A 57,671-nucleotide genomic window follows, 5' to 3' on the forward strand; every position below is an offset into this window, starting at 1 on the left:
AAAGATGAGGACCTCTTCTACATTCTGACCAGCGGCGCTTCCTATGGACATGCTTACGGGTTTGCTATTTGCTCCCTAATGGAAATGCAGTGGCTGAATGCGGCTCCTATTCACTCCGGTGAATACTTCCACGGGCCATTTGAGGTTACCGACAAAGAGACACCATTTATCCTCGTTATGAATGAAGGACGTACCCGTAAGCTGGATGAACGCGCTCGTACCTTCCTGAACCAGTACGCAGCTAAGGTTGAGATTGTCGATGCGAAGGAGTTGGGACTTAATACCATCGCAGATGAAGTCGTTGAGTTCTTTAATCCGGTGCTCTTCTATAGTATTCTGTGTGTGTATCGTGAGGCTCTTGCTGAAGTCCGCAACCATCCTTTGGAGACACGCCGCTATATGGGCAAAGTCGCCTACTAAACTTGAGGTGATGTAAAATGAAGGTGCTAGGTATTGGTGATAATGTAGTCGACAAATATGTGCATTTGAACATCATGTATCCTGGCGGAAATGCATTGAATTTCGCCGTGTTCGCCAAACAGCTAGGTGAGGAAGCCTCTTTCCTCGGAACCTTTGGGGATGATGTGGAAGCAGGGCATGTACAGCAGGTTCTGAAGGAGCTGCAAATCGATATCTCCAGATGCCGTTATGAGAGCGGTGAGAACGGATGCGCAAGAGTTACTCTGGAGAACGGTGACCGTGTCTTTCTTGGCAGTAATGAAGGCGGGGTGTCCCGTCTTCATCCCCTGAAGCTGACGACTGAGGACTACGAATATATTCGTAAGTTTGCTGTCATGCACACAGGACTTTACAGTCATACAGGTCATTTACTCTCAGACCTTCGGGAACTGGGCATTCCGATCTCCTTCGATTTCTCGGATGATTTCGAGCAGCAGCAAGTGGATCAGCATATTGACAAGGTTGATTTTGCATTTTTCTCCTGCAGCCATATGACAGATGAGGAGACGCATGAGTTTCTCAAAGCAAATTACCGGAGAAAAGGCCAGCTGCTCTTAGCTACACGTGGCGGAGACCGGGCGATCGCTTATAATGGGCAGACATACCACTATCAAACTCCTATATTGGTCGAGGCCGTAGATACCATGGGAGCCGGAGATTCGTTTATCGCTGCTTTTCTGCTTAAATTTCTTAAAGAAAGAGATATTCACTTAGCCATGGCTGAAGGGGCGCGCTTTGCCGCTAAGAGCTGCCTGGTTGAAGGTTCCTTTGGTTATGGAGTAGCTTGCTCTTGAGGCTTTAATCACGCTTGAGAAAATAGCAGACGTTTGTTACTCTTAAAGAGGAGTATAACGTTATATAACAAGCGAGGTTAATATGTTAAATTCGGATCATGTCGAGCCTTTATATATTCAATTAAAAAAAGCCATCCAATCGGCCATTAACAATGAAGAATTTAAGCAAGGGGAACAGATTCCAACGGAAATTGAGCTGAGCAGCCGGTATAATGTCAGCCGGATTACGGTCCGCAAGGCGGTTGAAGAGCTGGTTCAGGAAGGTTACCTGGTTAAGAAGCAAGGGAAGGGAACCTTTGTGAGCCAATCTAAGATCGGTAGAAAGATTGAGCACTTAATTGGCTTTACGGCAGCCTGTCAAGCGAATGGACTATCCTCACACAGTGAGGTCACGTACAGGGAGATGATTGAACCGGACAGCAAAATGCAAACGCTTTTGCGGCTTGCGCGAGGCGAGAAGGTCATTTATATTCAGCGCAAACGATATGCGGAAGAGAACCCGCTTATGCTGGAGAATAACTACTATCCCGAATCCCGCTTTTCTTTTCTGATGGAAGAGGAGCTGGAAGGCTCGCTCTACGAGCTACTTAGGGAGAAGTATGGAATTGATCCTAATCAGCCGGGGGAGACGACACTGGAATTAGCCTTGGCAGATGAAGTCAAAGCGAAACTGCTGGAAGTCTCTATTGGCGAACCCTTATTTTATATGAAAACCGTCATTTATGATCAATCAGGCCAGCCAGTTCATATCGGGCACCAATATATGATTGGTCAACGTTATCAGTTTACCCTTTAACCCATATGCCGCTCTTTCATAACAGCTTTATCCTTGACTGCTCCGAACGGAGCAATCCAGTTATTGTATATAACATTATATAACGTAATATTGTGGAAGAGCGGTAATTTCAATTCTGATCGAAGCGGGAAGTGATAAATTTATGGGAAGCAGTTCTAACAGCAGCGCAGATATTTTACTGGTATCTAATGCCATATTCACAGGTTTAAGCAATGAACCGGAAGCAGGATTTTTAGCCGTTCGAGGAAATAAGATTCTAGCTATTGGCCCTGTCGAAGACAAGGATATGTGGATCGGTCCCAAGACCAAGGTATACTCGTTCCATGATCAGCTCATCATGCCAGGCGTGCATGATAACCATGTCTTTTTTACAGGTTACATGTCGCTGCATTATGGTGTTGATCTAAGTGAGACCTCTTCACCGGAGGAGGCGGCAGAGCTTCTCCTTCATGCGGCTAAAGAATTGCCTGAAGGCAAAAATGTATACGCTTTCGGATGGGATGCTGAAGCTTGGGGCGGATCTCCGAATTCTAAGCTGCTGGATGATATGTTCCCGGATCGTCCGGTCACGGCTATCAATCGCAGCAAAAGTGAATGCTGGATGAATCAGCTCGCTACAGAGCGATATAAGTTTACTCCGAAGGAGTGCAGCGCAGAGGCAAGAGCCTTGTTGTTAAGGGAGATGTTAAGCGATCCGGAGGCAGTGGAGTCTGCGTTCCTGTCCTTCTGCGATGAGATGGCTAAGCGGGGAGTCACTTCGATCAAGGACATTCAGTTTGACGATTCTTACGGACTTCTGGCTGTTCTTCAACAATTGGAGAGAGAGGAGCGGCTGCCGCTGCGCGTGCACTTCGCTTTGGAACCAGTGCTTGAGCCGTTAAATACGAAATTCGGAGCTGAGTGTAAAAGAATCTACCCTGGAGACCACCTTCGCTATCAAGGCTGTAAGCTGATGGTAGACGGGGTTGTCGCAGATCATACAGGGGATATGCTTGAGCCTTATGCAGATATGCCAGGAGTAACCGGGTTGAAATCAGTAGATTATGACACACTTGAGCAAACCGTTCTTGAAGCCGACCGGCACGGAATTAAATGCTGCCTTACTGCCGAGGGCGATGCCGCTATTCGCAAGTGTGTCGACATCTATGAGAAATGCCGCAAGCAGTCCGGTAGCAATCAGCTTAAGCATTCCATCAGCGATTTGGAGTATCCGCATCCGGATGATTTGAGGCGGATGGGGGAACTCGAAATCTATGCAGAAGTCTATGCTCAAATATTGCTCTTAAACCCCTCGCACCATGAGGCCTATATGGCAGCATGTGTTGGCAAGGCTAAGGAGAGTAGATTTCATAATTATCGTGGAATTGTGGACGCGGCTATTCCCCTGGCATTCGGTACAGACCTGCCGCTGTTTATGACCAGCGTTCCCGACTCCATCTATGCCGCTCACGCCAGACTATTTCCGGATGGTACACCAGAGGGCGGCTGGCAGCGGGATCGTGGATTATCTATCGCAGAAATCTTAAAGGCTTGGACGATCCATGGAGCTTCTCATTGTGGTATGGAGGAGCTAACGGGGACATTAGAAGTGGGGAAGCTGGCGGATATTGCTGTCTTTGACCGTAACTTGTTCACGGTGGAAAGTTCAGCGATCCGTTCCGCTGAAGTCGTACTAACGATTGCGAATGGGTCTGTACGTTATGATCAATGCAGCAGGTGGTCATGAACATACAAAAATCAATCATGGCTTGTATGAAATATGACGTTTCATAACGATATAAAACCGGAATGAGGGAATGTTATGGACACCGCGAAGAAAAAAAGCAGATGGGCTTTACCTCATAGTTATACACTTATTTTCGTTATTATTATTGTCATGGCGGCATTAACCTGGATCGTTCCAAGCGGTGAGTTTACTAGAGAACACACTACTATTGACGGGACGGACAGGGAGGTTATTGTTCCGGGGACCTATCATACGGTTCCCAAGATTGAGGATGGTGCGGATAAACGGCAGGGAATCGGTGCTATTCTAAGTGCCCCCATGGAAGGGGTTATGAATGCGGTTGATGTTGTAGCCTTTGTACTTGTTGTTGGAGGCGCTTTCGGAATTATTCTGAATACAGGGGCGATCGACAGAGGACTCGTCTCCTTGGCTAGAAAGCTTAAAGACCGCGGAATTTGGGTCATCCCGCTATCCATGATTATTTTTAGCTTAGGCGGCTCAACCTTTGGGATGAGTGAAGAGATCATTCCCTTATATACGATATTCATCAGCCTGATGTTTGCCTTAGGTTTTGATTCAATGACAGCTATTCTAATTCTGTTCCTGGGGACACAGATCGGTTATGTAGGCTCTACGACGAATCCATTCTCTGTGTTGATTGCACAGGGAGTTGCGGGCATTCAGGGCAACCCGCAGTTGTGGCTTCGTTTTATAGAGTGGCTTGTGTTTACAGGGGTGTCCATCGGGTTCACGATGTGGTATGCGCATAGAGTCAAACGTAATCCTGAGAAATCACTGGTATTTAAGAACGATCTCATTAATAGACCCGTTTTTCTTACGGAAGACGACGGACAGGAGATTCATTTCTCCGTTCGGGATAAGCTGATCCTATCCGGGTTTGTAGTTACCTTAGGGCTTATTGTTTGGGGCATTTTGGCCAAAGGCTGGTATATGACTGAGATTGGTGCTGTTTTTCTGGCATTGGGATTATTTGCGGGCATCATTTCTAAAATGAACCAGAAAGAAATGGCCGAGAATTTCGTGAAGGGCTGTGCCGAGTTTGTTTATGCTGCCGTTATTATCGGTCTGGCTAGAGGCATTCTAGTGATTGCCGAGAATGGCATGATTATCGACACCATCCTCAACTCCTTATCCAGTCTGTTAAAAGGGCTTCCGAGCTATGCATTTACAACCATCATGCTGCTGGTGCATAATGTGATCACCTTCTTTGTTCCGTCTTCCTCAGGAGAAGCAGCATTGACGATGCCGGTTCTGGCGCCGCTGGGAGACTTGGTACAAGTGAATCGTGAAGCGATCGTAACCAGCTATCAATTTGGCAATGGCTTGACGAATTTGATCTCGCCAACAGGCGGGGTTCTGCTCGCAGGACTGGCGATTGCACGCATCAACTTCGGCCAATGGCTGAAAGTGATTATGAAGATTTTCCCGCTGCTGTGGGTGATTGCTGCTGTATTCGCAGCCATTTCAGCCTATGTAGGGATGTAGCTGATAGAGCACAAACTATAAACCGTGTACTTGGATGGCCAAGTGCGCGGTTTTTTGTGCGGAGGGAAAAAATGGTTGACAAATTACCACAAAGGTTTTATGGTTAATTACATGACTAACTAACCAATAGACTAAGGTGATGGAATGAAATCGAGCTTTGATGAAGGCCAGCCGATTTTTCTGCAAATCGCCGAAATGATTGAGGATGACATCCTGAGTGGTACCTACCAGGAGGAGGATCAGATTATCTCAACAACTCAAATTTCGAAGACATTTCAGATTAATCCGGCTACAGCTGTAAAGGGAGTTGCATTGTTGGTGAATGAAGGGATTTTGTACAAGAAGAGAGGGCTGGGCATGTATGTGGCCGAGGGGGCCAAGGAACTGATTATGAACAAGAGGAAGGATCGTTTTTATAACGATTTCGTAGTCAAGCTGCTTGATGAAGCAAGCAAGCTTGGCCTAACCAAGAAGGATATTGTTCGAATGATCGAGCAGGACATAAAGGAGATGAATGATTAATGAGTGCCGTATTGGAATGCACGAATGTTAGCAAGAGCTATGGGAAGACGGAAGCCGTCCGCAATTTGGAATTCAGGCTGGAGGAGAATACCATATATGGTCTGCTGGGTCGCAACGGTGCCGGAAAGACAACCCTTCTCAATATGCTGACCGGGGGAATCTTCCCTGACGATGGACTTATTGAAGTGGCTGGAAGCAAGCTTAATCCTGGTGATTCGCCTAAGGATACTTGTTATGTAAGAGAGAAGAATTTGTTCTTCGGAGGGGCAAAGGTTGGTGAGATCTTGGAGATTGCCTCTGCATTCCATCCTGGGTGGGATGAAGCCTTGGCAAATGATCTTATAAGAACCTTCAGGCTTAACCGCAATAAGAAAATCCGTCAGCTGTCACGCGGTATGGAGTCTCTAGTAGGGAATATCGTTGGACTGGCCAGCCGGGCGCCACTCACCATTTTTGACGAGCCTGTCCTGGGGCTGGATGTGCTGATGCGCGAGAGATTCTATCGTGTACTGATGGAGGACTATGCCGAACATCCGAGAACGATTCTGCTCTCTACTCACCTTATTGATGAGATCGCTACAGTGGTTGAGAAGGTATATATCATGGACAGTGGTTCGATTCTCCTGCATGAGGATGTGGACCAGATCCGGTCTGACTCTCATTTATTAACCGGTACTAGGGAAGCGATTGAGCAGTTTACAGCCGGCAAACAGGTCATTTACCGGGAAGAGTTCGGCAAGAACATGATGGTGGCGGTATATGACCGTTTTGATGTGAATGTATTGGCCGAGGCGGAGCGTCAAGGGATTTCCGTCGATGGACTGCCGCTGCAGAAATTCTTTGCTTACATGATCGAAAGGGGAGAACTGGCTTGAAGAAGTTAAGAGTTTACTGGAGAGCAGCTTATCTTCAGCTCCGGATTTATTTATGGTGTATCGTAGGGGCTGTGTTGGCCGCGTTTGCTGTCAATGCAATAATCAGTCTTTTTGTTGACAATAGTGAGAATATTCAAGTTTCCGCAGGAAATGAACTTTTAATCTTCTTGATTTTTATGTCGATTATTTTGCCTGTCAGCTTCTTTAGAAGATATATGAATTTGGGCGCTTCCAGGCAGGACTATTATCGCGGTGTTATTGTCACGATCGTCGTATGGGCGGCGATAATGTCGATCTTAAACCTGCTGTATTACAAATTGGAGGTGGGATATATAAGAGAATATATTAAATCATTTAACATCATTGAGGTTTTTCATTGGGATGAGAAAGGGATCGCCGGCATTCTTCTCTATCAATTTGGTGCTTATCTGCTGCTGATGTCGCTCTTAAATCTTCTCTTCTCAGGCATTAAAAGCGTATGGGGCTGGGTGATCTGGATTCTGTTGATCGCAGGCATTACAGTTGGCACTTCAGTTCCTGCGCTTCGCGGGTCCGTTGCGGATTTCTTCCTTGCCTTGCTCTTTAATGATTCACTGGCAGCCGGGTTGGGATTAACTACTTTGCTAAGTGCTGTATGCTTTGCTGGCGGCTATATGTTCATCCGCAGAAGAACAGTTTAGCCTTAGGCACTCAAGCTTTGGAGTTCAACAGTCAAAAAAAATTGGGGACAGGTGAGAAAATTGAATATTTTGAAGCGAAGCAAAAAATATGGAATGTTGTTGCTCTCGGCGATCACCATGATTTCACTAACAGGAATTCCTCATCAAAGCACAAGGGCTGCTTCACAGATAAACGGTCCGAAGGATGCACAAGAAGTTCAGAGCTTTGTAGACTCGTATTTCTCCAGACCTGAAGTGAAGAGCAAGCTTGCTGGTGCAGCTGTCGTGATTGTTAAGGACGATAAGGTTTTGCTGAATAAAGGTTATGGCTATTCGGATATCCAGTCCAAGAAGCAAGTAGACCCGGATCAGACATACTTCAGAATGGCGTCCATTTCTAAATTATTCACCGCTACAGGAGTCATGCAGCTAGCTGAAGAAGGTAAAGTTGATTTGGATAAGTCTGTAGAGGCTTATTTAGGAGACATCAAGATTCCAAACCAAACCGGATCCCCTCTTACTCTGAAGCATCTTATGACGCATACAAGCGGCTTCGACTATACGGACGGAGTTAGTGGAGCGGCCGCCTTTGGCTTAGAGAAAAAGTATCCCTTGGAACAATACGTCAAAGATTACCTGCCCACTATCGTCCGCAAGCCGGGAACGGCTTATCGGTACGATAACTACGCCTACACGCTGCAAGGCTACATTATTCAGAAGGTTACGAATAAACCGTTTGAAGCTGTTATGAAAGAACGGATTTTGAATCCGTTAGGGATGAAACACAGTGATTTTCAGATGACAAGCGAAGTGCTGTCAGGACTTGCGACAAGTTATGATGCTAATAATAAGCCTCGGCAAGCTTATCCCAACATCCCTACGATCGCTCCTGATGGGGGCTTGTTCTCAACTAGTACGGATTTTTCAAAATACATGCTTGCGATGTTGAATGGGGGCAAATTAGGTGAGACTGCTATCCTTAAGCCGAGCTCGGTCGCAGAGATGCAGAAGCCGCATGTGGCTCTAAATTCAAAACTGCCGAATGCAGCTTATGGTTTTGAAATGTTCCACCATGAGTCTTTCAATGGACAGCAAGTTGTAGGAAAGGGCGGAGATCTGGAAGGCTATCATTCATGGATGTGGCTCCTGCCTGAACAGAAGGTAGGCGGATTTATTGTCATTAACAATGATAACTCCGGAATTCGCAATGATTTTTTTCAAGCATTCATGGATCATTATTATCCTAAGCAGTCCGGCAAGCCAATTGTACCCCTTCAGCCAACCCAGGCAGAACTATCTCAATTTGAAGGGGCGTACCGATATTTGAGAATACCGCTTCTTCATTTTGATGTAACAGCCAAAGCAGGTTATCTGGAGATCAGCGGCCCCAGCGGCACGCATAAGCTCGAACAGCTAGAACCTCTATTGTTCCAGGATGAGGAGGGGCGGCTTGCTGCTTTTAGACAGGAGTCAGATGGGAGCATATCATACCTGAGTTATGACCTCCCGGATGCTTGGAGCGAGAAGCTTCCTAGCTACAAAGATTATCAGGATGTCCCTAAGGATTCCCCGTATGCGGCATATATCAATAATCTAAGAAAGCTTGGCGGGGTACTTGAGGCTGACGCAGCCAGCTTTAATCCGGAGAAGCCTCTCACCCGCGGGGAATTCGCAGCTATGATCACCAGGCTGGCAGGGGTCAAGCGTTCCAATAAACCTTCTATATTTGCAGATGTACGGGGGCATCAGTATGAAGCGGATATTCAAACGATGACAGAACTTGGCGCGATCAGAGGCACAGCGAAACAGGTGTTTTTGCCCGACCAGATCATTAAGCGTGAGGAAGTCGCAGCATTTATCTATCACCTTTCAAAAAGCCTGGGCTTCCCAACAGTTACAGCCAAGCTGCATGGAGAAGTTCCAGAATGGGCGCGCGAAGCTGTGCAGTTTGTGGTAGGGTCTTCCCTGATTGGCCCCGATGTTCGAGCAGGTGAAGCGGGAAGTGTGGATTACCGGGCAGCTGATCCGCTGCTGCGTCAAGAAGCAGCTGTTATCCTTACGAAGTTTGCTAAGTTGATTGGAAGTGAATAAAGTCAAGCCGTTCCTGCACTTTAGGAACGGCTTTTTCCTGTTATATTAGCTTCGCTCTTTTGCACACATTAGGGTATAATAAATAGTCTGACTTTATTTTGAACATGGAGGCATACCCGATTGAGTTCTTACCCCTTTGAATTTAACCCTAAGGAACCGTTTATCCAGCAAGCGAGCGACTGGATTGCGGATGTCCTGTACGATATATTACCCGAGGCCGGCTTTGAGGTCAGGGATGAACAAATCTTTATGGCCTTTCAGCTGGAGCGGGCCTACCGCGAGAAATCAGTTATGTTCGCAGAGGCAGGAGTAGGCACGGGGAAGACGATCGCATACCTGCTGTATGCTGTTACCTACGCCCGGTATACTCGAAGACCTGCGATTATTGCTTGTGCAGATGAATCTCTGATTGAACAGCTTGTCAAACCGGAAGGTGACGTGGCTAAGCTGGCCAAACATTTGGGACTCATCATAGATGCCCGGCTCGGCAAATCACCCGATCAATATATTTGCCTCAACAAGCTGGACGAAGCCCGTTATGCGAGCCTGGACGGGGATTTATATCGCGAAATTCACAAAGGCCTTCCCTCCTTTGTAAAGTCACCGGAGACTTTGCAGGCTTTCCATCCTTACGGCAACCGTAAGGATTACCCGCATCTGTCGGATGAGCAGTGGGGAAGGCTTGGCTGGGACGCCTTCCAGGACTGCAGTGTTTGCAGCCAGCGGCATCGCTGTGGACAGACGCTCTCCCGCGATTATTACCGCAAGGCTGCAGATTTGATTATCTGTTCCCATGATTTCTACATGGAGCATGTTTGGACCTATGAGACGAGAAAACGGAAAGGCCAGCTTCCGCTACTGCCTGAGCACAGCTCTGTCATCTTTGATGAAGGTCATTTGCTGGAGACAGCAACGCAGAATGCCTTAACCTACAAGCTTCAGCACCATCAATTCGAGAGTGTGCTTCTCCGTTTGCTTCAAGGAGAGATTCGGGAGAGTCTCGCGATGGCAATTGAAGAGGCGATTTCGCAAAGCGAGAGCTTGTTCGAACAGCTTGACGCAAACAGCCGCAAGGTAGTCGGTTCCGACCGCAAAGAGCTGCATCTGTCTGGCAAGCTGCTTGGAGAAATTAAGCAGCTCCAAGAAAAGATTGGTGTCATTGAGGAAGAGCTGGTCTTTGAAGGGGGCCTATTCGCTCTGGATGAATACTCACTTAAGATTGTAGAGGAACATCTGGAGATGATCCATCACGCACTGAGCTTGTTCCAGTTGAGTGAACTTCCGATTTCTTGGCTGAGTGAAGATAGGGAAGGGTTGACCCTGGTCATTATGCCAAGGCAAGTGAAGCAGGTGCTTAGGGAACGCGTCTTCTCCAAGAAGATGCCGATCGTATTCTCATCGGCCACCTTGTCGGTGAACGGTTCTTTTGATTATATTGCACAAAGCTTGGGAATTGAGCAATATGAGTCATTCTCCGTGCCCTCCCCGTATGATTACGAAGAGCGCATGAAGGTGCAAATGGCAGCTGAGGCCGATCCGGCTGTGAAAATAAACTCCGTTATCCAGCTGCTGGAGCAGCAGGGAGGGCGATCTTTGCTGCTCTTTCCTTCCAAAGAGCAGCTTCAGGAATTTCGTGACAGATACACCAAATTATCATTCAAGTCCAGCTACAAGCTGCTGTTTGAAGGCTCAGCAGAAATCAGCCACCTGATTGCAAGCTTTCAGCAGGATGAGACCAGCGTACTATGTGCCGCAACTTTGTGGGAGGGGCTTGATATTCCAGGCCCATCACTGTCCCAGGTGATCATGTGGGAATTGCCTTTCCCGCCGAATGATCCTGTGTTTGCAGCTAAGCGGCAGGAATCGAATCAGCCTTTTGAGGAAGTGGATCTTCCTTATATGCTGCTGAGGGTCAAGCAGGGCATAGGCCGGCTCATTCGTTCACGGGAAGATCAAGGATCGGTAACGATCTTTGGGGAGCAGCTTCAGAATCCTGAAGTGAGGGATCAGGTCGTTCGTTTGCTTCCGGAGGGAACGCTTAAGGCGTGAAGCTTGGCATGTGATAATGGGTGCTTCGCTAGAAAATAAAGAACAGGTCAGGGAATCCTGACCTGTTCTTTATTGTTCATGGAGATATGAATACAGTGATACATCAGGGTCGCGTGTATCCTTCTTAAAGGGGAGACCGCGTATAGCTTTTCTCATATTTATAATTAAAGCCTTTGATCAGTCCGTCGGACAATGACAAGGTGAGCAGGTCGGTGATGCTGCTCCCTTGAGCCATGCCCATCATAACCAGAGATCCTTTCTGAACTTTATATTGGCCCAGCATTTGCATTCCGGTATCTGCGGTCCATTGCACCTTGCCACTAGCCGTGTCAACAGCACTAAGGAGGAAATGAGAATCTGGCAAAGTACTAGATTGATGAATAACCAGGAGAACCCCAGTTTTTCCTACAGTGAGCGGAGGCCGGTTTACCACACTCCCGTACCGGTTTTGCAGATATCGGAACAGCTCTTTATAACTTTGTTCCTGTTTCCCGTAGGCATCCGCGGTTTCGTGATAGGCATCCAGGGCATCGAAATAAGCCGGTACATTACTGTAATCCTTGGATTGTGGAGCAACAGGCTCCTTCACAAGAGATTTAAAATCCGGCGGGCTTACAAACAGATAAGGGCTGCTAGCGTCTTCTTTATCATCAGCAAGGAAGGCGCCTTTGATAAAGACTTGATCAGAGACCGGCTTAAGATCGTCTGTATAGGCCTTGCCTTTACGCTGCAGACTGCCAATGTACAGCTTTCTGCGTTCACTGACATTGCTTTCGATGGCGGCTTGCTGCTGCATGGCCTCGATTTCTTCATCCCCGAGGAAAGTCATGTACCGTCCATCCTTGGCACCAGATTTAATCAGAAGAAGCGTCTGATTATCCCCGTTGGGAGATTGATCCGCACTGTCTTGCTGAAAATAAGCGGAGGCTTTGACACCCTCCAGAAGCTTCCCAGTCTGATGGGCCGGGTCGATCTCATAGACCTGTCCGTCAGCTCCCTTGAACCGAATAGTTTGGCTTTTGTCCTCCCATTTATACCAAGTTGGATCTTCGGAGAATTGTCCCTTAAGCACCGGGCTGTTGTCTGCTAGGGAATCCTGATCGGCAATGATCTTCCCATTTGCTTTGGTAACTAGAGTGATACCTTCTCCATTAAATACAATGATCTGATCCTCTGTCAGTCCAAGTATGAAATTGTTTCTTGAACCGCCTCTCTGCAGTCGAGTCTTCCAGGCAAGTTCTCCACGATTTAAGTCGACTGCTTCCAAATATGTATGGGTACTTCCAGTTGTTCCATACTGGCCTGAAGAATTGGCTTGGAACTTCTCCACAATGGATACAGCAAGGGGCTTGCTCTGCTGCTCATACAAAATAAGCTGATTGTTCGCACTGGCACTGCTAACATTCCCTAATTGGATGCTAAGAACGAGAAATATGCCCATCGGAATGATTAGGAAGCCTGCCGCACCTCCTAGACCGGTTAGTATAGCTCGAAGTGGGCGGGGACGAGCCATCCGTTTCTTAAATTCAGGATCTGAACGAAGCTTAATGCTGCGGATAAAGCTCTTAAGTAGTAAAAGAGCAACGATGGCAAGCAGGGCATAGATAATGGTCAGATAGATATCATGCCACAGCACATCATTATATTTAAATGCCTCGACGATCTTCTCCCAGAAACTTAATTGCAAATACATCATCTCCATTCCAAGGTTCATTGAAGTCCTGGAAAACACAGGATTCTCCTATTCTAACATAATCGCTCATTTCATATCACCCCTAACGGTGGCCAATAAGTTTCTTGCGAAAGCTGGTCGGCGGCAGCCCCTCCTTCTTCGTGAAGCAGGAGGAAAAGTAGGTGATATGATGACGGGAGAAATCGTTGAGCACCTCCCTGGCCTTAGTCGATATCTGCATAAATTCAGGGATGAAGATAGAGAATACATCACAGTGATTCACGTAGGCCTTCTCTTTATGACTGGTGATCAGCTCCTGCTGATTGCGAAGACATTCCTGGTTCTCCTCGCCGATCACCAAGCCTCCGCGGGACACCATGATTAGATCAAATACGCCAATGCAGCTTCTCGAAATATGCTACTCTCCAATCTCATAGCTTGCTCGTCCACAGTCTACAAAGTAGGGAATAGGTGGTGTTATAAAATGCAGGACGCTAGAACTCATCATAGACTTCTCCATTTTTAGAGAAGTTGAATTGCGTTCAAGCCATATAAATTGAATTAAAGTTTTACATTGAATTTTCTGTTATCACGGCCAAATACTGTCCTATAACGTTCATTTCTTTAATTCATTCTATATAGGGCTGCTTTTTAGTTCATCATACAGTAACCCTTCATAATTATGAAGCGCTTACGTGATATAGATGTTAAGCAGACACTAGAAAACTGACTAGGACGATGAACTAAGCTAAAAGGCTTATAACTCGTGGCTTACTGTTTGCGGCTTCTGACTCATTTTGCTGTGTGTAACTGGTATTGCAGTGCGAACGAGGTATAGTAGTGAGAGAGGGGAGAGATAGATAATAGATGAAGTTTATAAAACGCGTTACTTACGGAACGGCTGTGCTGAGCTTGGCTGCACTTCTTGCTGCATGCGGAAATGATGAGGATAAAAACAATACACAAGCCGTATCTAATGCACCTGAATCAAGCACGGAATCAAGCTCTACATCATCCGTCAAAGATCCACTGGATCAAGTGCAGAAGCAGGACACGGGACAGATTGGCCTTCAGACATCAGTCAGGGATATGAACAAGATGAGGGACGAGAATGGGATTATCCGTGTTAACGAGAATCCGATTCGCCGGGTAACCGATCCCGCAACGTTGCATACAGATATATCGAACTACGGAGATTCCGTAGTCAATATATACACAGAGCAGCCGATCCATGTCAATACAGAATCCTACATTAAGGAAGCTTATAATTTCTTTACAGAGGGAATGGAAATGAACCAACCCTATAAGACTTGGGAGCAGGCTTCGAACACGGAGAGAGGACTGGTCAAGACGTTGTACATGACCCGAGAAGCGTTTCAGATCCTAGACCAGGCTGTTAAAAATCAGGATTACAGTACAACGGATTATCAGAATGCTATACGCTACATAAGTAAATCTGCAGACAGGGATTCTATGGTTCCCGCTCCTCAGACAGAGACGGATGTCTCCTTGTTTCAGAAGTATGAACTGCTCCGAGACAAGTGGCAGAATCTTCTGGCAATTAAGGCCCCTTCGGCTCAGAACGAAGAGTTCATGAAGGTGTATAAGGATGCTAGGGAAGAAACAAACAATATGCTTGGGCTGCTGAATGTGCTTTTATCTGTAAATTATAAGGAGCGTCTGCAACAGAGCAACCAGCCTGTAAATCCAGGATCTTAAGGGCAAGAATTGACTTAGGCTGGAATATGAATTATTATGATTGCAAATGAACGGCAGTGATGAATTCTATGTAGGCGGGAGAAAATCTGCTGACAGCGACCGGGGGTGGTGGAAGCCCGGACAGATTCCCGCTGAAGAGGCAAATTCGGAGCCGAACCTTTCTTAAAGTGGGCATATCTTAAGAACAGATATGCCAACTGGGGTGGAACCGCGGAGCAGCAGCCTCCGTCCCCAGACAAGCCAAGCGCTTTGTCTGGGGACGGAGGCTTTCTTTGTGCCTAGAGACTCAGACCGCTGCCATTTTGAAGAACAAGGAGATTAGGACAGATGAAGCCAAGCATGGATCAAATCGTATCAATTGCAAAGCAAAGGGGATTTGTGTTTCCAGGGTCAGAAATTTACGGAGGCCTTGCCAACACATGGGACTACGGCCCGTTGGGAGTAGAGCTTAAGAATAACGTCAAGCGGGCATGGTGGAAGTCCTTTATCCAGCAGTCACCTTACAATGTGGGGGTCGATGCAGCCATTCTAATGAACCCGCAGGCTTGGGTCGCTTCCGGACACGTAGGTAATTTCAGTGATCCTATGATTGATTGTAAAGAGTGTAAGGCGCGCCATCGTGCGGATAAGATTATCGAGAATGCGCTGGCCGATAAGGGAATTGAACTTGTTGTTGACGGGCTGTCATTCGATGAGATGATGAAGCTGATTGAACAGCATCACATTGTCTGCCCAGACTGCGGTGCCTTCAACTATACGGATATCCGGCAGTTTAACCTGATGTTTAAGACCTATCAAGGGGTCACTACAAGCAGCACGAATGAAATTTATCTGCGCCCTGAGACAGCGCAAGGAATCTTTGTAAACTTCAAAAATGTCCAGCGTTCGATGCGGAAGAAGCTGCCGCTGGGGATTGGACAAATCGGCAAGAGCTTCCGCAATGAGATTACGCCGGGGAACTTCACTTTCAGAACCCGCGAATTCGAACAAATGGAACTTGAATTCTTCTGCAAACCAGGCGAGGATATGGAATGGTTCACCTACTGGCGCAGCTTCTGCCGAGATTGGCTGCTGGCATTGAACATGCGAGAAGAGAATATCCGGCTTAGAGATCATTCTGCGGAAGAATTGTCTCATTACAGTACAGCGACTAGCGATATTGAATATCTCTTCCCGTTTGGCTGGGGAGAGCTGTGGGGAATTGCCAACCGGACGGATTATGATCTGAAACAGCATGCAGCTCATTCCGGAGAGGACTTTGAGTATATTGATCAAGAAGCTGGAGAGCGTTATGTCCCTTATTGTATCGAGCCTTCATTAGGGGCTGATCGTGTAACGCTGGCCTTCCTGATTGACGCGTTCGAAGAGCAACAGCTGGAGGGAGATGACAAGCGCAATGTCTTCCATTTCCATCCTTCGCTTGCACCGTTTAAAGCGGCTGTTTTCCCGCTGTCCAAGAAGCTGTCCGAAGGAGCAAGAGCGATCTTCAGTGACCTCTCGCAAGATTTCATGGTGGATTATGACGAGACGGGTTCAATCGGTAAGAGATATCGCCGTCAGGATGAGATCGGAACACCATACTGTATTACCTATGATTTTGAGAGTGAGACAGATGGACAAGTTACGGTCCGTGACCGGGATACAATGGAACAGCAAAGAATGCCGATTCAAGAACTGAAGTCCTTCCTGCAGGAAAAATGCAAATTGTAATGAATCAGAAACAGCCCTTGAATGTTTTCAAGGGCTGTTTTTATTGTTCCGCTATAGTTGAAGCAGGTCGTTCCATTTTAATTCGACCCCATAGTCCTCATCTTCATCCTGAATATCTCCAATTCTTGTCTCTGTGTAGCTGATCTCCTTCGCGGAATAGAGGGCGTGTACCGCTCCTGGCAAGATTCGATAGGTGTCGCCACGCTGGACCTGATACAGCTGTCCTTCCAGATAGAGCTCCCCATGGCCGGAGAGCATGGTCCAAACTTTATGGGCCTTCGACTTAAGGCAGCCCGTATGATGTTCAGGCAATAAGTGACGTTTTATAATGCGGTACGTGGATTGCGGGATGGGAGATCCCGCTTCCTCTTCGATCACTTGAAAGCTTCCGCTTGCAGTCTCGCCTTGCATGGGCTGAAGCTGCTGACCTCCCAATATCTTCTTAATCTCGTTCGCGCAGCTCTTCTTAGCTAGAAGAATGCCGTCACGGCTTGCAGCTGCGATACAATCGGTCATGCCAATGACATGGATCGGTATAGGCAGCTCATTAATCAGATGGGTACCTTCTGAAGAGCCAAGAACACTTCCGCTCCCTATGACGGTCTGGTCGATTCTTCGGGTTAGAGCCTCCCAGCTGCCAAGATCGCTCCACTCCCCTTGGTGGACCTTGACAATCGCGTGCTTGCACACCTCAGCGACGGTCTCGTCAAAGCTGCGCACCGGAAGCGCAGGGTAAGCAGCGAGCAGCTCGTTGTAGTCCAAAGGAAGATCAAGCTGCTGCATATGCTTGACAATTAGCCGGAGACGGAAGGCAAATACTCCGCAGTTCCATAATGCCTGCTGCTCAATAAGCTTGGCGGCATCCGCTTGATTTGGCTTCTCAATAAATTTTTGAACAGAAGCATATTCTCCAGGCTTCCCGTTACCGTCACCAGCGATGATATAGCCGTATTGGGTGGAAGGAGAAGTGGGACGAGCCCCCAGCAGAGCCAGCTCTGCTCCGGTATCTCGAAGCAGTTTAGGGAAGCCTGTCATGGTATGAAAGAAATCGTTATCCGCATACATGTCCGCAGGAGCAAGGCAGACAATGTCTTCCTCGGTGGCTTCTTGTCGGGTCAGCAGATAGGCTGCTGCTAATGCAGCTGCGGTAAACGTACCTTTCTTGTTTGGTTCCCCAAGGATAGGCAGCTGGCCAGAGGTATGTCGCATGACCAAAGGCACCTGGTCTGTATGGGTTATGAGACGTGCTTGCGGATGCAGACCCGTCTCTTTCAGCTGACGCGTCACCCGCTGGAGCATCGACTCCGGCTCACCCAGGGGAGTAGGAAGCAGCTTCAGGAACAGCTTGGAACGTACCTCGTTGGATAAGGGCCAGAGCCTTTTCCCGGCCCCTCCGCACAGGATTAGAGTAATCATAAGATCACCTCCATGAATGGATTAGCGAGCCTTGGAATATGCCTTGCGTTCGTGAAAAGAGAGAGAGCGATAACGAAGTGCGTACTTCTCTAGCTGTTCACTTTTTAGGGTAGAGGCTTTTATTTTGAGTGATTTGTTTAAGGCAGAGTACAGAATAGTGCGCTTGGCGTCTTTGGTGTAGAGATAGTTGGCATAGGTCTCATATTCTGAGAATCCAAAAGAACGGGTCTTATCAATGCTGTCTATAACTGCCTGATACCACACCTTGCGATGCTTCTTCTCTATAAATTGTTTAAGCTCCGCGAGCATATTGCGATTGAACAGCATATAGTGGGTCACAAAGGAGCGGGGGGCCGGTGCTTTGGAGCCAATCAGCTTCTTGTAGGTGCGGTAATACTCAGGCTGGCTCCAGCTACGGCAGTAGAATATCGTTTTTCCTTTGCTGATAAAGGTGTGGGGCCTTATGAAGACGGTATCTGCGTCAATGACTAGAAAGTTCGGTTTCTTACAGATTTGATCTCCGTTCATCTTTAATAGCTGCTGATAGAGCCATCCGGATCGTTCCCATTTGGAAGAGGAATAGTGAATATTCTTCTTCGTGATAGGGAGGGCTTTCTTCTCGTTCACAAAGGTGCAGTTTTTAAGCTTACACAGTTTTTGAATGCGAGCACTAAGCGGTGATACGACGTAAATTTTGTTAATGGGGTGCTTTACATAACGCCGAACCGCATCAATGACCAGGGGCAGCGTCGCCAGGTCTTTTTCTATAGCAGGGATCAAAACATCGATTTCATCAGCCATATCCTCAACTCCGCTTCTGAATTTACGCAGGTCTGCAAGCGTCTATCTTAAAATATGAATATGAATGCAAGATTGCGAGGGCTAGGGCATCTTAGAAGAATATTTTTATCAGTCAGGGCATGTGGTTGATACGGTTTGAAATTCCGCGCATAGGATGCAGTGGCAAGAGGTAGAATGCTTTACATTCAGTGAAGGAGTTGGGGGATGTGCAGACAGGTAGTTTACCGAGTCAAACTCGTTCCATGCGCAGCAAATGGAGGAAGACAGAAATTCTATTAAGCCATCGTAGTATTCGTCGATATATTCCGGAGACTTGTAAGTTCTCCAGGGAGAATCTGTCAAGTATGTTGAATCAATACAGCATGGTGTATGTAAAGCCTGAACAAGGAACCTATGGACGTGGAGTTATGCGTGTTCAGGGGGAGAGAGGCAAAGGTTATAGTTACCAATATGAAGAGACACTTAAGCAGTTTGAGAACATCGATTCTTTATACAAAAGTCTCTCCAAACGCATTCAGGGTCGGAGCTACTTAATTCAGCGCGGCATTCATCTGCTGAAGCACAAGACCCGCAGATTTGACATTCGCGTCATGGTACAACTGAGCCCGGCGGGAAAATGGGAAAACACAGGAGTTATCGGCCGTTTGGGACATCCTCGCAAGATCGTTACCAATTATCATAGTGGAGGCAAGCCAACAGCGATCGAAACGCTCTTGAAGGGGCATGTTACGGGGCAGCAGCAGACACGCCTGCTGAAGGACATGGGAGAGCTTGGAGTGGAGATCGCTTCCCATATGCAGAAGAAGTATTCCAAGTTGAAGCATATTGGTGTAGATATCGGGTTGGATCGAACACTTACGCCTTGGATCATCGAGGTGAATATGAATCCCGATCCGTATATTTTCAATCAATTAAAGGATAAGTCCATGTATCGTAAAGTAATGAAATACCGCCGGGCAGCTTTACAGAAATCCAAATAACGGCAACTTGATGGTTAACCAGAAAAAGGCTGTTCCCCTAAAGAAATATTAGAGGAACAGCCTGATGCTTAACCGATAATGATCTTTCCTTCTGGATGCTGGTACAGCTGTTTATTGGACTTAGGAGCAAGCGCATAGGCCAAGGTAAGCGGCCCGACTCTTCCAAGGAACATGATGATACATAGAATTCCTTTACCCAGTCCGGTCAGCTGTGGAGTAATGCCAAGCGAGCTGCCTGTGGTTCCGAAGGCGGAGACGGTCTCGAATAAGATATTCAAAAACTCGCGATCTTCGAGCGCGGAGAGTACCATCCCCGTCGAGATTACGAGGAACAGGGCAAGCCATGTTTGGGTAATAGCTTTGAAGATCGAGTCCTTGGACAAGCGCTTGCGGAAGAAGACGATCTCTTCTCTTCCCCGGATCATCGTGTACACTGCTCCGACGAGCACAGCGAAAACGGTGACCTTGATTCCTCCTCCAGTTGAACCTGGGGCGGCCCCAATAAACATCAGCACCATAATCAGAAATTGGGACGAGTGGTTCATGTCCCCCAGGTTAACTGTACTGGCACCGCCTGAACGAGCAGAGATGGAATGAAACAGTCCAGCCATTATGCGGCTGCCCTCATCCAGGGGGCCGAAGGTGGCAGGATTGCTGCGTTCCAGCAAATAGATTAGCAGTGCACCTGCCAGAAACAGCACTCCAGAGAAGGTCAGTACAATTTTTGAGTGGAACGATAATCTTCGGGTCTTGGGATATTCGAGCAGATCATAGATCACAATGAAACCAAGGCCGCCGAGAAAGATCAGGAACATCACCGTAAAATTCACGGTTACGTCACTCACATAGTTGTTTAATCCGCTGAACGGGCCGCTGATTTGTCCGAATAAATCAAATCCGGCATTGTTAAAGTAAGATATGCTGTGAAATACGCCGAAATAGGCGGCTTCTCCGAGCGGCATATCGTATGAGAAGCGAAAGGCAAGTATAACCGCCCCTAGTGTCTCAATAATGACAGAGTAGATGAGCACTCGCCTGATCAGCGAGATGAGTCCCTCCATGGTGTTATGATTCATAGCCTCTTGCAGAATTAGTTTCTCCCGCAATGAAATTCGGCGGTTAAAAGCGAGTGCGATCAACGTGCCAACGGTCATAAATCCAATGCCGCCGATCTGGGATAAGGTCAGCAGAACGATCTGGCCCATGAGCGACAGTTGGGTTCCTGCATCAATGACGGACAGCCCCGTCACACAGGAAGCTGATGTGGACATGAACAGAGCGTCCAGCAGCGGGATGCGCTCAGGGCCGGCAGAGGCAGAGGGCAGGGACAGCAGCAGTGTGCCGACAGCTATTAACAGAACAAATCCGCTTGTCAATACCTTGGGAGGGGTAATGATTTTTGAGGCTTTCTTAGGCTTATTCAACAACAGAAGATCCCTCCTTGAACTAACCCTTTTACATTATCGGAAACAATCCATGATTTCAACCTGTTCATTGCAGATTTAGGGACAGCCAAAGCTAAGACAGTTGTAAAGAGTTCGTAAAGGGTAAGGATCTAACAGGAGATCGATCCTTCTGCTGGCATCCTCCGTCAAAATAGAGGATAATATAGAATAGGCACAATTGAATAGCTGCCAATCTAATTTTGTGAATATCAATTGGAGGAGATCTCATGACTGAACAGAATATATCAGAGCAGCACGGCCGCAAGCTTGGAGAGATCCCTCTTTCCGTACTTGATCTGGCTCCAATCATAGAGGGTTCAACAGCCGCGGATGCCTTAAAGAACAGCCTGGACTTAATCCGCCATGCTGAACGGTGGGGCTATCATCGCTATTGGGTAGCGGAGCATCATAATATGCCGGGCATTGCCAGCTCGGCAACATCGGTGGTCATCGGCTATTTAGCCGCAGGAACTTCTACTATTCGCGTTGGCGCTGGCGGAATCATGCTTCCTAACCATGCCCCACTTGTTATAGCAGAGCAGTTCGGCACGCTGGAATCTCTATATCCCGGCCGAATTGATTTGGGACTAGGGCGGGCTCCGGGCAGTGATCGCCGGACAACGCTGGCCTTAAGAAGAGAGATTAACAGTGGTGAAGATTTCCCTGAGCTGCTTCAAGAGCTTAGGAACTTCTTTGATCCTACAGCGACTTCGTACCATGCGCCGGTCCGGGCGGTTCCCGGAGAAGGACTGAACATTCCGATCTGGCTGCTTGGGTCCAGCGACTTCAGTGCGCGGCTTGCTGCCGAGCTTGGCCTGCCGTTCGCCTTTGCCGGACATTTCTCTCCAGACTATATGGATAGAGCTCTGACGGTATATCGCAGCGCATTTAAGCCGTCCGAAGTTCTGGATAAGCCTTATGCCATGGTGGGGGTAAATGCAATAGCTGCAGATACCGATGAAGAGGCCGACTGGCTAGCTACGACGATGGAACAGCAATTTTTAAATATTATCCGCGGCCGGACAGGGATGATTCAACCTCCTGTTGATCTGGAAGGGAAATGGAGTGAATATGAAAAGTCTGCTGTTCATAAGCAGTTAAGCTCAATGATTAAAGGCGGACCAGCAAAGGTCCGCACACAGCTGCAGCAGTTCCTTGATCGTACCGGGGCTGATGAGCTTATTCTTACTTCTATGATTTATGATCATAAAGCCCGCCTACACAGTTACGAGATTATTGGGGAGTATACGAAGAAAGATTAAGTGTTGAGGAGAGAACCCCGGCCATGGAAGAAGGCTGGGGTTCTTTAATGAAATAGCCCAAGTTTTGACCAGTCATCAGGATTAATAGAAAATGGTTTGCATTTTTATTAAACCCAGACCAAGGTCCAGGAAAAATATGGACTTTAGGTCGTTATATAAATGAGAAAAAGCAATTATAATCGATGTATACATACAACTTTAGACATCTTACGAATACAGTAAATGAGGAGTGAGAAAGGCCCGTGAGGAAATGGTCTATGTTATTTTTGGCAATGGTAACCGTTATTGTAATGGCTGGTTGCAGTGAAGAGCCAGTCCTTGACCAGGTTGCCAACACCATTGAGCAGAGCGTTAATGACAATGTAGAGCTGGTACAGAATCAGGCTGGAACGGAGGTTAATGAGGCTTTGGTTGGAGAGAACCCGAAGGAACTTCATGCAGATATGAAGGTTGGGAAGGCTTCTAAGCTGCTCATGGATAATAAGGTTGGTGAGATCAAGGTTAAAGCCGGTTCAGGCGATACAATCTCAGTAAAGGCCACAATTTGGTGGCAGAAGAGCAAGAATGCGAGCCAGCAAACACGTGAAGAAATAGCTAATCAAGCGAAGCTGTCTGTAGATGTCCAAGGAGAGCAAATCATAATATCTACTCATGATAAAAACGATCCGAAGACAGACTTATGGAAGTGGGCACAGAAGAAATATCGTTATTCCAACTTTAGCATTGATTATGAAATTGAAGTCCCAACTACACTAAGCAGCTTTCACTTAAGCTCAGATGTAGGAAACATTGAACTTACAGGTTTGACCGGTGAATATGTTGTTAAGAGCGATGTTGGTAATGTGACTGTAAAAGAGGCACAGATTCAGGGCAAGTCCAGTATCAGTTCCGAGACGGGCTCGCTGAATGTTCAAATAGCCGGCATAGACCAGGATACAAGCCTTACAGTAAATGCGGAAGTTGGCAGTATCAAGGCTGATCTTGCTAGCGGCTTGAAGTGCAGCTTAACTGCTCGCGCAGAGCTAGGCAGTGTTACAGGGGTAGAGAAGGGGCTCCATAAGATTAATGGCGGGGGAGCTGAAATCAAATTAACTTCGTCCATTGGGTCCATTGACGTTACCGGGGTAGAGGGCTTAAGTTCATAGCGAAATTCACAAAAAAAGGCAGCCGTTTGAGAGCTGCCTTTTTGGTGCTTAATAAGGATTATGATCAAGGGTTCCGCTGATACAGAGTAACCTGATTTCTACCTTTATTCTTCGAGATATAAAGCGCCTGATCAGCTTGGTGTACCAGGGCTTCGATGTCTGTAGCATTAGCAGGATAACTGGCAATCCCCATGGATACAGTGATGGAGATACTGGAGGAATTCAGCCGCTCAATCTGCTGCCTAAGGTCATCCGCAAAGTCATAGGCATCTTTTGAAGAGGTATCTGCCAAGATGATGGCAAACTCTTCGCCGCCATACCGATAACAGAAATAGCCTTCTCTAGTCTGCTGTGACATAAAATCAGCTAGCCGCTGCAGCACGTTATCTCCTTGCAGATGACCATATGAATCGTTGATTTGCTTGAAGTGATCAATATCCAGCAGGATCAAGCTGAATGGACGAGTACCCGTGATGAGGGCCTCCATCATTTGGTCAAAAGACCGCCGATTGGGAATGCCTGTTAGCCCGTCAATCTGCACCTCAGTTTGGAGCTGGCCTATATATGAGTCTATGGCGTGAAAAGCCGTCTCAAAGCTCCGATACAAGAGGCGAATTTCGTAGGTTTTCGAGCCAAGCTCAGGCATGGGTCTACGATCTGTCCCGCGGTCCGTTGCCTCCACCGTATATTCGGCAAGCTGCTGAATAGGCTTAGCAATCCAGCGGGCAATTTGCCAGCCAACAAAGAGGATCACTCCTAGAAAGATCAGGCACTGGAAGAGCATGCGATTTCTTAGCTTCTCCAGAGGCTTATCCAGCAGGGAAGCCGGAGTTTGAGCGACGATGGCCCAGCGGCTCTTTTGTTCATAAGCATAGCCCGCAAGATATTCGATCCCCTTGGAATTTTTCACAATCTGAGCCCCGCTTTGACCATGAACGGCTTTTTGTATAACTTCATTCGCCAGGACAGACTGGTAGAGGCGGGATTTCTTAGGATGATAAATGAGCTTTCCTGAAGAATCCGTCACATATACATAGGAGCCATTGCCAAAAAAGTGCTCTTCAAGTGTGCTGGATATAGCATTCTTCTCCTGAAGGTATATCGTTCCGCCTACAAATCCTTGGTATTTCCCTTGTTGGCTATAAACCGGGGCTGAGACTAGAATGATCAATCTTCCGGTTCTACTGACATAAGGCTCGGAGATCAGCATTTTCTTCTGCTTTACAGCTTGAATACTTGCAGTGGATTGCAGACGGTCCCCAACATGTGCGCCTGTCGTCTGAGGACTGATACTTTTGATCACCCGTGATGCATCCGCCCAAAAAATAGAATTAAAGTACTGCCGATTTTCGGCGAAGATATCACCTAGCAAAACGGAGTTTATATGACCGTCTCTTTTTATAATATTGGCAATATACCCAATCTTCTCTTCCATGCTAACCAGCAGATTGCTTGTATCGGATGAAAGCTTCTTCGCGTATTGGTTGTTACTGATAAGATAAGTCTCTGTCAAAGATGCCTTGTTGGCGGAGTAAGCGCTTATGAGTCCTAAGATAATCGTAATTAGGACAGAGCAAATGACAAGCGAGCTAATAATGGAGCGCAGAGTTAGTCCTTTGCTCTTGAGGTTACGCAGCATGTTGATATCCCACCTGACCGCCATAATTCAAATAGCTATATAGATTGAACTAAAGTTTTGCGTTGCACTTCTTGTTACAACGGTGCAATAAGGCTTGTGACATTCATTTCTTTAGTTCATTCTATGTATTCGACATATTATTACAAACTATTAAGCGAACTGCAATATTCCTTCTTTCCTAAAATAATAGAAAATCTTTACTGATATTTAAATATCATATAGAAATTTTGGAAAATAACAAATAAAAAATAAAAGTATAGATATTTCTGGATTAATATGGTATATATGAGACAGGGCCAAAGTGATCGCTTTGTAGTCACATGCAGCGCGTCCTTTACTTCTCAACGAGAAAGTGAGGTGATCGGGCTGCTTTGTTATGTCCGTACAATTGGGGACAATAGCAATCAGCACCTTATACTGAAGAGCACAAATTTTGTGGCTTGCAGGCACTATCATTCTGTCTTATAAGAGGAGGAGTAAATTGAAGATCGGTGTGCGGAGGGGAAAGAGGATAAAGACGGTCGTATTATCTACACTGTTGTTAGCGCTTACAACAGGTATGAGCTGGAATGCTGCTCCTGCGCGGGCTGCAGCAAGCCCCACGGATTACAACTATGCGGAGGCCTTACAAAAAGCAATTTATTTCTATGAAGCGCAGCGTTCAGGAGATTTACCGGAAGATAACCGGGTCAAATGGCGGGGGGACTCCGGTATGCAGGATGGAGCTGATGTCGGTCATGACCTGACAGGAGGCTGGTATGACGCCGGGGATCATGTCAAATTTGGACTGCCTATGGCCTATTCAGCAACAATGCTGGCCTGGTCTGTATATGAATACAAGGAAGGCTACGAACAATCAGGCCAGCTGGAGGAGATTCTGGACAATATTCGCTGGGCAACAGACTATTTCATGAAAGCGCATACGGCTCCGAATGAGTTCTACGGTCAAATTGGTAATGGCACTGCGGACCATAATTGGTGGGGACCTGCCGAGGTCATGCCCATGGATCGGCCAGCTTATAAGATTGATGCTGCTAATCCAGGGTCAGATCTAGCCGGCGAGACAGCAGCTGCACTGGCGGCATCCTCTATTATTTTTAAAGACAGCGATCCGGCCTATTCAGCCAAGCTGCTCAAGCATGCCAAAGAGCTGTATCAATTTGCAGATCAATATCGTGGTAAATACTCGGACAGCATCACAGATGTCAAGCAGTATTACAATTCCTGGAGCGGCTATGCGGATGAGCTAAGCTGGGGCGGTATCTGGCTGTATCTGGCGACGAACGAGCAAACCTATCTGGACAAAGCTATTGAAGCCAGCAAGCAGTGGGGAACTAACCAATCCGGAGAATGGGATTACAAATGGACTCACTCCTGGGACGACAAGCATTTGGGCGCAGCTTTGATGTTGTCCAAAATAACTGGCGACCCTAAGTTTGTTCAAGTCATAGAGAAGAATATTCAATATTGGACGACCGGGGTGCCGGAGACCGGCGAAAGAGTAACCTATACCCCTGGCGGACTCGCTCATCTCGATCAGTGGGGAGCCTTGCGGTATGCGGCGAATGAAGCTTTCTTAGCCTTCGTCTATGCGGATTGGGAGACAGACCCGGTGAAGAAGCAGACGGCGCGTTCTTTTGCCGAGAAGCAAATCTTATACATGCTGGGAGATAATCCGCGAAATAGTAGCTATGTAGTTGGCTATGGCAATAACTCTCCGCAGCATCCTCACCATAGAACGGCACACGGTTCATGGGCAGACAGTCAGTCTGTACCGTCGGAGCATCGGCATGTGCTGTATGGAGCTCTGGTTGGCGGCCCATCGAAGACAGATGCTTACACAGACAGTATTGGGGACTATGTCTCTAATGAAGTAGCGATAGACTATAATGCTGCATTTACAGGTGCACTGGCCAAAATGGCGATTCTTCATGGGAAAGGACAAGAGCCCTTAGCTCAATTCCCGGATCCTGAAGTCCCGGAAGATGAAATGTTCGTGGAAGCCTCGGTGAATGCAAGCGGCAGTAACTTTGTTGAAATAAGAGCGCTGCTGAATAACCGTTCCGGCTGGCCGGCAAGAGCAAGCGACGCTCTGTCTTTCCGTTATTTTGTAGATTTAAGTGAGGCTGCGGCTGCCGGATATGGACCGGAGGATATTACAGTTACTGCTGGCGGGTATAACCAAGGCGCTCAGATATCCCAGCTTCAACCTTACGACGTTGACAACCATATCTATTATATCTCAGTAGATTTTTCAGGTACGCGAATATATCCAGGAGGTCAATCCGCATTCCGAAAGGAAGTTCAATTCAGAATTGCGGCCCCGCTGAACACAAACTTCTGGGATAACCGCAATGATTACTCCTTCGAAGGAATCTCCACAGACGGAGCAGCGCCGGTGAAGGCCGTGAATATTCCTGTGTATGATGCAGGTGTGAAGGTATACGGCGAGCTTCCTGGTGGAGGAACTACTCCCGGTGAACCTACGATTCCATCGGCCCCAAAATCAGTAAAGGCCGAAGCGGGCGACAGAGTCGTTAAGCTCTCATGGAATAAAGTGAGCGGAGCACACAGCTATAAGGTTTACCGGTCTTTGGTGAGCGGAGGGCCTTATACCGAGTTGGGTACTGAGGTTGCTGCTGAGTTTACGGATGATAACGTAGAGAATGACATCACTTATTATTATGTGATCAAGGCGGTAAATGGCGCAGGTGTCAGTGCAGATTCTGTACAGGTCAGCGCCAAACCGCGGGAGAGCAATCCGCCGGTGGATGGCGTGCTGAAGGTTCAATATCGCACAAACGATACGAACGCGGATGATAACCAAATTCGTCCACTGCTTCGGATTGTGAACACGGGCCAAGAGGCCATCTCACTCAGCGATGTTAAGATCAGGTATTATTACACCGCAGAAGGGGATCGTCCACAGCAATTTCATTGTGATTATGCCTTGATCGGTTCAGAACTTGTTAAAGGCACTTTTGTGAAGCTGGAGAAGCCTGTCGCAGGCGCAGATCATTATGTAGAATTATCATTTACCTCAGAAGCAGGGATTCTCTCGCCAGGAAGTGATAGCGGGGATATCCAGGTTCGTCTGAATAAGACCGACTGGTCGAACTATCATGAACAGGATGATTTCTCTTACAAAGGAGATCAGCAGTCTTATGTGGATTGGGATCAAATCACTTTATATCATAACGGCACGTTGATCTGGGGCGTAGAGCCTTAAGTTAAATGATCTGGAGAGGAATGAGGATGTAATGAGGACAAAATCAGCATTCAAGAAGCCCATCTCCATCATGATGACAGCAGTGTTAACACTATCATTGACGTTTAGCTCATTTCAATTGGGTACGCCAAAAGCAGCGGCTGCCGCTTCTGTAGAAGGCACACGCTTTTTACAGCTTTATGATCAGCTTAAAGATCCGAAGAGTGGTTATTTCTCTGCTGAAGGCATTCCCTATCATTCGGTAGAGACCTTAATGAGCGAGGCGCCAGATTATGGGCACATGACGACTTCCGAGGCCTACAGCTACTGGATGTGGCTCGAAGTACTGTATGGACACTATACTGGCGACTGGACCAAGCTGGAAGGCGCCTGGGACAATATGGAGAAGTATATGATTCCTATCAATGAAGGAGACGGCAAGGAAGAGCAGCCTACGATGAGCTATTATAATCCCAATAGTCCCGCTACTTATGCAGCTGAATATGCCCAGCCGGATCAATATCCAAGCCGCCTCACAAGTGAGTACCCTGCCGGTAAGGATCCGCTCGATGCTGAGCTGAAATCTACTTACGGCAACAATCAAACCTATATGATGCACTGGCTGCTTGACGTGGACAATTGGTACGGCTATGGGAACCTGTTGAATCCCGGCCATACGGCAACCTATGTGAACACCTTCCAACGCGGAGAGCAGGAGTCTGTCTTTGAGACGGTTCCGCATCCTTCCCAGGATGACAAGTCCTTTGGCAAGCCGAATGAAGGCTTCATGACCTTGTTCACCAAGGAGAACAATGCTCCCGCTGCGCAGTGGCGCTACACAAGCGCTGCTGATGCGGATGCCAGAGCCGTGCAGGCGATGTTCTGGGCCAAGAAATTGGGGTACGATAATGAAGTATATTTGAAGAAAGCCGAGAAAATGGGCGACTATCTTCGTTACACGATGTACGATAAATACTTCCAGAAGATTGGAAGCGCTTCAGATGGGAAGCCGACCGCGGGCACAGGCAAGGATGCAAGCCATTACCTGCTCTCTTGGTATGCATCATGGGGTGGCGGCTTGGGTCAAAGCGGCAACTGGGCATGGCGGATTGGAGCGAGCCATGTGCATCAAGGCTATCAGAACGTTGTTGCCGCATATGCTCTATCCGATGCCGAGAATGGAGGTCTTGTTCCTGCATCTCCAACGGCTGAGCAGGACTGGGATACTTCACTGAAGCGTCAGTTGGAGTTCTATAACTGGCTGCAGTCCAGCGAAGGAGCGATTGCAGGGGGCGCCACAAACAGCTGGGACGGTGCCTATAAGGCTTATCCTGCTGGAATCAGTACGTTCTATGATATGGCTTATGACTCTGCCCCGGTGTATCACGATCCCGAGTCCAATAACTGGTTCGGCATGCAGGCATGGCCTGTCGAGCGTGTAGCTGAGCTCTATTACATTTTGGCAAGCAATGGAGATACCTCTTCAGAGAACTTCAAGATGGCTAAGAAAGTGATTGAGAACTGGGTAGATTGGTCCATGGATTACGCATTTGCAGGGGAGCGCCCTGTATCTGATGCGGAAGGCTATTATTTAGATGCAGATGGCAAGCGAATTCTTGGCGGGAAAGATGTTCAGGTGGCCACAGTTCCTGCGCCTGGGGAGTTCTGGCTGCCCAGCAATTTGGAATGGCAGGGCCAGCCGGATACCTGGAAAGGCTTTGAGAATCATACGGGCAACAACAACCTTCATGTCGTTACCAAAGATCCTGGACAAGACGCAGGTGTTCTCGGAAGCTATGTGAAAGCGCTGACCTTCTTTGCAGCCGGTACGAAGGCTGAAAAGGGCAGCTATACCCCGCTTGGCGAAGAAGCGAAGCTGCTGTCCAAAAATCTTCTGAATACCGCATGGAACTATAATGACGGTGTTGGAATTACCACCAAAGAAGCTCGTAAGGAGTATTACCGCTATTTTACGAATGAAATCTATATTCCTGACGGCTGGTCCGGCAAATTTGGCCAAGGCAATACGATCCCGGGCAATCAAGGCGTTCCTTCCGATCCTTCCAAGGGAGGTAAGGGGAAATATCTAAGCTATGCTGAACTTAGACCGAATATTAAGAACGATCCTGACTGGGCTTACCTTGAGAATAAGTATAAAACCTCATGGAATGCACAAACGAAGAAATGGGATGATGGTGCTCCGGAATTTACGTACCATCGCTTCTGGTCCCAAGTGGATATGGCGACAGCCTATGCCGAATATGACCGTCTCATTAATGGCGGCGGCTCTGGGCCGGTAGATCCTGTCGCACCGAAGGCTCCCGGCAATGTCAAAGCGGCTGCAGGGGATGCCAAAGTTGTGCTGACTTGGAGCAAGCCATCAGGCGCTGAAAGCTATACAGTGAAGAGAGCTGAAACAAGCGGTGGCCCTTACACTGAAATTGCAACGGTAACGACAAATTCATTCACGGATTCAAGTGTTGTGAATGATACGACCTATTACTATGTAGTATCAGCTGCTAATGCAATTGGCGTGAGCCCTGATTCTGCTGAGGTAAGCGCCAAGCCAACCGCGGCTCCGGTTCCAGCCAAAGGTGACCTCGTCGTGGAATACAAGGTGAACGATTCGAATCCGGGAGACAATCAAATCCGTCCTACGCTGCGTGTAGTGAACAAGGGGACAGAATCTGTTGATCTGAGTCAGGTGAAGGTTCGCTATTACTTCACGGCTGATGGGGCTACTGGACAAGAGTTTCATTGCGATTACGCCGTTGTAGGCAGCGGCAACATTCAAGGAAGCTTCGTGAAGGTGGATCCTCCGGTAACCGGTGCGGATCATTATCTTGAAATTTCATTTGCACCTGGAGCGGGTACAATTGCACCGGGAAGCGACAGCGGTGAGATCCAAATTCGTATGAATAAGGCGGACTGGTCGAATTACAATGAGAAGGATGATTTCTCATTCGATCCGGTCAAGACTTCTCTGGCGGCATGGGAGAAAACACCTTTATACTTGAATGGTAAGCTTGTGTGGGGTCTTGAGCCTTAAAGAGCCCAGCTTGTATGGAAGTGATTAGTTAACTGGCAAGTTGACATCCGCTCTTGAAATAAGTATGATAATTCCAATACAAAAATGCCATGAACTGGAAGAGTAACTGGAAAGGTCGGTACTTAAGAGAGCTGCTCCTAGGCTGCAAGGGCGGCGACCGGCATCTGGTGAAGGACACCAGGGAGCTTCTGTCTGAACGGTAGAGTTATTGTCTATTTAGTAGGTACGGACGGCACCCGCCGTTACCCGGGCTATAAGTGGCCGCTTTGCGGCAACTAGGGTGGTACCGCGAATAGAACCTCGTCCCTTATTGGGACGGGGTTTTTTGGCATTTATCAGGGGGGTGAGTTCGTGAACGATGGTGACGATGATGATACGGATGATACTCTCTTTTTACAATCGAAAAGATTCTAGGAGGAATATAAGATATGTCTATGTCCAAACCCAATCAAGAGTCTTCCAAAGTTCGTGTTCTTTGCTCCCAGTTATCGGATAAAATCGGGGAAGGGGTAATGATCCAAGGATGGGTTCATCGAACCCGCTATCTAGGTGCCCTTGCTTTCGCTCAGGTTCGAGACAGAAGCGGCCTGGTGCAGTGTGTGCTTGAAGGAAAGTTAGTCAAGACCCGGCTCGAGCTCGAGTCTGTCGTGACCGTAAAGGGAAAGGTAGTAGCCTCTCTGAAGACTACTGGCGGAATAGAAATTCAGGCTGAGGAGATTTTCGTACTCAATCGTGCTGAGACACCGCTACCTTTTGAGGTCAATCGAAAGGAGCTAGGCATTAAACTGGAGACAATACTTGAGCATAGAGTGCTCTCCATGAGGAATCCAAGAGTACATGCCATATTTGCCATCCAAGCTGCGATCGTTACGGCATTTAGAGAATATTTGAACGGTTTGGGTTTTATGCAGATCTTTACGCCGAAGCTGGTCGCAGCAGGAACCGAAGGCGGCTCGAACCTGTTTGAGGTGAGTTATTTTGAGAAGAAGGCATACCTGGCCCAGTCTCCTCAATTTTACAAGCAGATGATGGTGGGAGCGGGATATGAAAGAGTGTATGAAATCGCTCCTGTATATCGTGCAGAAGAGCATCATACTTCCAGACATCTGAACGAATATATTTCATTAGATGTAGAGGTGGGCTTTGTCGAGTCCGAGGCAGAACTCATGGAACTGGAGGAAGATTTGCTCAGGTTTGTCGTTGGGAAGCTGGGAAAGATGTGTGAGCAGGAACTCACATTACTTGGTGTCTCCTTGCCCCAGGTGACTACCATTCCAAGGATCACAGTAGAGGAAGCGAGAACCATCCTGCTCAAGGAATATGGTAAGACCTCTCCAGAAGGGGACCTGGACCCTGAGGGAGAGCGGCTGATCTGCCGCCATTTTGCCGAAAAGGAAGGAGCAGGCATGGCCTTCATCACCGGGTACCCTGTAGAAATTCGTCCTATGTATGCCATGCCGACGTCGGATCATCCCGGGCTTACAGCTTCCTTTGACTTGCTATTTAACGGTGTTGAAATTACGACGGGAGGCCTGCGAATCCATGATCGCAACCAGCTGGAGCAGTCCATGCGGAGCCACGGATTACAGCCTGATCATTTTGCCTCTTATCTCGAGCTGTTCCGTTATGGTATGCCACCGCATGGCGGTTTTGCCATCGGGTTGGAGCGGCTGGTCTCCCGATTACTGAACCTGAACAATGTACGTGAGGCTTCAGCATTTCCACGGGACCGCTCCAGGCTGACACCTTAAATGAATGTGGCGAATCGAGTCATATGAACTGGGTTACGAGAATGGGGTAAATAGACAGGCAGGCCGGTTTACAAACCGGTCTGCCTGTCTATTTTTTTGCTTTCTATTTCCCAGCCCTTTAATTCATTAAGCCATTAGCATATTAGCATAGTCGCTTGAGAGTTTCCCTGGTTTCATGATTAGATAGTTAAGGCTAACACGCATGGGAAGAGTTTGCTTCCTGTCCTGAAAATGAAGAGGTGAACACATATGAACATTACAAAATACGGAAAAGACATGGCATTCATTATTTTAGGTGCCTTTTTATTCGCCTTAGGAGTAAATTTGTTTGTTATTCCCAATGATTTTGGGGAGGGTGGCGTTACCGGAATAACCATCATTTTATATTATTTATTTGCCTGGTCTCCCGGTTTAACGAATTTGATTCTAAATAGCATTCTGCTTGTAATCGGATACCGCTTCTTAAGTAAGCTAACAACGGTTTACACGATTATCGCGGTTGTGTTCAACTCTTTGTTTCTCCATCTTACAGAGAGCTGGTCTATAGATGCTCATGAGCCGTTGGTGAATGCAATCTTCGGCGGTATTATAATTGGAGTGGGCATCGGGCTGATCGTCAGAGCCGGTGGAACAACAGCTGGAACGGTCATTTTGGCGAGAATCGCGAATAAATACCTTGACTGGAATATCAGCTATGCGCTGCTGTTCTTTGATCTTATTGTTGCTTTATCCTCTTATTTTATTATCGGTGCAGAGAAACTGATGATCACGATCATTATGCTGTTCATGGGAACCAAGACGATGGAATTTGTTATTGAAGGCTTGAACCCGAAGAAGGCCATCACCATTATTTCCAAAGAACAGGATCATATCGCTGAGCAGGTAAATGTCATCATGGACAGAGGGGTTACTGTTCTTTCAGGCCATGGTTATTACACGAAGTCTCCTGCTCAAATTCTGTATATTGTAATCAGCAGGCAGGAAATTCCGATGCTGAAGAAGATTGTAAAATCTACGGACCCTAACGCCTTTATCACCATCCATGATGTACGTGATGTATTTGGCAAAGGATTTATAGAATTATCCAAGGAATAATGTTTAGTTTAAGTTATCTTCGTATAAATCCACATACAGCTTGCCGGATTGATCCAATTGGGCGAAATATACATCCTCAAGCTTCGCCCCCATCTCCTGCAGCTTGCGGTTTAGCCAACGAGTGCTAAACCCGGCTGCTGTCAATGACTCATTCATAATTTTCCCATCTAAAACAATCTCATAGACAATACCGCCTGATCCTGTACCTTTTTGGAGCTGGGAGAGGGTGATTGGCTTGTACTGATCTTTTAGCATAACATTCAATTCACCGCTTGGTTCCATCACGGCATGGTCAATTTCTTCTACATTGAACACACTTTTCTTGCGTAATAAAGTGAGAAGCTCTTCGTTGGACAGCTTCTCTTTCTTGAGGTTGCCCTCCAGGATTTTCCCGTCTTTGATGAGAAAGGTGGAGCGGCTGTCTATAATGTCCCTCGCCTTTTTACTTCTCATCTGAAGCACTTCGATACACAGTGAAATAACTACCCATACTGCCAAAGCAATAAGTCCCATAAGCCAGTGGCCTTCCAGATCGACGGAAGTGAACCCGGCCAAATTCCCGATTGTAATGCCAATAATATACTCGAAGAAAGATAATTGGGTCAGCTGACGTTTTCCTAGAAACCGTGTAAATGTAAATAATACCGCTAGTCCAACAACGGATTGTACGACAATATGTATCCATTCCGGCATGGTGCGTGTTCCTCCTTAGAAGCGGCTAATAGTGTAACTGTACAGGGTATGTTTTCACAAGAAATAAAAAATATACAGGTTCTTTTGGTAAGCAGCACACTAACGAAAAGGAAAAAGACAAGAAAGTAGAATTAGGATGAGAAAAATATAAGAAAAGGAGCTACCAGAAAATGACGCATAACCTTGAAAAACGACTGTTTCATATGCAACAGGAGGAACAAGTGCTTACATTCAAGGGGTTCAGAAATGAAGCTGCTCTACAAAACTGGGCCTACTGCTAGTGGCGGAAGCTTTAGTTGGAATCCGCCGATTTCTGCAAGAAGATTAAAGCCCAACTGTACAGGTGACAATATTGTAAGCTGCTCTGAAAGGGAAATCGATGGAAGGCTGGAGGCATAACAGGCTATGCTCAAAGCGCCAAGATGAACGAATAAAGGAGGAGCTTATTTTTTATGCAGAAAGAACACAAGTTGCTCATATTAAAGATTGTACTGCTGGTGTTTTTACCTATTTCTGTTATGGACAAAAATATCTATGCAGAAGGTGGAAATTTAGTGCCATCTAAATCTACGGAATTTCAATTGTGGCTTCAGCAGAAAGCTCCGCAGCTCCAGCAGCGGTACGGAGCTACCGGTGCAGCCATTGGTGTAGTACAGGGAGGAGAAACGACCTATACTCTAAACATGGGATATGCAAATAAAAAAGATCGGATTCCTGTGACGACAAGTACTGTTTTCCAGGCAGGCTCTGTTTCAAAGACAATAACAGCCTTGGGGATTTTACATTTGGTAGATCAAGGGGCCCTGTCTCTGGATGACCCTGTCAGCAAATATTTAACCCGATGGCATTTTCCCAGCTCACCCTATGACCTTGAGAAAGTTACAGTACGCAGCTTGTTAAGCCACACGGCAGGCCTGCCTGCGCATCCTGGATATTTGGGGGTAAAGCCGGGAGATAAGCTGTCTTCCTTGGAGGAATCGCTCTCTGGCTTAGGTGAAAGTGGCGTGAAGACATATGTGGCCCAACAGCCCGGAAAATTCGCAGTGTATTCGGGGGCAGGTTACACTCTGCTTCAATTGCTGATCGAGGAAGTGACAGGCTTATCTTTTAACACCTATATGCAGCAGCAGATTCTTGACCCTCTGGGTATGATCTCAAGTTCATTTGATCCCTCGGAACTAAACTCAGGTAAAGCGGCTGGTTACGGTTATTTTGGTCAGAAGCTGCCGATTACCGGTTCACGGAGCAAGCAGCAGCTGGGCTGAAGACCAACGTTAAGGACCTGATGTCTTTAATGATGGCTGAGATGAAGCCGTATAAAGCTGGAATGGTCCTGCAGAACATGCTGCTTATCAAGGAAAGACAAAAGCCTGTCCTTGATGAGAATGGACTAGGCGTATTTGTTCGGAAGCTTCCGGACCAGCGAAGGCTCATCTATCATTCCGGGGACAACAGGGGATTTCATTCATTCTATGGTTATATTCCAGAGTCGGGGGACGGACTGGTTATTCTCACGAACAGTGACAATGGCATTGATTTAAGACAAGACATCTATAGTGCATGGATCAAGTTTCAGACCGGAGAAGATGCGCCAGGATATTTGGCTTTGAAGCAAAAGAGGGAGATCAACCGTTATCTAGCCGCCGTCCTTTATCTACTGCTCGGCTGTTACATAGCGGTAGCGGTAATTCGCTTGATTAGAGGCCGCCGGGGATTCATCAGCAAGCACGCCCAAAAGGTAAAATGGATCTTTGCATTAAAAGCTGTTCTAATAGGCGGGGTAGGGATATCCCTAATTTACTATACGTATTTCCTGAGCAACCTGAATTTGGCGGCAGGACTTAAGCAAGTGGTGATGGCGGTATTTTTATGGCTGATCGGGCTGCTGCTTGTCGCCATATTCCCGAAGTATAGGAAGCGCAAACAATCAATATAGTGCCTGTTTGAGAGAGAAATGCCCGGTTCTTGGCAGGGTGAATTTCCCTCTTTTTTTAATGGTTAAAAATAAAATTGCTGACTTTCAGCGAATACTGAAATATAATAAAGAAACTTTATTACTGTAATGGGAGGATGTCATGAAGTCACAGCAAGAATTACAAATTTCATCAAAGAAAACGGATAGGTTCTCTTCCGCAGGTTTTATCCTGGCCGCTATAGGGAGTTCAGTGGGCCTAGGGAATATGTGGAAATTCCCGTATATTACTGGCCAGTATGGCGGAGCAGCCTTTTTCCTGCTCTTTATCGTCTGCTTGCTTGCTATAGGTCTTCCGGTATTATTAGCGGAACTTGCGATCGGGCGTTATGGGCGCGGAAGTGCCTCGACTTCCTTTGTAAAAGCAGGAGGCGGCAAAGTTTGGGCAAGATTTGGCCTGCTTCAGGTGTTGGCACCGCTTATGATTCTTTCTTTCTACGTAATCGTATCCGGCTGGACATTGAATTACGCCGTATTGGCCTTTACTGGAAAGCTGTTTAAGAATCAGGATTTTTCCGGGCAGTTCACAGGCTTCACAGGAGGCTATATGAACGTTGTCTGGCAGATTATTGCTGTAGTCTTTACAGGCTGGGTTGTTGCCAAAGGGGTCTCTAAGGGAATTGAGCGATTTAACAAAATTGCAATTCCGGGTCTAGTTGTCCTGTTGGTTATTCTCATGATTCGATCTGTTACACTTCCAGGTGCAGGTGCCGGGGTATCCTTCTTTCTTAACCCCGACTTCTCCAAGTTGACACCGGAATCGGCTCTAGTTGCCCTTGGACATGCCTTCTTCTCACTTTCGCTTGGGATGGGGATTCTGATCACTTATGGTGCTTATGTAGACAAGAGACAATCTCTTGGTACAGCGACATTAGCGATTGGAGCAGGGGATTTGATTTATGCCCTTATTGCCGGACTGATTATTTTCCCTACGACCTTCTCGTTCGGGATTGACCAGGCCCAAGGACCTTCACTTGTATTTGTAGCTTTGCCTGCTGCCTTTTCTGCAATGCCATTTGGTACGATTTTCGGAGGCTTGTTCTTCGTCCTGCTTGCGATTGCGGCGTTGACCTCAGCGGTATCTCTTCTGGAAGTCCCCGTATCCTTCGCCATGGAACGCTGGAAGTGGACTAGAACTAAATCAGTCGTAGTCATTTCCCTGCTGGTATTGATCATTGGAGTTCCGTCTGCCGTATCCTTCGGTATGGTGCCTGGTTTGACGGATTTGGGCGGTAAATCCTTCTTTGATTGGATGGATTTCATCGCTTCGAATATCCTGCTTCCTTTAGGTGGTTTGACCACTACGATCTTTGCAGGTTATTACTGGAAGCATGCGGCTGAAGCGGCCGGTCTCAAATCAGGATGGTTCAAAGTATGGCTCTTCATGCTGCGGTATGTAGCTCCTGTCCTTGTAGTTCTAGTGCTGCTGCACACTTCGGGAATTATTAAGTTCTAAATCGGTAACATTGCGAAAACAGCCATGATCCCATGGCTGTTATTTTTTTGCTTGTTTTAAACTGATTAGCTGAGCAACCTTAAACCTATTTCAGTTGCATAGATTGAACTATAATTTTACATTAAACTTTCAATTTTAACGGCGACCTGGAGTTAATCCTGTTGATAACAACATTTTTCTTACGCTGGGACTGGGAGTGGCAGTGCTTAATCTTGTGGTCTATGGCCTTAACGAGGGGAGCACCCTTAGTAATAGAACCGCAGCCTTTGGAGGAGCGGTTCTGCTCCTAGGAGCAGGGGGGCTCTATACAGAGGGCGGAATAATGGTTTTGCCCTTTATGCTGGGAACTTATCTGCTAAGACATCTATTTGTTCTACCCCTTGCACCTGTGGATTTTAGCCGGAATTGACGCTGTTATACATTGAAAAATAAAATCTTCACAAAATTAGTACTTGGTACTAGGATTAAGTGGTATAATAGGTGTATTAAGCTCCCAATTGATATTAAAGGAGAGGTTCACCTTTGAATTTTCAACAATGGATTGCACCTGAATACTACAACCTTACTTCAGAGATGGAGAATCATCCGGCAGATAAGACTGCGCTTAAATGGTTAAGCGATCACGAAGAATATGAGGAAGTCACATATGGAAATCTGATGAAGCAGGCTAACCAGCTGGCTAATGGCCTTGGCGGCCTGGGATTGGTAAAAGGAGACCGTGTGCTCGTCATGGTACCGCGTAGAATTATCGCCTATGTGATTTACCTTGCCTGCCTAAAGCTTGGACTTGTTGTGATTCCTTCATCAGAAATGCTGCGCGCCAAGGATTTGTCTTATCGGTTTGGTCATTCCGGTGCAAGAGCCGTCATCTCATGGTCAGATTGCACCCCAGAAGTGGACAAGATTGAAGAAGACCATCCGTCACTTGCATTCCGCATAGCGGTTCCCAGTCATCAGAATGATGTTCCTGAAGGCTGGGTCAACTTGGACAAGCTGATGAATGGACAACCCGATGTATTTGAGGCAGTGCAGACACATCGTGATGATACGGCGATTCTCGCATACACCTCAGGGACAACGGGAAATCCCAAAGGAGTGGTTCACAGTCATGGCTGGGGATATGCCCACTTGCGCATCGCTTCGATCCTGTGGCTGGATATTCAAGAGTCGGATATGGTGTGGGCAACGGCAGCCCCTGGCTGGCAAAAGTGGATATGGAGCCCGTTTCTTTCGGTACTCGGCAGAGGAGCGACAGGGTTTGTATACAGTGGTTCCTTTCAGCCAAGCCGCTATCTGGAACTGATGCAGAAATATAAAATTCAAGTCCTCTGCTGCACGCCAACAGAATATCGGATCATGGCGAAGACGGATGGACTTCATCATTTTGATCTGTCGAACCTGCGAAGTGCGGTATCCGCAGGGGAGCCTCTCAATCAGGAAGTGATCGAAGTATTCAAGCGTCAATTCGACATTACAATTCGGGATGGCTATGGACAGACTGAGAGCACGCTGCTGATCGGGAACCTGATGAATACGCCTGTACGCTCAGGCTCTATGGGCAAAGCCATTTCACCAGGACTCATTGAGATTGTTGATGAATCCGGCCGTCCGGTAGCGCCAAATGAAGTAGGGGACATTGCGGTGCATGTGGACATGCCTGCCCTGTTCCGAACCTACTATAAGGATTCTGAACGGAAGAAGAGCAACGAGCGCGGGGAATTCTTCGTGACAGGAGACCGTGCGCGAATGGATGAAGACGGATATTTCTGGTACGAAGGGAGAAATGATGATATTATCATCAGCTCCGGTTATACCATCGGTCCGTTTGAGGTGGAAGAGGCACTGATGAAGCACGCGGTAGTGAAGGAATGCGCCGTTGTTGCAAGTCCTGACGAAATTCGCGGTTCTATCGTGAAGGCATTCGTCGTGTTAGTCGATGGGCTAGAGGGTACTAAAGAATTGGTACGTGAACTGCAGCATCATGTGAAAGCCTGGACGGCCCCCTATAAATACCCAAGGAAAATTGAGTTTATATCCAGTCTGCCGAAGACGAGCTCCGGTAAAATTCGCAGAGTGGAGCTGCGTGAGCAGGAACGGAAGGCTTTGACTAGTAAGAACTGAGGTACATGAAGCCGATTTGGATGCAGATAAACTGCAGCCAAATCGGCTTAAATTATTATAGGTCTTTGAGTCGCTATGAGCCTAAAGGTTGAGCTGGCTTTTTGATATTTTTATCCAAGTCATCACCTTGGTCGTTGTCTTGTTCCTCGTCTTCCTTTTCTTCATGAAATTCAATGGTGCTTTGTCCCGTGATATAGTCAAATGGAGTGTAGTAAATATCAGGGATTCGTTTCTTTCTGATCATTTTGAATACAATTAAGCCTATTAAAACAATAAATAATCCTGATACAAAACACATAAAGAGTAAAATAAAATTCATAATACCTCCCTTAATATATATAATCAGAGCTGAATTAAATCAGCAAACTTGGCTTGAACCGTATCTAGCAGATCCTGTGGCTCTAATTCTACCTGAACTCCGATTTTACCTGCACTAACAATGATGCTGTCTATTGCTGCAGCCTGCTGATCGACATAAGTGGGGTACAGCTTCTTCATACCAATGGGAGAACATCCGCCGCGTATATAACCCGTCCACTTTTGGAGCTCCTTTACCGGCAGCATCTCTATTTTCTTCTCGCCCGCAGCTTTTGCCGCCTTCTTCAAATCCAGCTCGCCTGATACAGGAATGACAAAGATATATATATTCTGTTTGTTATGGGCCGCAAGTGTCTTGTATACTCGTTCTTCTGGCCGGTTAATTTTCTCAGCCACCGCTGTGCCATGGATTCTTCCGTCCTCGGGATCATAGGAATGGATTTGATATGAAATGTGCTTGGTGTCTAAAATCCGCATGGCGTTTGTCTTATGAATTTGCATAAATTTATCCCCTCTCTTGCAATTCGGTTAATTCATATTATACACGGAATCCAGAATTTTACTTGAAAAGGGAACAAACGTTCCATATAATAAGATGAATCTATAAAATGGAGATGCGGATACAGATGGATGATGACTTTTTGAAGGAGCTTAGAGAGACGGATCGTGATAATGAGTGGAGATCGAAGCTTCTCATACGGGGAATGAAGCAAACGCTGGAGAAGCGGAAGCGGCAAAGCAAGCTTTCGAAATGGTTACACGGCCGAAAGCACAAGCATAAAGGCTACGATTATTTCAAATAAACTTCGATCAGTTTATAGGGTTTTCCGATAAGAACTGCTGCACTTTTTTTGTGCGGCAGTTTTTTTGTATGGAGGGAACTAAAGAGATTAAGGAAGTAATAAGGAGATTAGTGGGTAAGTAAATAAGAAGACATCAGATTTGGGTTTGACAACATGTATATACAAGTAATATTATTGTTCTATACTTGTATATACATGATTAATATAGTTAGTGTTTAAAATTTGAAAAAGGGGGGCCATCTTAAATGACTTATCAAGAATGGTGGCGGAAATCAACAATCTATCAGGTGTATCCCAAGAGCTTCATGGATACGACAGGAAATGGCGTTGGAGATATCCGCGGCTTGATCGACAAGTTAGATTATTTAAAAAATTTAGGAATTGATATGGTGTGGCTTCAGCCCGTCTATGTATCTCCGCAAAATGATAACGGTTACGATGTGGCAGATTACTGCCAGATCAATCCGGACTATGGGACGATGGAGGATTTCGATGAACTCGTTCGAGAACTGAAGTCCCGCGGCATGGAGCTCATGCTGGATATTGTGGTCAACCATTCATCGACAGAGCATCGATGGTTCCAAGAAAGCCGCAAATCTAGGGATAATCCTTATCGCGATTATTACATCTGGAAGGACCCGGGCCCTGACGGCGGTTACCCTAATAACTGGCAGTCCAAATTCGGTGGACCTGCGTGGCAGTATGATGAAACCACCGGGCAATATTTCTTAACATTGTTTGACAAAACCCAGGCAGATCTGAATTGGGAAAATCCGAAGCTTCGGGAAGAAGTAATTAAATTAATGACCTTCTGGGCCGAGAAGGGTGTTCGGGGTTTTAGACTAGACGTCATTAATCTAATCTCGAAGGATCAGCAGTTCCCCGATGACGATGTAAGCGTTCTACCGGGAGATGGGCGAAGATTTTATACAGATGGCCCAAGAGTCCATGAATTTATTAAGGAATTGAACGAGAAAGTCTTCTCTCCTTATCAAATTGTGACCGTTGGTGAAATGTCATCTACTACCCTGGAGAACTGCATTCGTTATTCCAATCCTAGTGAACATGAATTTTCGATGACCTTTAGCTTCCATCATCTGAAAGTAGATTACCCGCACGGACAGAAATGGGAGCTCATGCCCTATGACTTCGAGCAGTTGAAGCGTCTCTTGTCCGAATGGCAGGTTGGAATGCAGCAAGGGGGAGGCTGGAACGCGCTCTTCCTGAATAATCACGATCAGCCGCGCGCCTTGTCGAGATTCACGGATGACTTCCAATATCGGAAGGAAGGCGCGAAGCTGCTTGCCACTACGCTTCACGGGCTTCAAGGAACGCCTTATGTTTTTCAGGGAGAAGAAATAGGTATGCCTAACCCACAATGGAATGATATTTCGGAATTACGGGATATTGAATCTCTCAACATGTACCGAATCATGCAGGAGAATGGGAAGACACGGGAAGAGGCTTTTGAGATCATTAAGCAGCGTTCTCGCGATAACTCCAGAACTCCGATGCAGTGGAACTCGGATGCACAGGCAGGCTTCACTACCGGAACCCCGTGGATTAAAGTCGATGAACGATATCCAGAAATTAATGCAGAGAGAGAAATGAACGATCCCGATTCGATCTTTAACCACTACAAGAGACTTATTTCGCTGCGCAAGGAGTATCCGATCTTAACTGAGGGGATTTATCATCGTTTGGATGAAGCACATCCCCAGGTATTTGCTTATTCCCGTTCCTCTGAGAATGAAACGCTAGTGGTTGTCTCCAATTTCAGCAATGAAGCAGTAGAATTTGAGTTCCCTCAAGACTTTGTGCTGGAGCAGCTTGATGGAAGAGAGCATACACTGCTCATTGGCAACACAGAGGAGAAGCCGGCATTGCGGAAGTTGATATCGCTGTCACCATTTGCTTCCTATATGTGGCTTATTCACGACCTTAAGAAATTAAACTGAGAGGAGCCGTCTCTATGGCAATTGATCGTAAGCAGGTTGAGAGTATCATTGAGGCTGTTGGCGGAAAAGAGAATATTGAAGCAGCAACTCACTGTGTGACAAGACTCCGTTTCGCTCTAGCCGATGAGAGTAAAATAGATGAACGTATGCTGGAGCAGAATGATCTGGTAAAGGGACATTTCTCCACCCAAGGACAATTTCAAGTCGTCATCGGTCCGGGAATCGTCGATAAGGTCTATGACGAGATGATCTCCATAACAGGTGGGCAGCGTTCTTCTAAGGAAGATGTGAAGAAGCTGGCAGGGAAGAAGCAGAATCCGCTGCAGCAGGCTATTAAGGTGCTTGCAGACATCTTTATTCCGATCCTGCCAGCGATCGTTACAGCAGGTCTGCTGCTTGGGATTAATAATATTTTAACGGGTCCGGGGATCTTTTACGAAGGAAAGTCGCTTGTAGAGGTATATCCGGCATGGACCGATTTTGCTTCGATCATTAACTTGATTGCGAATACGGCCTTTACCTTCTTGCCGGCCCTGATCGGTTGGTCCGCAGTAACCCGGTTTGGTGGTAGCCCGCTGCTCGGAATTGTGCTGGGGCTAATCCTGGTTCATCCGGACTTGCTAAATGCAAATAACTATGCAACAGCTAAGCTGGAAGGTACTGTTCCGGTATGGGACCTGTTTGGCTGGCATATTAACAAGATTGGTTATCAGGGACAAGTTTTGCCCGTGCTCGTGTCTTCTTATTTGCTATCTAAAATTGAAATTTTCCTGCGCAAGCGTGTAGCCGATTCCATTAAGCTTCTTGTTGTTGCGCCGGTTACGCTTCTGATTACAGGCTTCTTAGCTTTTACCGTGATCGGTCCAATTACGTTCGCTATTGGCAATGCGATTACGGATGGCCTTACTTACATCTTTGATACTTTACCAGCTCTTGGCGGTCTACTATACGGAGGTTTTTACGCCCTGCTTGTCGTAACAGGCCTGCATCATACCTTCCTTGCTGTGGATGTACAGCTTATCGGCAGTACAGGCGGTACTTATCTGTGGCCAATGCTTGCATTGTCCAATATTGCCCAAGGTTCTGCGGCTCTGGCCATGCTGTTTGTGCTTAGAGACCAGAAGACAAAGGGCCTGGCTGTAACCTCTTCGGTATCGGCCTTCCTTGGAGTCACAGAGCCAGCCATCTTCGGGGTTAATATCCGTTATAAATACCCATTCATTTTTGGAATGATCGGTTCGGCTATTGGCGGTATTCTGCTTACTATTAATCATGTTCTTGCTTCATCTATCGGAGTGGGAGGTGTTCCTGGCTTCCTCTCTATCTTCCCGGATCAATGGGGAGTATTCTTCATTGGCATGGCTATTGTTCTCGTAATTCCGTTCGTTCTTACCGTATTGTATGGTAAATCCGCGACCCGCAAACGGCAAGCGGCTGGAGCGAGCACTGAAGCTTCATCTGCGGCTTCTGGCCAGATTGTAACAACTTCACCGGATCGTAAGGAACCTGTGGATGTACTGGAGATTCACGCACCTATATCAGGGGTCGCTGAGAATCTGGATCAAGTTCCGGATCCGGCTTTTGCAGAGAAGCAGATGGGTGATGGCATAGCGATTGAGCCTTCGAGCGGAAAGGTCGTAGCCCCATTTGATGCTAAGGTTGTTCATGTAATCAAAAGCAAGCATGCAATGATTCTTGAACATGCGAGCGGGGTTCAAGTGCTGATCCATGTAGGTATTGAAACCGTTTCACTGAAGGGCAATGGCTTTAAATTGCATGCGGAGATCGGTGATGAGGTCAAAGCTGGCCAGCTGCTGCTTGAATTTGATATGGAGGCCATTCGAAATGCAGGATTGCCTCTGATAACACCGATCATTATACCTGATGGGCAGGATATCGTAGAACGGGTAGAGCAAGCGGAGACCGGAAAGGTTGATGCAGGTAGGCATACGGTTCTTAAAGTTCACTTGGCCTCTTAAATTTAAGATGAGCACAGCCTTATAATGGCTGTGCTCTTTTTTTACCTCCTCATCTCCTGAAGAAGAGTGTTATACTGGTTAGGATAAAGCTGGAACCTATCTTTATAACTATGATTTTTAATAGATGAAGGGGCCTCTAATGCACAAATTTTCTGTAACCCTTAATGATCGGATGACAACTAACAACAGTGGTCACATTCTATATGTTTATGATGAAATAGATTATTATGTCGATAATGCTGTAATTTATATTTCTACAGGAATAGAGCAAGGGCATCATCTGATCCTAATCGACAACCCATCCGCATACGAACGAATTTATTATAAATTGTTGAATCAATGGTCTGAACAGGTAATAAACGAACGAATTAGCTATTTGGATAACCGGCTGTATTATCACCAGAACGGCAACTTCCACAGTGGTCAGATTATTAAGAATTTCAAGGATATTATTAATGGGTTCAAGGAACAAAAGACACCTATTCGAACTTGGGCCCATGTTGAGTGGGATGAAGAAGATAGCGATATGAATATTGCTCAGAAGCTTGAGGAATTTGAACGTAAGGCGGATGCGGCTGTCAGGGAAGAAGGAGTGGTCTCGGTTTGTGCTTATGATGGCCATGCCTTAAATGCTTCGCTTCAGAATACGCTGCTTAGAACTCATGAATATTTGATGACCGATCAGGAGCTTGTGAAATCGAATCTCTATGCAGGGCATTCCCAGGATGAGGATAAGGTGATTTTCCCATCCTTATTTGTCCAGCAGCAGCTCTATCAGGAACAAAAAAACATGCTGATCGAGAAGCAGGCGGCCGAGGAAGCCAATAAAGCCAAGAGTGCTTTTCTTGCTATGATGAGTCATGAGATCAGAACCCCTATGAATGGAATCCTTGGGATGACACAGCTGCTGATGGATACGCCGCTAGCAGAAGAACAGGTGGAATATACGCGGATTATTCAATCCAGCGGTGCCGCCTTACTGAAGATCGTGAATGACATCCTTGATTATTCTAAGAATGAGGCAGGTCATACCCGTCTGTATCTAGAGCCCTTCAGTATTAGAAATGTGCTCGGGGAAGCTATGGATCTGCTGAAGATTCAGGCCACGGCCAAACAGCTTGAGCTCTCAGCCCATGTTCATTCGAGTGTGCCGGAGCGGCTGATTGGTGACTCTAGCAGATTAAGACAAGTACTGATGAATCTGATTAGTAATGCAATAAAGTTTACTACAGAAGGGGAGATATTTATCTCGGTCGACAGCTTGTCTGATGAGGATGGCAAGTGTGAAATACGCTTCTCGGTCCGGGATACGGGTATCGGTGTAGATGCAGCATTAATTCCTCGCCTGTTTGATCCTTTCTACCAGATAGAGAATAGCGTGACTCGAAAGCAGGAGGGGACCGGTCTGGGACTTGCAATCAGCAAGCAGCTGGTTGAGCTCATGAGCGGAGCCATTTGGATGGAGCCTCGTTCTGAGAGGGGATCGAATTTTACCTTTACTGCTCTCTTTGAGTCCTGCAGCGAGACTTGTGAGCTGGCAAGTTCTTCTGACAGGATCGTGCGCGAGAGCACGGATTTGAATATACTGCTAGCTGATCACAACGAGGTGAATCAGGCGGTTCTTCAGAACATGCTGAGCAGATGGGGGTATAGCTCCATTACGGCCTTACAAGGATCACTAGTTAAAGAGGCTGTGGAGAGGCACAAGATCGATATCATCTTTATAGATGTACATAGGACCGCCGCAGACGGGTTCTCTATCGTTAGGCAAATTCGCGACGGCCTGCCTTATGCTGGTTATCAGCCATATATTATAGCTGTAACCACATTGGAGGGAAATATTAGGGAGGAATACAGATCGGAAGGGATGAATTATTTCTTAGAAAAACCGATTTCTGCTGAATCTCTAAAAAATATATTGGATCAGATCACGGAAGATATGGTGTCTAGGCAACAGACGGCAGTTAATTGCAGGGGGCTGTCCTAACAGGACAGCCCCTCCACTGTTTTCGTGATCTAAGGTTACCTCAGCGAGTGAACAAGCATAAAGATCGCTAAGGCAATGATATAAGTAATTAGTCTCTGCAATTTTTGTTGTCTGTCCACAAGGATAATGTCCAAAATGGCAGCAAGGCCTAAAATACTTATCGCAATGATGTAAGACAGCGTCGTTTGAAAAGCTACATTAATAAGCAGCGCGATTAAAACTAGTATAAGCCCAAACCTTTTATTAATTTCAAACACCTCTCTAACATAAATAATAAGTCACTGTTTATTTTAACATAGAATCTACGGTCACCCATAATCCGCACAATGAGTGTTATTCAACAACGCTGCAATTCAAATTGCATGTAGAGAGGATTATTGGAATACATCGATAGAGGATTTTGAGATGAGCTTCCGCATTAATTTCATTTCCGTTGCGACGATATGTCACCGGCTGATCCCTACAATGATCGAGCGTGGATTTGGACGCATCGTCAACACCACGAGCGGGCGCTTCTTCCACGCCCAGAACTTTACGGGGCTGACGCTGGAAGAGGCGGTTGCGAAGGCAGAGCAGATTGAATCTAATCCGTATATCATTTGAACTATAAACTTTGAGCCTGGGGCACGGGCTTTCTATTCACTTCATTAGCTGAATGAGCTTCAACTCTGTTGTGGAGTCCTCCTTGGGGGTATAAATGCTGCAACGCAGATCCGAGGATCCATGCACCTGAAGGGATGTGAGTTCAAACAGCATCCTCCCTGCTTTCCCATGTCTGAATTCAAGCGTGACCTCAGGTCCGGAGCTGACCCGGTTCTCTTCCCATATCTCACTGAATGCAGGATGCTCTCTTTTCATTTCGGACAAAAATTGGTTATACCATTCATCTCCTACATACTCTCCGTAATAAGCTCTAAAGATAGCCAGGTAGCCGCTGACGAAATCCTCCCAATTCACGGCAAGCCTCCGCAGCTCCTGGCGCGTAAAGAGCAGGCGAATCATATTTCTTTGCTCTTCGGGAATCTGCTGAAAGTCAAGAAAGACACGGCTTGCCGCTTCATTCCAACCTACAATGTGACATCTTCGGTCTGAAACGATGGCCGGATAGTACTTGAGTTCTTGAATAATCCGCTGTAATGATGGGTTAACTCGTGATGGCGTTTCCTCCAGGGGATGGATCGCAGAGCTTGTCTCCAGCGCTAGCGAGAACAGATACCTTCGTTCATCAAGGGTTAGCTGCAAAGCAGACGCGATGTTCTCTAATACGGATGCGGATACCTGAATCGTTCGGCCCTGCTCCAGCCAGGTGTACCACGTAGTGCTCACCCCCGCCAGTTGTGCTACCTCTTCTCTTCGCAGCCCCGGTGTTCTTCGCCGCGTTCCTGCGGGAAGACCGACTAGCTCAGGGGTAATTTTTGCTCTTTGTTTTTTTAGGAATACCGATAGCGCCATAAGCCGTTCTTGATCGTTCATAGAAACCCTCCGTTTGATATCATATCAGTTATTATACTAGGATAACCCACAACTTGTAATAGGATAACTGGAGTGACACAATGAAATTAATAGTTGTGAGATCAAAGGAGAGAGGTAGCGATGGAACGAGTAGTTATTACAGGAATGGGAATTATCTCCCCTTTAGGCCAAGAGGTAAGCACCTTTTGGAATCAGTTAACCCGGGGACAATCTGGAATCACCATGATTGATCAGTTTGATACCTCCGCGCTCGGAACGAAGATTGCCGGCAGTGTGAAGGATTTTGATGGGACTGGCCGTTTTGGCAGGAAAGAAGCCCGGAGATTGGATAGATTCAATCAGTTTGCGCTTGCTGCCGCAGAGGAAGCTGTGCAGCAATCTATGCTTGATTTCAGCAAGCTGGACTCCAGCCGGGTTGGAGTTTACGTCGGTTCAGGAATTGGCGGGTTGAATACCCTTTTGGAGCAGCACAAAGTGCTGCTGGAACGAGGCGCGCAGCGGGTTAGCCCGACCCTGGTTCCTATGATGATTACGAATATGGCGGCCGCAATGATCAGTATGAGATGGGACTTGCAGGGACCGACGATGTCGCCAGTAACCGCCTGTTCTATTGGGAATACAGCCATAGGTGAAGCATTTCGGGCCATTCGGACAGGCTATGCTGATGTAATTCTGGCTGGGGGAGCGGAAGCTGCTGTAACCGAGCTCTCCATGGCAAGCTTTGGCAATGCAACAGCAATGTCTACCCAAAATGATGCACCAAGCCGGGCGAGCAGGCCCTTTGATGCGGGACGTGACGGGTTCGTCATAGCCGAAGGAGCCGGGATTCTCGTGCTGGAGTCGCTTACCCATGCCCTTAACAGGGGGGCTGTTATTTTGGCCGAGGTGTGCGGTTATGGAGCCAGCTCGGATGCCTATCACATGGTAGCCACTCATCCGGAAGGAAGAGGAGCAGCACAAGCTATGAAGGCAGCACTTGCGGAAGCTCACTTGTCTCCAGACCAAATTGATGTCATTAGTGCACATGCGACCAGTACCGAGGTGGGGGACAAATCGGAAACGCTAGCCATTAAGGCTGTATTTGGCGACCACGCTTATCGCATTCCTGTCACAGCAAACAAGTCTATGACCGGACATATGCTGGGTGCAGCAGGAGGGGCAGAGGCGGTTGCGCTGGTAAAGACTCTTCAGGAGGGGGTCATTCCGCCTACCATTAACCAGGAAACCGCTGATCCCGATTGTGACTTAGATGTTGTACCTAATACCGCACGCTCGGCATCCGTTCAGCTTGGTATGTCCAATTCTTTTGGCTTTGGCGGTCATAATGCCGTAATTATTCTTAGGAAATTCAGCGATTAAGCAGCCTTGGAAATTCACCTTGCCATAGATGAATTAGACAACCTGACTGACTCATAAGATGAACACGAATAAGTGACAGTGAGGTGTACTATGAAATTCAAGGTTCCTGTGGCTGATGAATTTAAAGTTTATGTCATTGAGATGTACTCAATAAAATCATTTGTTTTGGTAGAGATGATTATAGGGACACTGCTCTTTAATTTGTGGATGCGGATTTTTGACAATGCACTCTTTGCGGGGACAAGCGGCTGGTTAAGTACAGAAGGGCTTAAGAGGCTGGAGGGTCTGGTGCTTGTGAAAAAGCCGTAGCTATATAGAACGAACTAAAGAAATGAACGTTATAGGACAGTATTAGGCCGTGATAACAGAAGATTCAATGTAAAACTCTTTAGTTCAATCTATATAGGGGGAAATCTACAAAGTGAATTCAATTATTATTCAATGCTGTTGACTAAAGTTGTAGGCCCAAAGTTTACTTTGGGCTTTTTTATATAGTTAAATTTTTTAATTTGTAAATTATTTACTACAAATATCGACACCATTTGTTGTAAGCTATGCTTAAACCATACGACAATGGCAAACCCGCCGAAAGACGGGGACGCAAAGCTATAGGGCCTTCAATGAGGATGGCAGCCAGCTATCGAAAGGGGATTTTTTATGAGAAAATGGAGTTCTTTATTTGTAGCATTATTGGTAACATTGGCCGTTCTTGTACAGACGAAAGACGTATCAGCCAAGGAACATTCCTGGTTAGATATAACTAAGCTAGATCAAGGAGTTATAGAGGTTACATATAAGGCTCCCACAACAAACAGCTACAGAGTCATGATTTCAAAGAGCAATATAACCTATAACTATCAGCTTGCTTCAAATGGACAAGTTCATAGCTTTCCACTTCAGTTCGGAAATGGAGACTATAAGGTGTCTCTGCTGGAACAGGTGTCGGGTAATAAATACAAAGTGCTGGATTATGTAACTGTTCAGCTCAATTTGGCGGATTCCAAGATCGTGTATCTCAATTCAATTGAGAAAGTGAAGTGGAATGAGAATAGTAAGGCAGCTCTTAAAGCCAAGGAGTTAACCAAGAATCTGAAGAGTGATGAAGATAAAGTGAAGGCGATCTATGCCTATATTACAAAGAACATCAAATATGATACTAAATTGGCTAAAATTCAAACTCCAGATTATACACCAGACCCGGATCAAGTATTAACTTCTCAATCTGCAACCTGTTATGGATATTCCTCTTTGTTTGCTGCTATGCTGCGAAGTGTAGATATTCCGGCCAAGCTTGTAACAGGTTCATCGGCATATGTTACAGAGTATCATGCGTGGAATGAGGTTTTTCTGAATGGCAAGTGGAATCTTATAGATACTACTGTAGATGCGGGGTTAAAGTATACTAAAAACAAAGCCATGATTAAGGAATCCTCTAAATACAAAACTGCTAAGTATTATTAATTTTTTACGGATCAAAGCTCGTTCTGCTGAATGCGGAATGGGCTTTTTTTAATATGCAAGGCAAGAAATATATGGATATTGTTCAGATTTTGTCTATTCGCTCTAGGTAATATAGAAAAGTATGAATTAAATCATAGAGAAAGGAGCTAATATATGTATTTGAGAGTTGGGGAGGTACGGTATTCATGAAGAAAAAACTGAGCATAGGCGTGGTGGGGCTACTGCTTCTAGTTCAGGTGCTTCAGGGTCTGGGAATGTTGACGGCTGCTTATGCCAAGGAAGTCACCGACAATCTGATCACCAATGTTGCACTTACTGCCAAAGACGGATCCGGAAATACCGTCACAGATGCAGTCTACGAGCAGGGAGCAAGTGTTCAGCTGGACTTCGACTGGAAGCTTGACAATGGACATGATTACACCCAGGGGGACACATTTACCTTTGATTTGCTGCCCGCAGATAAATTCGTCATGTTCAATAATGTCGAGGGTGACTTGGTCATCAATGGAAGTGATAATGTAGGTGCTTTCGTGGTAGACAAAGATACCCGCAAGGTAACGATGACCTTTAATGAGTTTATTAGCAACTATGATGAGGTCCATGGGAAGCTGACCGTGAATGCGAGATTTGATAAACAAAAAATAACGGGCAGCTCCAAGCAGGTGATCAAATTCCCGACCCAAGGGGGAGAACAAGAGATCCCGGTTGAGTTCAAACCCAATGTGGATACAACCATAGATAAGACAGGTTCACCTGATAAGAGGCTGAACGGTCAGAACATCAGCTGGGTCATAAATTTGAATAAGAAGCTGGAGACGATTGAGAACGCTGTTCTTACCGATCCGATTCCAGACGGACTAGAATTGAATCAAGGAACGATCGAGCTGTATCATTTGGATGTGAATCTTGATGGTTCCGTCGTCGCTGGAGGCCAGGTCGATGCTTCTAAATACAGCATCGTGAAGACACAAGATGGCAAGGACTTTCAAATAAAGTTCAGTGACTCTTCTATCAATCAAGCCTATCAGCTCCGCTATACAACGAAAATCACTAGCGGTACAAACTTCACCAACACAGCAATCTTGAGCGGGACGAATTATCAAGATGCTACAGCAAGTGCAACTGTTGGAATTAAGTATGGGGATCTGCTGAAGAAGAAGGCGGTTAATTATGATCCTGTTCATCAAACCATAGATTGGGAGATTAACTATAACTTCGGGGAGCAGGCGATTCCTCAGCAAAAAGCACTACTGAGTGATGCTTTCACAAATACAGATACACAAAGCCTTGAAGAACTCGCAGTTTACGAGGTAACCTTCGATTCGTCCGGGAATATGATTCAGGGAAGCAAAGTCAGCAATTATACATTAACAGATAATCATCAGGGCGGATTTGAGCTTCAGTTCAACTCGGACATTACATCCGCTTATGTGATCAAATACCGTACGAAAGTTAGCGTACCTGTATACGAAGATGCTACGGTAACGAATAAAGTCACTTCTGATGGACAAGAATCTTGGGATGATCAAGGGATTATTCAGCTTTTTGGCAAGAAGACAAATGGAAATGTCGATTATGTCAACAAGACTGTGGACTGGAAAATTACACTTAATGGAAATCGCCTTCCTGTAAATTCAGTCGTTATTGAAGATGCATTTCCAAATGGCGGCCTTGAGCTGATTCCAGATTCACTTCAGATTGATGGTCAGCCTGTGGTTAGCGGCGGGGATTATGAAATCAATTACAAAGGTACCCCGGCAGATCATAAGCTTGGTTTTGAACTGAAGTTTAACAAACCTATCGCTACGCAATTCACGATTACCTACACAACAAAATTTAACACCGACTGGGTGACTGGCTCGGGCAAATCCATGCCAAACCACGCAGCGATCCGTTGGAAAGATAGCGGCGGAACAGATCACTCTATAACCGCAGTTAGCACGTTTGACCCCAATTCTTATACCAAGAATAACGGATATAAGCTGGGTTCCTATAATCCGAAGAATAAAGAAATTACATGGACACTAGGTGTTAACTATAATCTGAAGCAGATTAGCAAGCCTCAGGTTGTTGATACACTGCTTCAAGATCAGAAGCTCGATGAAAGTTCTCTTGAAGTTCACAAAATGAATATTGATGCGTCTTCAGGGAAGGTGTCTTCCGGGGATATTATACCTGCATCAGAATACAGCTTAAAGTATGACGAGCAGAGCAATGTCATGACTGTCTCATTTAACAAAGAGATTAACGAAGGCTATATTCTTACCTTCAAGACGAGCATGGATGGGAACCTCATTGACCGTAAGATCGAGAATCAAGCTGTTCTTATGGATGGCACGAAGCAAGTTTCAGAGAATTTGAAAGCTTCCGTTACAGTTCCGCATGGCGGGGAGTATGTTACCAAAACAGGTAAGCAAGCCGGCGAGTTGATCAATTGGAGTATTGTGATCAATGAGGGACAGAGCCACGTAGCTCAGGCAAAAATTATTGATACGCCTACGAGCAACCAGGTGCTGCTGCCTGAAAGCTATCATTTATATTCAACCAAGGTTGATGATAAAGGTAATGTTATTAAGAGTGACGAGCTACTACGGGACACAGACTATTCCATTGTTTCGGGAACAAATGATCAAGGGGAAGCAATCTTTACCTTGAGCTTCAATAAGGATATTGATGAAGCGTATATTCTAGAATATCAGTCCCTAATTAAAGCAAATGATGGGGAGAAGGTCACCAACAAGGTTAAATTTGAAGGAAACAACATCAAGACAGTTACCAGTGAAACCTCTGAAGAAGTCATCGTGGGCGTAACCTCAGGGTCTGGTACCGGAAGCGGAAAAAGAGGAGAATTAACAGTTACTAAGACCGATAAAGAGGATCCGGGTCTCTTCTTGCAAGGCGCTGTATTTGAGCTCTACCGCAACATGGCTAACGGATCGTCTATTTTGGTAGACACGCAAACTACCGACGAATATGGGAAAGCGGTCTTCACCAAGCTGCTGGTAGGGAATTATAAGCTTAAAGAAATTACTGCACCACGGGGGTACCAGGTTCTCCCAACAGAATATCCGATTACCATTAGTTCAAGTGATTTGAATCCGGCGGTTACTGTAGAAAATCAAAAAACACCTACAGAGCCTTCTCCTGGGCCAACAGATCCGAATCCAACACCTGTAGATCCGAACCCAACACCGGTGAACCCGAATCCTACACCTGTAGACCCAAGTCCAACACCGGTAAATCCAAATCCAACACCAAGTCCAACTATACCCACACAGCCTGGGCCTGCGCCTACACCAGTAACTCCAGAGCCAACACCTGTACCGGTAACACCGGAACCAACAACGCCAATTCTGGTGCCGGGGGATCAGATTCTGGAGCCAACGCCAACTAAACCGGATGCACAGCCTGCTGAAGATCCTGATCTTGTGGATCTTAATGATGACACACCAACCGGCGGAATTAGTGATTCGCCAGATGATCATGACAAGGGTGGCGATACGTCTAGCAAGCCTATGCTTCCAAAGACGGGCGAAGAGAGCTACTTCATGATTCAATTATTGGGGATTACTTTGATTATGCTGGGGATTGCTGGAGCAGTTATTTTCAAGAAAAGCAAAATAAGCAAAAACGCAAAATAACCTCTTTAAATGCCAAAAAGCCTGCTGAAATATCAGCAGGCTTTTTAGATCTATTAATTCAATACTACGTTCGGTTTAGGCTTCTTCTCAGACACCAGCTTTGCTTTAACAATAAGCCGGTGCGTTGGATTAATCAGGGGATCACAAGTAATTAGGGTAATAATTCTTTCTCGCGCATCGCCCTCCAGAACGGATACTTCTGTTGGTTCAACAATGGTAATGTTATATACTTCATAGACCTGATCCGTTTGGTCTTTTAGCCGGAGCTCAACACGGTCACCAATCTCTAATTCGTTCAGGCGGTTGAATAACCTCCCTTGGGTATGGGCTCTATGAGCAGCAATCGCTGCATTCCCATTCCCCCCTAATGGAGCAGTTTCACTGAGATGAGCGGCAGCATATTTCATGTTTTGTTTGGTTGCTCCCTCTAGAATTGGCAGCTTGACATTAATTTTGTCAATAAGAATCATACCAACTGCTTGATTCGGCAAGTTGGTGTTGTTATTGGAAGTAGGGCGGCTTGCTTCTTCAGCATCTCCTGAGAGATTCAAGATTTGATTCAGCTTCGCAAATCCGGATTCGAGCAGCTGCTTATTTTGTCCTTCTAACCCGGGAGAAGCTTCCTCTTCCAGCTGTGCCATTAACAGTCTTTGCTCGAAATCGTAGTACAGCTCCCTTCCTTTCGGGAAGAGGAAGAGGCATATACCCAGAATAATAACTACAAATGATAATTTTCTTATCATTCTTGTTGACCACACCCTTTGCTTAGGCAGATTGCAGAATTTCTATCGTTAAGAATCATTGTAATCAATGTACATGTACAAAAACTAAACAAAAAACCGGGCTGGTTAGGCCCGGAATTCTGTTAACATCCCAGCGTCTTGGGACGAATTCCACTTGTAATACCATTGCAGTATAAATTCAGGAAGCGGAATCTCCAGTTCTGCGGAATACATCTGTTCAATGTGCTGATAGTGTTCTTGTACAGCCATTCTGTCGCCCGCAGAAGCATAAGCTTGCAGAAGACCCAAATGCCCATCCTCATAATAAGGATGGAATTGTGTGATTCGTTTGTACATTGTAATGGCCTCTGCAAGCATATCGTGATTAGAATAAAAATCCGCAAGCATCGCTGCATGATGGAGCCATACTGTGCGAAGACGATGCCGTTCACTTTCCGCCCAGAAATAATCATGCTCTGCAAGATAATCCCCGGTATACAGGTCGGAAATCTGCCGGTGGTCCGTGATATTCAACTTAGTTACGGCGCCAAGCGCTCTGATTCCGCCTTCAAGCATATCTACGTCCACCTGAACTTGGTTGGTATTCAGCATATAGCCTTCTCCGCCGCTCACATTGCTGATGGTGATCTCCAAGTCTGCTTGCTTCAGACATTGACGGATATGATATATGGTTGTGTACAGATATGTAGATGCTTTTTTGAATTCATGGTCGGGCCAGAACTCTTGAATTAAAGTATCTTTATTGACAAAGCGGTTACGGTGATGCAAAAGATAAGCAAACAGTTCTTGTGCCTTTGTGGTTCTCCAGCGGAAGGGGAGAGTACGTTCATGATGTCCGTGACTGCGATGCACCATCTCAGGTCTTAAAGATTGAAAACAACAGATTTTCTTCTCTAATGCGCCTGTCTGCTGCTCATCAGAAGATAAAAGTCTATCGGTAATTCGGTTAACCGTTTTGGTCAATCTATTCATTTGGACAGGCTTAAGAACGTAGTCTAAGGCATTCATTTCAAAGGCATCGATGGCATAACGGTCATAGCCGGTTACAAATACAATATGAGAGCTCGGACTCACCTGCTGTATGAATTCAGCTGTCTGCATTCCGTTCATCTCCGGCATGACGATATCAAGAAAGATAATATCCGGCTTGAGCACGCCGGCAGCTTCGATGGCTGGAAGGGGCTCCGTGTAAGAGCCCACAATCTCAAACTCACTGACCTTATTCAGCAATTTGCTTAATTGCTTCAGAGCCAGAATCTCATCATCGATTAAAATAGCCTTGATCATGTAAATCCCACCAGTCTATTATCCTTAAGTTACGAAGTTAATATAAGCATA

Annotated in this window: 44 protein-coding genes, 1 riboswitch and 1 other annotated feature (1 of these 46 running past the window's edge); of the genes, 32 read left to right on the forward strand and 12 right to left on the reverse strand. The window is 46.4% G+C overall.

Features of this window, described 5'->3' with window-relative positions; genetic code table 11:
* From DCC85_RS10040 to DCC85_RS10085, 10 genes are all read left to right on the forward strand, one after another.
* Nucleotides 1-420 carry the final stretch of an SIS domain-containing protein gene (locus DCC85_RS10040; protein WP_199909993.1) on the forward strand. It extends 552 nt beyond the left edge of the window, so the window shows 420 of its 972 coding nt (coding positions 553-972); its start codon lies off the left edge, out of view; it ends in the stop codon at nucleotides 418-420.
* Nucleotides 421-437: 17 nt separating this feature from the next.
* Complete coding sequence (locus DCC85_RS10045) at nucleotides 438-1,253, forward strand: fructoselysine 6-kinase (protein ID WP_108465468.1); 816 nt, start codon at nucleotides 438-440, stop codon at nucleotides 1,251-1,253.
* Between the two features lie 82 nt (nucleotides 1,254-1,335).
* Nucleotides 1,336-2,049: a GntR family transcriptional regulator gene (locus DCC85_RS10050; protein ID WP_108465469.1), complete on the forward strand. Its 714-nt coding sequence runs from the start codon at nucleotides 1,336-1,338 to the stop codon at nucleotides 2,047-2,049.
* 142 nt (nucleotides 2,050-2,191) lie between these two features.
* Nucleotides 2,192-3,775, forward strand: a complete 1,584-nt coding sequence (locus tag DCC85_RS10055; RefSeq protein ID WP_108465470.1) for an amidohydrolase — start codon at nucleotides 2,192-2,194, stop codon at nucleotides 3,773-3,775.
* Nucleotides 3,776-3,850: 75 nt separating this feature from the next.
* Nucleotides 3,851-5,281 carry a YfcC family protein gene (locus DCC85_RS10060; RefSeq protein WP_108465471.1) on the forward strand — a complete coding sequence of 477 codons (1,431 nt, stop codon included), beginning with the start codon at nucleotides 3,851-3,853 and terminating at the stop codon, nucleotides 5,279-5,281.
* 144 nt (nucleotides 5,282-5,425) lie between these two features.
* The gene (locus tag DCC85_RS10065; RefSeq protein WP_108465472.1) at nucleotides 5,426-5,803 is read left to right on the forward strand and encodes a GntR family transcriptional regulator; all 378 of its coding nucleotides are present in this window, start codon (nucleotides 5,426-5,428) and stop codon (nucleotides 5,801-5,803) included.
* On the forward strand, nucleotides 5,803-6,678 hold the full coding sequence (locus DCC85_RS10070) for an ABC transporter ATP-binding protein (protein WP_108465473.1): 876 nt from the start codon (nucleotides 5,803-5,805) through the stop codon (nucleotides 6,676-6,678). The genes DCC85_RS10065 and DCC85_RS10070 overlap by 1 nt, the downstream gene beginning before the upstream one ends.
* Complete coding sequence (locus DCC85_RS10075) at nucleotides 6,675-7,358, forward strand: hypothetical protein (protein ID WP_108465474.1); 684 nt, start codon at nucleotides 6,675-6,677, stop codon at nucleotides 7,356-7,358. The genes DCC85_RS10070 and DCC85_RS10075 overlap by 4 nt, the downstream gene beginning before the upstream one ends.
* 51 nt (nucleotides 7,359-7,409) lie before the next feature.
* Nucleotides 7,410-9,428 (forward strand): serine hydrolase domain-containing protein, encoded by a 2,019-nt coding sequence (locus tag DCC85_RS10080; RefSeq protein WP_234414408.1) that lies wholly within the window; start codon nucleotides 7,410-7,412, stop codon nucleotides 9,426-9,428.
* A gap of 120 nt (nucleotides 9,429-9,548) precedes the next feature.
* Nucleotides 9,549-11,477 carry an ATP-dependent DNA helicase gene (locus tag DCC85_RS10085; protein ID WP_108465476.1) on the forward strand — a complete coding sequence of 643 codons (1,929 nt, stop codon included), beginning with the start codon at nucleotides 9,549-9,551 and terminating at the stop codon, nucleotides 11,475-11,477.
* A gap of 124 nt (nucleotides 11,478-11,601) precedes the next feature.
* Here DCC85_RS10085 and DCC85_RS10090 read toward each other — a convergent pair whose 3' ends face one another.
* Nucleotides 11,602-13,164 carry a PA2928 family protein gene (locus DCC85_RS10090; protein ID WP_234414409.1) on the reverse strand — a complete coding sequence of 521 codons (1,563 nt, stop codon included), beginning with the start codon at nucleotides 13,162-13,164 and terminating at the stop codon, nucleotides 11,602-11,604.
* Between the two features lie 88 nt (nucleotides 13,165-13,252).
* The gene (locus DCC85_RS10095) at nucleotides 13,253-13,528 is read right to left on the reverse strand and encodes a hypothetical protein (RefSeq protein WP_234414410.1); all 276 of its coding nucleotides are present in this window, start codon (nucleotides 13,526-13,528) and stop codon (nucleotides 13,253-13,255) included.
* Between the two features lie 488 nt (nucleotides 13,529-14,016).
* Between DCC85_RS10095 and DCC85_RS10100 the strand changes: the two genes are divergently transcribed.
* Both DCC85_RS10100 and DCC85_RS10105 read left to right on the forward strand, forming a co-directional pair.
* Nucleotides 14,017-14,868: a hypothetical protein gene (locus DCC85_RS10100; RefSeq protein WP_108465478.1), complete on the forward strand. Its 852-nt coding sequence runs from the start codon at nucleotides 14,017-14,019 to the stop codon at nucleotides 14,866-14,868.
* A 327-nt stretch (nucleotides 14,869-15,195) separates the two neighbouring features.
* Nucleotides 15,196-16,578, forward strand: coding sequence for a glycine--tRNA ligase (locus DCC85_RS10105; RefSeq protein WP_108465479.1), 1,383 nt, complete (start codon nucleotides 15,196-15,198; stop codon nucleotides 16,576-16,578).
* Between the two features lie 51 nt (nucleotides 16,579-16,629).
* On the opposite strand, the gene DCC85_RS10110 is transcribed toward DCC85_RS10105, so the two are convergent.
* Together DCC85_RS10110 and DCC85_RS10115 are read right to left on the reverse strand one after the other, a co-directional pair.
* Complete coding sequence (locus tag DCC85_RS10110; RefSeq protein ID WP_108465480.1) at nucleotides 16,630-17,994, reverse strand: sugar phosphate nucleotidyltransferase; 1,365 nt, start codon at nucleotides 17,992-17,994, stop codon at nucleotides 16,630-16,632.
* A 21-nt stretch (nucleotides 17,995-18,015) separates the two neighbouring features.
* Nucleotides 18,016-18,795, reverse strand: a complete 780-nt coding sequence (locus DCC85_RS10115) for a DUF6492 family protein (RefSeq protein ID WP_108465481.1) — start codon at nucleotides 18,793-18,795, stop codon at nucleotides 18,016-18,018.
* 242 nt (nucleotides 18,796-19,037) lie between these two features.
* On the opposite strand from DCC85_RS10115, the gene DCC85_RS10120 reads away from it, so the two are divergent.
* Nucleotides 19,038-19,775, forward strand: coding sequence for a YheC/YheD family protein (locus DCC85_RS10120; protein ID WP_108465482.1), 738 nt, complete (start codon nucleotides 19,038-19,040; stop codon nucleotides 19,773-19,775).
* A 68-nt stretch (nucleotides 19,776-19,843) separates the two neighbouring features.
* On the opposite strand, the gene DCC85_RS10125 is transcribed toward DCC85_RS10120, so the two are convergent.
* Nucleotides 19,844-21,199 (reverse strand): TrkH family potassium uptake protein, encoded by a 1,356-nt coding sequence (locus DCC85_RS10125; protein WP_108467801.1) that lies wholly within the window; start codon nucleotides 21,197-21,199, stop codon nucleotides 19,844-19,846.
* A gap of 248 nt (nucleotides 21,200-21,447) precedes the next feature.
* Here DCC85_RS10125 and DCC85_RS10130 point away from each other — a divergent pair, with 248 nt between their 5' ends.
* Both DCC85_RS10130 and DCC85_RS10135 read left to right on the forward strand, forming a co-directional pair.
* Nucleotides 21,448-22,482, forward strand: coding sequence for an LLM class flavin-dependent oxidoreductase (locus DCC85_RS10130; protein ID WP_108465483.1), 1,035 nt, complete (start codon nucleotides 21,448-21,450; stop codon nucleotides 22,480-22,482).
* Between the two features lie 257 nt (nucleotides 22,483-22,739).
* Nucleotides 22,740-23,627 carry a DUF4097 family beta strand repeat-containing protein gene (locus tag DCC85_RS10135; RefSeq protein ID WP_108465484.1) on the forward strand — a complete coding sequence of 296 codons (888 nt, stop codon included), beginning with the start codon at nucleotides 22,740-22,742 and terminating at the stop codon, nucleotides 23,625-23,627.
* A 64-nt stretch (nucleotides 23,628-23,691) separates the two neighbouring features.
* Here DCC85_RS10135 and DCC85_RS10140 read toward each other — a convergent pair whose 3' ends face one another.
* Nucleotides 23,692-25,266: a sensor domain-containing diguanylate cyclase gene (locus tag DCC85_RS10140; protein WP_159081840.1), complete on the reverse strand. Its 1,575-nt coding sequence runs from the start codon at nucleotides 25,264-25,266 to the stop codon at nucleotides 23,692-23,694.
* A 559-nt stretch (nucleotides 25,267-25,825) separates the two neighbouring features.
* Between DCC85_RS10140 and DCC85_RS10145 the strand changes: the two genes are divergently transcribed.
* The 4 genes from DCC85_RS10145 (at nucleotide 25,826) to DCC85_RS10160 (ending at nucleotide 34,369) form a co-directional block, all read left to right on the forward strand.
* Nucleotides 25,826-28,495, forward strand: coding sequence for a glycoside hydrolase family 9 protein (locus DCC85_RS10145; protein WP_108467802.1), 2,670 nt, complete (start codon nucleotides 25,826-25,828; stop codon nucleotides 28,493-28,495).
* A gap of 31 nt (nucleotides 28,496-28,526) precedes the next feature.
* On the forward strand, nucleotides 28,527-31,523 hold the full coding sequence (locus DCC85_RS10150) for a glycoside hydrolase family 48 protein (RefSeq protein ID WP_108465486.1): 2,997 nt from the start codon (nucleotides 28,527-28,529) through the stop codon (nucleotides 31,521-31,523).
* Between the two features lie 80 nt (nucleotides 31,524-31,603).
* Nucleotides 31,604-31,834 (forward strand) — a binding site (T-box leader).
* Nucleotides 31,835-31,951: 117 nt separating this feature from the next.
* Nucleotides 31,952-33,274, forward strand: coding sequence for an aspartate--tRNA(Asn) ligase (gene aspS / locus DCC85_RS10155; protein ID WP_108465487.1), 1,323 nt, complete (start codon nucleotides 31,952-31,954; stop codon nucleotides 33,272-33,274).
* A gap of 249 nt (nucleotides 33,275-33,523) precedes the next feature.
* The gene (locus DCC85_RS10160; RefSeq protein WP_108465488.1) at nucleotides 33,524-34,369 is read left to right on the forward strand and encodes a YitT family protein; all 846 of its coding nucleotides are present in this window, start codon (nucleotides 33,524-33,526) and stop codon (nucleotides 34,367-34,369) included.
* A 3-nt stretch (nucleotides 34,370-34,372) separates the two neighbouring features.
* Here DCC85_RS10160 and DCC85_RS10165 read toward each other — a convergent pair whose 3' ends face one another.
* The gene (locus DCC85_RS10165) at nucleotides 34,373-35,062 is read right to left on the reverse strand and encodes a DUF421 domain-containing protein (RefSeq protein WP_108465489.1); all 690 of its coding nucleotides are present in this window, start codon (nucleotides 35,060-35,062) and stop codon (nucleotides 34,373-34,375) included.
* A gap of 452 nt (nucleotides 35,063-35,514) precedes the next feature.
* Between DCC85_RS10165 and DCC85_RS23580 the strand changes: the two genes are divergently transcribed.
* The 4 genes from DCC85_RS23580 (at nucleotide 35,515) to DCC85_RS10185 (ending at nucleotide 40,611) form a co-directional block, all read left to right on the forward strand.
* Complete coding sequence (locus DCC85_RS23580) at nucleotides 35,515-36,327, forward strand: serine hydrolase domain-containing protein (protein ID WP_108465490.1); 813 nt, start codon at nucleotides 35,515-35,517, stop codon at nucleotides 36,325-36,327.
* Entirely contained in the window at nucleotides 36,324-36,998 is a 675-nt protein-coding gene (locus tag DCC85_RS23585) for a serine hydrolase (RefSeq protein WP_108465491.1), read from the forward strand. The genes DCC85_RS23580 and DCC85_RS23585 overlap by 4 nt, the downstream gene beginning before the upstream one ends.
* Before the next feature lie 139 nt (nucleotides 36,999-37,137).
* On the forward strand, nucleotides 37,138-38,490 hold the full coding sequence (locus tag DCC85_RS10180; protein ID WP_108465492.1) for a sodium-dependent transporter: 1,353 nt from the start codon (nucleotides 37,138-37,140) through the stop codon (nucleotides 38,488-38,490).
* 573 nt (nucleotides 38,491-39,063) lie between these two features.
* Complete coding sequence (locus tag DCC85_RS10185; protein WP_108467803.1) at nucleotides 39,064-40,611, forward strand: acetate--CoA ligase; 1,548 nt, start codon at nucleotides 39,064-39,066, stop codon at nucleotides 40,609-40,611.
* 73 nt (nucleotides 40,612-40,684) lie between these two features.
* On the opposite strand, the gene DCC85_RS10190 is transcribed toward DCC85_RS10185, so the two are convergent.
* Both DCC85_RS10190 and ybaK read right to left on the reverse strand, forming a co-directional pair.
* A complete protein-coding gene (locus DCC85_RS10190; RefSeq protein WP_108465493.1) occupies nucleotides 40,685-40,930 on the reverse strand; it encodes a DUF3951 domain-containing protein in 246 nt (81 codons plus the stop codon).
* A 23-nt stretch (nucleotides 40,931-40,953) separates the two neighbouring features.
* Nucleotides 40,954-41,430 carry a Cys-tRNA(Pro) deacylase gene (ybaK, locus tag DCC85_RS10195; protein WP_108465494.1) on the reverse strand — a complete coding sequence of 159 codons (477 nt, stop codon included), beginning with the start codon at nucleotides 41,428-41,430 and terminating at the stop codon, nucleotides 40,954-40,956.
* A 125-nt stretch (nucleotides 41,431-41,555) separates the two neighbouring features.
* On the opposite strand from ybaK, the gene DCC85_RS22940 reads away from it, so the two are divergent.
* The 5 genes from DCC85_RS22940 (at nucleotide 41,556) to DCC85_RS10220 (ending at nucleotide 48,259) form a co-directional block, all read left to right on the forward strand.
* Entirely contained in the window at nucleotides 41,556-41,732 is a 177-nt protein-coding gene (locus DCC85_RS22940) for a hypothetical protein (protein ID WP_159081841.1), read from the forward strand.
* A gap of 245 nt (nucleotides 41,733-41,977) precedes the next feature.
* Nucleotides 41,978-43,690 (forward strand): alpha,alpha-phosphotrehalase, encoded by a 1,713-nt coding sequence (gene treC, locus DCC85_RS10200; RefSeq protein WP_108465495.1) that lies wholly within the window; start codon nucleotides 41,978-41,980, stop codon nucleotides 43,688-43,690.
* A gap of 14 nt (nucleotides 43,691-43,704) precedes the next feature.
* On the forward strand, nucleotides 43,705-45,669 hold the full coding sequence (gene treP / locus DCC85_RS10205) for a PTS system trehalose-specific EIIBC component (protein ID WP_108465496.1): 1,965 nt from the start codon (nucleotides 43,705-43,707) through the stop codon (nucleotides 45,667-45,669).
* A gap of 172 nt (nucleotides 45,670-45,841) precedes the next feature.
* Nucleotides 45,842-47,656 carry an ATP-binding protein gene (locus DCC85_RS10210; protein WP_234414411.1) on the forward strand — a complete coding sequence of 605 codons (1,815 nt, stop codon included), beginning with the start codon at nucleotides 45,842-45,844 and terminating at the stop codon, nucleotides 47,654-47,656.
* Nucleotides 47,657-47,986: 330 nt separating this feature from the next.
* Complete coding sequence (locus DCC85_RS10220) at nucleotides 47,987-48,259, forward strand: SDR family NAD(P)-dependent oxidoreductase (RefSeq protein ID WP_108465499.1); 273 nt, start codon at nucleotides 47,987-47,989, stop codon at nucleotides 48,257-48,259.
* Nucleotides 48,260-48,295: 36 nt separating this feature from the next.
* Here DCC85_RS10220 and DCC85_RS10225 read toward each other — a convergent pair whose 3' ends face one another.
* Nucleotides 48,296-49,129 carry a helix-turn-helix transcriptional regulator gene (locus DCC85_RS10225; RefSeq protein ID WP_108465500.1) on the reverse strand — a complete coding sequence of 278 codons (834 nt, stop codon included), beginning with the start codon at nucleotides 49,127-49,129 and terminating at the stop codon, nucleotides 48,296-48,298.
* Nucleotides 49,130-49,249: 120 nt separating this feature from the next.
* On the opposite strand from DCC85_RS10225, the gene fabF reads away from it, so the two are divergent.
* The 4 genes from fabF to DCC85_RS10245 all read left to right on the forward strand — a co-directional run bounded on the left by fabF (nucleotide 49,250) and on the right by DCC85_RS10245 (nucleotide 55,590).
* Nucleotides 49,250-50,488 (forward strand): beta-ketoacyl-ACP synthase II, encoded by a 1,239-nt coding sequence (gene fabF / locus DCC85_RS10230; protein WP_108465501.1) that lies wholly within the window; start codon nucleotides 49,250-49,252, stop codon nucleotides 50,486-50,488.
* 90 nt (nucleotides 50,489-50,578) lie between these two features.
* Nucleotides 50,579-50,797: a hypothetical protein gene (locus tag DCC85_RS10235; RefSeq protein ID WP_108465502.1), complete on the forward strand. Its 219-nt coding sequence runs from the start codon at nucleotides 50,579-50,581 to the stop codon at nucleotides 50,795-50,797.
* Nucleotides 50,798-51,053: 256 nt separating this feature from the next.
* Nucleotides 51,054-51,133, forward strand: a riboswitch (cyclic di-GMP riboswitch).
* A 12-nt stretch (nucleotides 51,134-51,145) separates the two neighbouring features.
* Nucleotides 51,146-51,949, forward strand: a complete 804-nt coding sequence (locus DCC85_RS10240) for a transglutaminase-like domain-containing protein (RefSeq protein WP_108465503.1) — start codon at nucleotides 51,146-51,148, stop codon at nucleotides 51,947-51,949.
* Nucleotides 51,950-52,134: 185 nt separating this feature from the next.
* On the forward strand, nucleotides 52,135-55,590 hold the full coding sequence (locus DCC85_RS10245) for an LPXTG cell wall anchor domain-containing protein (protein ID WP_108465504.1): 3,456 nt from the start codon (nucleotides 52,135-52,137) through the stop codon (nucleotides 55,588-55,590).
* Between the two features lie 53 nt (nucleotides 55,591-55,643).
* Here DCC85_RS10245 and DCC85_RS10250 read toward each other — a convergent pair whose 3' ends face one another.
* Together DCC85_RS10250 and DCC85_RS10255 are read right to left on the reverse strand one after the other, a co-directional pair.
* A complete protein-coding gene (locus DCC85_RS10250) occupies nucleotides 55,644-56,333 on the reverse strand; it encodes a class D sortase (RefSeq protein ID WP_234414412.1) in 690 nt (229 codons plus the stop codon).
* Nucleotides 56,334-56,438: 105 nt separating this feature from the next.
* On the reverse strand, nucleotides 56,439-57,620 hold the full coding sequence (locus DCC85_RS10255; RefSeq protein ID WP_108465505.1) for a response regulator: 1,182 nt from the start codon (nucleotides 57,618-57,620) through the stop codon (nucleotides 56,439-56,441).
* Nucleotides 57,621-57,671: the final 51 nt, after the last annotated feature.

The organism is Paenibacillus sp. CAA11, from assembly GCF_003060825.1.
In the GTDB taxonomy this organism is placed as follows: Bacteria; Bacillota; Bacilli; order Paenibacillales; family Paenibacillaceae; genus Fontibacillus.

Coding starts and splice junctions, on each gene's coding strand:
- DCC85_RS10180 (WP_108465492.1), top strand. CDS start 37,138: ATGAAGTCACAGCAAGAATTACAAATTTCATCAAAGAAAACGGATAGG.
- DCC85_RS10150 (WP_108465486.1), top strand. CDS start 28,527: ATGAGGACAAAATCAGCATTCAAGAAGCCCATCTCCATCATGATGACA.
- DCC85_RS10235 (WP_108465502.1), top strand. CDS start 50,579: ATGAAATTCAAGGTTCCTGTGGCTGATGAATTTAAAGTTTATGTCATT.
- treP (WP_108465496.1), top strand. CDS start 43,705: ATGGCAATTGATCGTAAGCAGGTTGAGAGTATCATTGAGGCTGTTGGC.
- DCC85_RS10210 (WP_234414411.1), top strand. CDS start 45,842: ATGACAACTAACAACAGTGGTCACATTCTATATGTTTATGATGAAATA.
- DCC85_RS10070 (WP_108465473.1), top strand. CDS start 5,803: ATGAGTGCCGTATTGGAATGCACGAATGTTAGCAAGAGCTATGGGAAG.
- DCC85_RS10100 (WP_108465478.1), top strand. CDS start 14,017: ATGAAGTTTATAAAACGCGTTACTTACGGAACGGCTGTGCTGAGCTTG.
- DCC85_RS10240 (WP_108465503.1), top strand. CDS start 51,146: ATGAGAAAATGGAGTTCTTTATTTGTAGCATTATTGGTAACATTGGCC.
- aspS (WP_108465487.1), top strand. CDS start 31,952: ATGTCTATGTCCAAACCCAATCAAGAGTCTTCCAAAGTTCGTGTTCTT.
- DCC85_RS10095 (WP_234414410.1), bottom strand. CDS start 13,528: ATGGTGTCCCGCGGAGGCTTGGTGATCGGCGAGGAGAACCAGGAATGT.
- DCC85_RS10050 (WP_108465469.1), top strand. CDS start 1,336: ATGTTAAATTCGGATCATGTCGAGCCTTTATATATTCAATTAAAAAAA.
- DCC85_RS10055 (WP_108465470.1), top strand. CDS start 2,192: ATGGGAAGCAGTTCTAACAGCAGCGCAGATATTTTACTGGTATCTAAT.
- DCC85_RS10160 (WP_108465488.1), top strand. CDS start 33,524: ATGAACATTACAAAATACGGAAAAGACATGGCATTCATTATTTTAGGT.
- fabF (WP_108465501.1), top strand. CDS start 49,250: ATGGAACGAGTAGTTATTACAGGAATGGGAATTATCTCCCCTTTAGGC.
- DCC85_RS10045 (WP_108465468.1), top strand. CDS start 438: ATGAAGGTGCTAGGTATTGGTGATAATGTAGTCGACAAATATGTGCAT.
- DCC85_RS10185 (WP_108467803.1), top strand. CDS start 39,064: ATGGAGAATCATCCGGCAGATAAGACTGCGCTTAAATGGTTAAGCGAT.
- DCC85_RS10190 (WP_108465493.1), bottom strand. CDS start 40,930: ATGAATTTTATTTTACTCTTTATGTGTTTTGTATCAGGATTATTTATT.
- DCC85_RS10105 (WP_108465479.1), top strand. CDS start 15,196: ATGAAGCCAAGCATGGATCAAATCGTATCAATTGCAAAGCAAAGGGGA.
- DCC85_RS10245 (WP_108465504.1), top strand. CDS start 52,135: ATGAAGAAAAAACTGAGCATAGGCGTGGTGGGGCTACTGCTTCTAGTT.
- DCC85_RS10225 (WP_108465500.1), bottom strand. CDS start 49,129: ATGAACGATCAAGAACGGCTTATGGCGCTATCGGTATTCCTAAAAAAA.
- DCC85_RS10065 (WP_108465472.1), top strand. CDS start 5,426: ATGAAATCGAGCTTTGATGAAGGCCAGCCGATTTTTCTGCAAATCGCC.
- DCC85_RS10140 (WP_159081840.1), bottom strand. CDS start 25,266: ATGCTGCGTAACCTCAAGAGCAAAGGACTAACTCTGCGCTCCATTATT.
- DCC85_RS10120 (WP_108465482.1), top strand. CDS start 19,038: ATGCGCAGCAAATGGAGGAAGACAGAAATTCTATTAAGCCATCGTAGT.
- treC (WP_108465495.1), top strand. CDS start 41,978: ATGACTTATCAAGAATGGTGGCGGAAATCAACAATCTATCAGGTGTAT.
- DCC85_RS10145 (WP_108467802.1), top strand. CDS start 25,826: ATGAGCTGGAATGCTGCTCCTGCGCGGGCTGCAGCAAGCCCCACGGAT.
- DCC85_RS10115 (WP_108465481.1), bottom strand. CDS start 18,795: ATGGCTGATGAAATCGATGTTTTGATCCCTGCTATAGAAAAAGACCTG.
- DCC85_RS10165 (WP_108465489.1), bottom strand. CDS start 35,062: ATGCCGGAATGGATACATATTGTCGTACAATCCGTTGTTGGACTAGCG.
- DCC85_RS10060 (WP_108465471.1), top strand. CDS start 3,851: ATGGACACCGCGAAGAAAAAAAGCAGATGGGCTTTACCTCATAGTTAT.
- ybaK (WP_108465494.1), bottom strand. CDS start 41,430: ATGCAAATTCATAAGACAAACGCCATGCGGATTTTAGACACCAAGCAC.
- DCC85_RS10130 (WP_108465483.1), top strand. CDS start 21,448: ATGACTGAACAGAATATATCAGAGCAGCACGGCCGCAAGCTTGGAGAG.
- DCC85_RS10110 (WP_108465480.1), bottom strand. CDS start 17,994: ATGATTACTCTAATCCTGTGCGGAGGGGCCGGGAAAAGGCTCTGGCCC.
- DCC85_RS22940 (WP_159081841.1), top strand. CDS start 41,556: ATGGATGATGACTTTTTGAAGGAGCTTAGAGAGACGGATCGTGATAAT.
- DCC85_RS10250 (WP_234414412.1), bottom strand. CDS start 56,333: ATGATAAGAAAATTATCATTTGTAGTTATTATTCTGGGTATATGCCTC.
- DCC85_RS10135 (WP_108465484.1), top strand. CDS start 22,740: ATGTTATTTTTGGCAATGGTAACCGTTATTGTAATGGCTGGTTGCAGT.
- DCC85_RS10255 (WP_108465505.1), bottom strand. CDS start 57,620: ATGATCAAGGCTATTTTAATCGATGATGAGATTCTGGCTCTGAAGCAA.
- DCC85_RS23580 (WP_108465490.1), top strand. CDS start 35,515: ATGCAGAAAGAACACAAGTTGCTCATATTAAAGATTGTACTGCTGGTG.